48 protein-coding genes and 1 pseudogene (1 of these 49 only partly in view) are annotated in these 57,671 nt (G+C 46.1%); 22 read left to right on the top strand and 27 right to left on the bottom strand.

Annotated features, from left to right (window positions below; translation table 11 throughout):
• Positions 1-80 precede the first annotated feature (80 nt).
• The 15 genes from SOHN41_RS17005 to gmk form a co-directional block, all read right to left on the bottom strand.
• Positions 81-1,070: a sensor domain-containing diguanylate cyclase gene (locus SOHN41_RS17005; protein WP_007651422.1), complete on the bottom strand. Its 990-nt coding sequence runs from the start codon at positions 1,068-1,070 to the stop codon at positions 81-83.
• A gap of 743 nt (positions 1,071-1,813) precedes the next feature.
• Positions 1,814-2,332, bottom strand: coding sequence for a DUF1579 family protein (locus tag SOHN41_RS17000; protein WP_202797554.1), 519 nt, complete (start codon positions 2,330-2,332; stop codon positions 1,814-1,816).
• A gap of 160 nt (positions 2,333-2,492) precedes the next feature.
• Positions 2,493-2,729, bottom strand: a complete 237-nt coding sequence (locus SOHN41_RS16995; RefSeq protein ID WP_007651417.1) for a hypothetical protein — start codon at positions 2,727-2,729, stop codon at positions 2,493-2,495.
• 448 nt (positions 2,730-3,177) lie between these two features.
• Positions 3,178-6,183, bottom strand: coding sequence for a ligand-binding sensor domain-containing diguanylate cyclase (locus SOHN41_RS19645; protein WP_007651415.1), 3,006 nt, complete (start codon positions 6,181-6,183; stop codon positions 3,178-3,180).
• Between the two features lie 738 nt (positions 6,184-6,921).
• Positions 6,922-7,365 carry a hypothetical protein gene (locus SOHN41_RS16985; RefSeq protein WP_139058397.1) on the bottom strand — a complete coding sequence of 148 codons (444 nt, stop codon included), beginning with the start codon at positions 7,363-7,365 and terminating at the stop codon, positions 6,922-6,924.
• Between the two features lie 188 nt (positions 7,366-7,553).
• On the bottom strand, positions 7,554-8,675 hold the full coding sequence (locus tag SOHN41_RS16980; RefSeq protein ID WP_007651411.1) for an ATP-binding protein: 1,122 nt from the start codon (positions 8,673-8,675) through the stop codon (positions 7,554-7,556).
• Between the two features lie 169 nt (positions 8,676-8,844).
• Positions 8,845-9,441 (bottom strand): response regulator transcription factor, encoded by a 597-nt coding sequence (locus tag SOHN41_RS16975; protein WP_007651410.1) that lies wholly within the window; start codon positions 9,439-9,441, stop codon positions 8,845-8,847.
• Complete coding sequence (locus tag SOHN41_RS16970; RefSeq protein WP_007651409.1) at positions 9,441-10,520, bottom strand: sensor histidine kinase; 1,080 nt, start codon at positions 10,518-10,520, stop codon at positions 9,441-9,443. The genes SOHN41_RS16975 and SOHN41_RS16970 overlap by 1 nt, the downstream gene beginning before the upstream one ends.
• A 104-nt stretch (positions 10,521-10,624) precedes the next feature.
• Entirely contained in the window at positions 10,625-11,326 is a 702-nt protein-coding gene (locus SOHN41_RS16965) for a hypothetical protein (protein WP_007651407.1), read from the bottom strand.
• Positions 11,327-11,513: 187 nt separating this feature from the next.
• Positions 11,514-12,464: a calcium/sodium antiporter gene (locus tag SOHN41_RS16960; protein WP_007651404.1), complete on the bottom strand. Its 951-nt coding sequence runs from the start codon at positions 12,462-12,464 to the stop codon at positions 11,514-11,516.
• A 182-nt stretch (positions 12,465-12,646) separates the two neighbouring features.
• Positions 12,647-14,311 (bottom strand): AMP-binding protein, encoded by a 1,665-nt coding sequence (locus SOHN41_RS16955; RefSeq protein ID WP_007651401.1) that lies wholly within the window; start codon positions 14,309-14,311, stop codon positions 12,647-12,649.
• A 228-nt stretch (positions 14,312-14,539) separates the two neighbouring features.
• On the bottom strand, positions 14,540-14,923 hold the full coding sequence (locus tag SOHN41_RS16950; protein ID WP_007651400.1) for a RidA family protein: 384 nt from the start codon (positions 14,921-14,923) through the stop codon (positions 14,540-14,542).
• A 25-nt stretch (positions 14,924-14,948) separates the two neighbouring features.
• Positions 14,949-17,054 carry a bifunctional GTP diphosphokinase/guanosine-3',5'-bis pyrophosphate 3'-pyrophosphohydrolase gene (gene spoT, locus SOHN41_RS16945; RefSeq protein ID WP_007651399.1) on the bottom strand — a complete coding sequence of 702 codons (2,106 nt, stop codon included), beginning with the start codon at positions 17,052-17,054 and terminating at the stop codon, positions 14,949-14,951.
• A gap of 43 nt (positions 17,055-17,097) precedes the next feature.
• A complete protein-coding gene (gene rpoZ, locus SOHN41_RS16940; RefSeq protein ID WP_007651394.1) occupies positions 17,098-17,376 on the bottom strand; it encodes a DNA-directed RNA polymerase subunit omega in 279 nt (92 codons plus the stop codon).
• Between the two features lie 58 nt (positions 17,377-17,434).
• A complete protein-coding gene (gene gmk / locus SOHN41_RS16935) occupies positions 17,435-18,058 on the bottom strand; it encodes a guanylate kinase (RefSeq protein ID WP_007651390.1) in 624 nt (207 codons plus the stop codon).
• 242 nt (positions 18,059-18,300) lie between these two features.
• On the opposite strand from gmk, the gene SOHN41_RS16930 reads away from it, so the two are divergent.
• The 4 genes from SOHN41_RS16930 to SOHN41_RS16915 all read left to right on the top strand — a co-directional run bounded on the left by SOHN41_RS16930 (position 18,301) and on the right by SOHN41_RS16915 (position 23,275).
• On the top strand, positions 18,301-19,740 hold the full coding sequence (locus tag SOHN41_RS16930; protein WP_007651387.1) for a hypothetical protein: 1,440 nt from the start codon (positions 18,301-18,303) through the stop codon (positions 19,738-19,740).
• 137 nt (positions 19,741-19,877) lie between these two features.
• Complete coding sequence (locus SOHN41_RS16925; protein ID WP_007651385.1) at positions 19,878-20,750, top strand: nucleotidyltransferase family protein; 873 nt, start codon at positions 19,878-19,880, stop codon at positions 20,748-20,750.
• The gene (locus SOHN41_RS16920) at positions 20,743-21,807 is read left to right on the top strand and encodes a phosphotransferase enzyme family protein (RefSeq protein ID WP_037459505.1); all 1,065 of its coding nucleotides are present in this window, start codon (positions 20,743-20,745) and stop codon (positions 21,805-21,807) included. Before SOHN41_RS16925 ends, SOHN41_RS16920 begins: the two co-directional genes overlap by 8 nt.
• Before the next feature lie 43 nt (positions 21,808-21,850).
• Positions 21,851-23,275 (top strand): MFS transporter, encoded by a 1,425-nt coding sequence (locus SOHN41_RS16915; protein ID WP_037459501.1) that lies wholly within the window; start codon positions 21,851-21,853, stop codon positions 23,273-23,275.
• A gap of 42 nt (positions 23,276-23,317) precedes the next feature.
• Here the strand turns inward: SOHN41_RS16915 and SOHN41_RS16910 are convergent, their stop codons facing one another.
• A complete protein-coding gene (locus tag SOHN41_RS16910; RefSeq protein ID WP_007651378.1) occupies positions 23,318-24,133 on the bottom strand; it encodes a sulfotransferase family protein in 816 nt (271 codons plus the stop codon).
• Between the two features lie 309 nt (positions 24,134-24,442).
• On the opposite strand from SOHN41_RS16910, the gene SOHN41_RS16905 reads away from it, so the two are divergent.
• The gene (locus tag SOHN41_RS16905) at positions 24,443-25,558 is read left to right on the top strand and encodes a Fic family protein (RefSeq protein ID WP_007651376.1); all 1,116 of its coding nucleotides are present in this window, start codon (positions 24,443-24,445) and stop codon (positions 25,556-25,558) included.
• A 224-nt stretch (positions 25,559-25,782) separates the two neighbouring features.
• Positions 25,783-28,950, top strand: coding sequence for a DUF3427 domain-containing protein (locus SOHN41_RS16900; protein WP_007651374.1), 3,168 nt, complete (start codon positions 25,783-25,785; stop codon positions 28,948-28,950).
• 3 nt (positions 28,951-28,953) lie between these two features.
• Here the strand turns inward: SOHN41_RS16900 and SOHN41_RS16895 are convergent, their stop codons facing one another.
• The gene (locus SOHN41_RS16895; RefSeq protein ID WP_007651372.1) at positions 28,954-29,850 is read right to left on the bottom strand and encodes a LysR family transcriptional regulator; all 897 of its coding nucleotides are present in this window, start codon (positions 29,848-29,850) and stop codon (positions 28,954-28,956) included.
• Between the two features lie 366 nt (positions 29,851-30,216).
• Here SOHN41_RS16895 and yjjG point away from each other — a divergent pair, with 366 nt between their 5' ends.
• Complete coding sequence (gene yjjG, locus SOHN41_RS16890) at positions 30,217-30,933, top strand: pyrimidine 5'-nucleotidase (RefSeq protein ID WP_007651369.1); 717 nt, start codon at positions 30,217-30,219, stop codon at positions 30,931-30,933.
• 289 nt (positions 30,934-31,222) lie between these two features.
• On the opposite strand, the gene SOHN41_RS16885 is transcribed toward yjjG, so the two are convergent.
• Entirely contained in the window at positions 31,223-32,026 is an 804-nt protein-coding gene (locus SOHN41_RS16885; RefSeq protein WP_007651368.1) for a hypothetical protein, read from the bottom strand.
• Between the two features lie 175 nt (positions 32,027-32,201).
• Here SOHN41_RS16885 and SOHN41_RS16880 point away from each other — a divergent pair, with 175 nt between their 5' ends.
• Together SOHN41_RS16880 and SOHN41_RS16875 are read left to right on the top strand one after the other, a co-directional pair.
• Positions 32,202-33,572 carry a hypothetical protein gene (locus SOHN41_RS16880; protein WP_007651367.1) on the top strand — a complete coding sequence of 457 codons (1,371 nt, stop codon included), beginning with the start codon at positions 32,202-32,204 and terminating at the stop codon, positions 33,570-33,572.
• 304 nt (positions 33,573-33,876) lie between these two features.
• Positions 33,877-34,545 carry an inovirus Gp2 family protein gene (locus SOHN41_RS16875; RefSeq protein ID WP_007651361.1) on the top strand — a complete coding sequence of 223 codons (669 nt, stop codon included), beginning with the start codon at positions 33,877-33,879 and terminating at the stop codon, positions 34,543-34,545.
• 146 nt (positions 34,546-34,691) lie between these two features.
• On the opposite strand, the gene SOHN41_RS16870 is transcribed toward SOHN41_RS16875, so the two are convergent.
• From SOHN41_RS16870 to radC, 6 genes are all read right to left on the bottom strand, one after another.
• Positions 34,692-35,414 carry a lecithin retinol acyltransferase family protein gene (locus SOHN41_RS16870; RefSeq protein WP_007651359.1) on the bottom strand — a complete coding sequence of 241 codons (723 nt, stop codon included), beginning with the start codon at positions 35,412-35,414 and terminating at the stop codon, positions 34,692-34,694.
• Positions 35,415-35,559: 145 nt separating this feature from the next.
• On the bottom strand, positions 35,560-36,120 hold the full coding sequence (locus tag SOHN41_RS16865; RefSeq protein ID WP_007651358.1) for a tyrosine-type recombinase/integrase: 561 nt from the start codon (positions 36,118-36,120) through the stop codon (positions 35,560-35,562).
• A 122-nt stretch (positions 36,121-36,242) separates the two neighbouring features.
• The gene (locus tag SOHN41_RS16860; RefSeq protein WP_007651356.1) at positions 36,243-36,656 is read right to left on the bottom strand and encodes a DUF2787 domain-containing protein; all 414 of its coding nucleotides are present in this window, start codon (positions 36,654-36,656) and stop codon (positions 36,243-36,245) included.
• Between the two features lie 144 nt (positions 36,657-36,800).
• A complete protein-coding gene (locus tag SOHN41_RS16855; RefSeq protein ID WP_007651355.1) occupies positions 36,801-37,181 on the bottom strand; it encodes a type IV toxin-antitoxin system YeeU family antitoxin in 381 nt (126 codons plus the stop codon).
• 124 nt (positions 37,182-37,305) lie between these two features.
• Positions 37,306-37,668 (bottom strand): hypothetical protein, encoded by a 363-nt coding sequence (locus SOHN41_RS16850; protein WP_007651353.1) that lies wholly within the window; start codon positions 37,666-37,668, stop codon positions 37,306-37,308.
• A 40-nt stretch (positions 37,669-37,708) separates the two neighbouring features.
• Positions 37,709-38,200: a RadC family protein gene (gene radC / locus SOHN41_RS16845; protein WP_007651352.1), complete on the bottom strand. Its 492-nt coding sequence runs from the start codon at positions 38,198-38,200 to the stop codon at positions 37,709-37,711.
• Between the two features lie 132 nt (positions 38,201-38,332).
• Here radC and SOHN41_RS16840 point away from each other — a divergent pair, with 132 nt between their 5' ends.
• The 8 genes and pseudogenes from SOHN41_RS16840 (at position 38,333) to SOHN41_RS16795 (ending at position 50,222) form a co-directional block, all read left to right on the top strand.
• The gene (locus SOHN41_RS16840) at positions 38,333-38,530 is read left to right on the top strand and encodes a helix-turn-helix transcriptional regulator (RefSeq protein WP_037459496.1); all 198 of its coding nucleotides are present in this window, start codon (positions 38,333-38,335) and stop codon (positions 38,528-38,530) included.
• 743 nt (positions 38,531-39,273) lie between these two features.
• The gene (locus SOHN41_RS16835; protein WP_007651347.1) at positions 39,274-40,209 is read left to right on the top strand and encodes a restriction endonuclease; all 936 of its coding nucleotides are present in this window, start codon (positions 39,274-39,276) and stop codon (positions 40,207-40,209) included.
• Between the two features lie 107 nt (positions 40,210-40,316).
• Positions 40,317-42,726, top strand: a pseudogene (hsdR, locus tag SOHN41_RS20660) (EcoAI/FtnUII family type I restriction enzme subunit R).
• A 25-nt stretch (positions 42,727-42,751) separates the two neighbouring features.
• Entirely contained in the window at positions 42,752-44,665 is a 1,914-nt protein-coding gene (locus SOHN41_RS16815; protein ID WP_007651342.1) for an N-6 DNA methylase, read from the top strand.
• Positions 44,665-46,653, top strand: a complete 1,989-nt coding sequence (locus tag SOHN41_RS16810; RefSeq protein WP_037459490.1) for a restriction endonuclease subunit S — start codon at positions 44,665-44,667, stop codon at positions 46,651-46,653. The genes SOHN41_RS16815 and SOHN41_RS16810 overlap by 1 nt, the downstream gene beginning before the upstream one ends.
• Positions 46,654-46,664: 11 nt before the next feature.
• Entirely contained in the window at positions 46,665-48,302 is a 1,638-nt protein-coding gene (locus SOHN41_RS16805; RefSeq protein WP_007651339.1) for an ATP-binding protein, read from the top strand.
• On the top strand, positions 48,299-49,150 hold the full coding sequence (locus SOHN41_RS16800) for a hypothetical protein (protein ID WP_007651331.1): 852 nt from the start codon (positions 48,299-48,301) through the stop codon (positions 49,148-49,150). The genes SOHN41_RS16805 and SOHN41_RS16800 overlap by 4 nt, the downstream gene beginning before the upstream one ends.
• A 175-nt stretch (positions 49,151-49,325) precedes the next feature.
• A complete protein-coding gene (locus SOHN41_RS16795; RefSeq protein ID WP_007651329.1) occupies positions 49,326-50,222 on the top strand; it encodes a hypothetical protein in 897 nt (298 codons plus the stop codon).
• Positions 50,223-50,279: 57 nt separating this feature from the next.
• Here SOHN41_RS16795 and SOHN41_RS16790 read toward each other — a convergent pair whose 3' ends face one another.
• A complete protein-coding gene (locus tag SOHN41_RS16790) occupies positions 50,280-50,720 on the bottom strand; it encodes a hypothetical protein (RefSeq protein ID WP_007651327.1) in 441 nt (146 codons plus the stop codon).
• A gap of 108 nt (positions 50,721-50,828) precedes the next feature.
• Here SOHN41_RS16790 and SOHN41_RS16785 point away from each other — a divergent pair, with 108 nt between their 5' ends.
• The 3 genes from SOHN41_RS16785 (at position 50,829) to darG (ending at position 52,953) form a co-directional block, all read left to right on the top strand.
• Positions 50,829-51,209 (top strand): helix-turn-helix domain-containing protein, encoded by a 381-nt coding sequence (locus SOHN41_RS16785; protein ID WP_007651325.1) that lies wholly within the window; start codon positions 50,829-50,831, stop codon positions 51,207-51,209.
• Positions 51,210-51,274: 65 nt separating this feature from the next.
• Positions 51,275-51,883 carry a DUF4433 domain-containing protein gene (gene darT / locus SOHN41_RS16780; protein WP_037459489.1) on the top strand — a complete coding sequence of 203 codons (609 nt, stop codon included), beginning with the start codon at positions 51,275-51,277 and terminating at the stop codon, positions 51,881-51,883.
• An 8-nt stretch (positions 51,884-51,891) separates the two neighbouring features.
• Positions 51,892-52,953 carry a type II toxin-antitoxin system antitoxin DNA ADP-ribosyl glycohydrolase DarG gene (darG, locus tag SOHN41_RS16775; protein ID WP_007651321.1) on the top strand — a complete coding sequence of 354 codons (1,062 nt, stop codon included), beginning with the start codon at positions 51,892-51,894 and terminating at the stop codon, positions 52,951-52,953.
• 181 nt (positions 52,954-53,134) lie between these two features.
• Here the strand turns inward: darG and SOHN41_RS16770 are convergent, their stop codons facing one another.
• A complete protein-coding gene (locus tag SOHN41_RS16770; protein ID WP_037459488.1) occupies positions 53,135-53,458 on the bottom strand; it encodes a hypothetical protein in 324 nt (107 codons plus the stop codon).
• Positions 53,459-53,659: 201 nt separating this feature from the next.
• Positions 53,660-53,851 (bottom strand): hypothetical protein, encoded by a 192-nt coding sequence (locus SOHN41_RS16765; RefSeq protein WP_007651320.1) that lies wholly within the window; start codon positions 53,849-53,851, stop codon positions 53,660-53,662.
• Between the two features lie 197 nt (positions 53,852-54,048).
• Between SOHN41_RS16765 and SOHN41_RS16760 the strand changes: the two genes are divergently transcribed.
• Both SOHN41_RS16760 and SOHN41_RS16755 read left to right on the top strand, forming a co-directional pair.
• The gene (locus tag SOHN41_RS16760) at positions 54,049-54,297 is read left to right on the top strand and encodes a helix-turn-helix transcriptional regulator (protein WP_007651316.1); all 249 of its coding nucleotides are present in this window, start codon (positions 54,049-54,051) and stop codon (positions 54,295-54,297) included.
• A gap of 390 nt (positions 54,298-54,687) precedes the next feature.
• Positions 54,688-57,671, top strand: partial view of a SpvB/TcaC N-terminal domain-containing protein gene (locus SOHN41_RS16755; RefSeq protein ID WP_007651314.1) — the beginning only. Its footprint extends 3,820 nt past the window's final position; 2,984 of the gene's 6,804 nt are visible here — the first part of the coding sequence; its start codon is at positions 54,688-54,690; its stop codon lies beyond the right edge, outside the window.

Below are 57,671 nucleotides of genomic sequence, written 5' to 3'. Positions count from 1 at the left end.
TGATGGCTTTGCTATCAGTACGTTATTCTTGCTTCAGCAATAGGTTATCCGTTTCACGCTAGGGTTGGCGCCCTCTACTTTTAGGGCTTATTTTTGTGTAAATGTTTCATCGCATACATGCGTTGATCTGCCAGCTCCAGCAGTTTGTCGGCTTCCATACCATCCAGTGGCAATACGACGGCACCAATGCTGACTTGTAACTGGTAGTTGCTGCCTTCAAATGTCAAAGGTGGCACCATGGCCGCTTCGATACGTAGGAGCGCCGCTGTGACTGCATCTGGGCTTTCCAGTGGTGTTAAAATCATGCCGAATTCATCCCCGCCGAGTCGGGCCGCGAGATCTGTGTCGCGGGTTGTCTGTCGCAGGCGTTTGGCAAGTTCCAACAGCACGGCATCTCCAGCACGGTGACCATGCATATCGTTGATCTGTTTCAGCCCGTCCATATCCATCATTAACAGGCCTGTGGAGAGTTGTTCGCGCTTCGCTCGAGCTATTGCATTGTGTAGTCGGTCCATAAACAATGCGCGGTTGGCGAGGCCAGTCATACTGTCGTGCGTGGCTTTGAAGAACAAATTATCGTTATCGTATTTGACCGAAAAATACATGGCGGCAGCCACGACTTCCGATAGCATATTTAGCAGTGTGATATCCGGTTGTTGAAACTTACCGACATGCCGCGATACGGCTTTAAGCACGCCAACGGTGGCACCTTGGTACTTTAGGGGCATGACCAGCATAGAGCGCAAACCGACTTTATTGCAGGCGGCGTGATCGACCCGAGTATCCGTAGCTGCATCGAAGCAGGCGAGTACCTCTCCCGTTTTAATACATAAACCAGATAAGCTAGCATCAATCTTTAGTCGTAGTCCAAGCTGAGGTGCGGCTATGCCCGAAGCCGCCCGGTACACCATATCACCATCTTCGACTAGTTCAATCGCGGCGCCATCTGCATCAATCAAAGGTAGTGTTTGCTCTACGACATATTGCATGACCCCGCCTAAATCTAGCCCTAGCTTAGCTATTTCAGACTGAATATTAATAACCTGTAGCAGTTGCTCACGTGATGGCATGCTTTAACCCTACATAACTGATTTTTAATTAAATATAGTGAGTCGATAAAACAACCATTATCATACTGAAGTGTAGTGCATTTAGGTTAGTGCTAAAGGAAACCGCTAAATAAAAAACATCATAAATAATGAACTGCTAAATCACGGTCTTAATGCATAGCTTTGTATTGAGTGCGAAGGTGAACAGTGTGTTTAGCGTTAGTGTCTGCGCTGAAAGTGGCTGGTTTAATCTATGGGCAACGGCAGCTGATTATAGTGAGCATTCTGTTTCATCCCTCGCTTAGCCAAACTTCCATGTTTGAGCATAATACTAGTTTGTAATCTAGCGCAGAGTGGGCCAATTACTGGCCAGAGTGACTTGTTTGATGGTGTGGCCTAATTGACCCGCATTATGTATCCCCAATTAAGGTATCCCCAATTAAGGCGCATGTCGTTTAGCTCAAATAATAACATTCACTTACAGGCTTGCCATGGCGCTCACTCGTCGACACTGTGAATCGAAACCTAGGGTTTCTAAGTTTATGAACGAGAGCCATGGAAGGCGAACTGGCAGTTAAACCGGGATGTTGTTCGAGCCCGCCCTTGGATGCAGGGCCGCTCTGTCTGATGATAATGGATTCACCAACGCCGCGATGGCATGGATGCCAAAAAGCGGCCATGGGGTGGACGGTCGTCTCGCAAATCTCTCTGGATTAAGCCTGAATTAGGCCGAGCCGCGAAGCGGTTTCGGCTTGAATGAATTGTTAGCGCTCAGCCGACTTGCGCCGAATGTTGTACTTGGCGAAGTGCTTCCAAGAGCCATCAGGCTGGGCGGCCTCGATGGACAGCGTCCAAGTCTGTTGCGCTGGCTGGAAGATCAAAGTGTCGCGGAACTGCCCACCTGGATAGGGAATGTTGAAGACAACGGAGTTGCCGGAGATAGACCCAGTGCCATGAGGAACCGAGTACTTGCCGCCGAAGCTATCAAGCCAATGGGCAATAACCTGGTGATCCTTGTCCGCGCCGATGAACACCCGCGCCTCGTACTGGGACGGCACTTGCACGTCATTCATATGAATCTCCGTGAAAGTTCCCTGGAGGGTAGGGGACGCCTCCATGTCGTACTGGACCGGCTTGCCCATGACGTCGCCAACCATCACCCATTGACCGTCGAGCGCTTTCAGCAGGGCCGGTCGGGCTCCGGAGGACTCTGCAGCAAAGGCCACAGAAGTGGCCATCGAAGTCGCAAGGAGGATTGTTACTGAAGCTTGAAAAAGACGCATATTTCTCCTGAGCGTTAACGCCCTAAACAGCCGCGCCGCGGTTTGGCGTCGCATGAATTTGCTTGTTAGCCATACAGGCCTCTATTTTGACTTTTACACCCGACATATAGTCTTGGTTGAACCAAAGTAACTTATCTATCGGAAAGTCACGAAAAGTTAATTATATATCTGCCGTCCACACCACTTTTAAATTTTCAGGCTTTCCGCCAAGCCCTAAGGGGCCATTAAACTCTTTTCCGCTTTCAACATCTATGGTGTTTATACCTGTTTGCCAATTTGTCGTTGCACCACAATCCGAGTAACCTAATGTGGCAACCTTCTTGCCATTGGGGGAAGCAAATTCGGCCACATCCGTATATGCACATAAGGAAGGTCCCTCGAGCCAAAACAGGTCCATTCCAAAACCTATAACTTTGAACCCAAACCCAAAAACGGATTGCTCCAAAATTCCAAATCAATTTTTTGATGCTAGTTACGACACTCATGCAATTCCTTTGCATGGCTAACGCAGCCAGCAGCGGCCGAGCGAAACGAGATCCAGAGCGGTGCTGGCTGGTCTTGTATGGTTAATTCCGTTTGTTTTTGGATCAATTGAGGGTCTTCATGCTGCAGCTCGATGTTTGGCAGGCGCCCCCAATTGAATTGCTGGAGATGTCCACCATGGAGAAAAACGCCTGCAAATCCTGCCCAAGCCCCTTCATGCGTCCATCAAGACCATACTTAAACCCCTTTAATAGCAGATAGACACGCTCACCAAACAGTTGGATACCCTGGTCATGCACTTCAAAGGTTGGCGCGAAAAATCACCAGAATGAGCGTAATAATGATTGACGGAATTCCCCCTGTCACGGGGTAGAGACTAAATCTTTGGCGTTGGTAAACAAGACCTTGGCCAGGCCATCTTGTCGCCAGGCTTCTACCTGTTCCATGCCGATGTGTTCGGGCCATGCTGATTTAGGAATCGCGGACAGACACAGTTCTGCACAGCGATTTCGGCCTGCGCGCTTCGCACAGTACAAGGCATGATCGGCCATTTCCACAGCATTGTCCCAAGCGTGATCGGCCGGGGCTCCGGTAAGTGGCCAACTGGCAAACCCGACAGAAATAGTGATGCGGGGATCGCATTCGGTGGACTCGATTGCGCTTCTTACCCGCTCGGCGATGATGGGCAAGGTATCGTGATGCGTGTGTGGCGCGACAATTAAAAATTCCTCTCCTCCCCAGCGCAGCACATATTCCTCGTCACGCATACAAGAAGATATTGTTTTACTTGCTGTTTTCAATACTTCATCGCCGATAGCGTGGCCATAGTGGTCGTTCACTCGCTTAAAGTGGTCAATATCGATGAGCAAAAAGCCGAGACACGCTTGAGGATCGTGTTTGGTGCGCTGGCGGCTGATAGTGGCAGCTAAATTATCTATCTGATCCAACATAAAACGGCGATTGCGAAGTCCCGTTAAGGGATCGGTATTGCTGGCGAGCTTAAGCGCATCGTTGGCTTTGGCCAGTGATTCGGTTCGTTCGGCAACAATTTTTTCCAATTCAGCGGCTTGCCGAGACAGGGCTGTGAGTCGCCAGCGAATAAACACTATGATAGTGCCTATAGTAAGCAGCAGAACAAGCACTTCAAAAGTCAGGGTTTCGGTGAAACGTGGTGGAACCGTAAAGCGGGCTGTTGCAGTGGGCCCCCATGCTTCAAAAGGTCTTCGCGCTTGTACCTCAAATTCGATTTGACCGACGGGCAAATTTTCAATGTCGATACTGCGTTTTTCTCCTATGTCTCGCCAATGTTCGTTAAGGCCTACAATACGATAGCGGTAATTTAATAACGGGCCGTCTCGGAAATCGTTTGCACTGTAACTGATGTACATTCTCCGCTCTCCCACGGGTAAGGTGTTATTTGCGTTGACAGGCAGTTTTTTATCGTCCCAGTGATAAACGTCGAAGTTGGCATGGGGCAGGGCTGCGCCGGCGTTTGCCAAATCGATTTTAACCAATCCTTGTGATGAAGGGAAAAAGGCATCATTTTCCAACAAAGCACTTTTTCCGTTGCCCATACCGTTGCAGCAGCGGATAGTTGAACGGCCGGGCCTGCGTCCTGGGTCGTAGAGTAAAAACCGGAGCGGTAGTTGATAGTCGGCATTTGGGTGTTCTTTCAGATCATTTTGCCAAATTGAATAGACCCCGTCCGGTGTGCTGACAACAAGTTGATCTGCATATACTTCCAGTGAAAAGGCCGTGGTTATTGGGAGATTATTTTGTTGGGTGTAGCGGGTCCATCCGTCACGGCCATAGATATACAAACCGTGATCATAGGTGCCGACAGCCAGATTTCCGTTGTTCAGCAGTGCTAGGGAGGAGATCAGGACTTGTTTGAGTTCCGGTTCATTGACCCGGGTGAACGTACCTTTAGAATAGCGAAACAGGCCATTTTCCGAGCCTATCCACATTTCATCGTCACTGATTTCGAGGATCGCTCTAAATGCAGTCTCTGTTAAACCGTCGGAATCACCGAATTTATGTACCTTATCCTCGTTAATCCGATACAGTCCGTCGGCAGTAGCGATCCAAATTCGGTGCCGGTTGTCTTCCAACATGCCGTTTACTTTAACCTGTGACAGGCTGGAGTAAGTGTGTTGCAGCTGCCCTGTTTCAGAATAGCGAGCTAAACCATGAAACGTACCAACCCAGACCCGCTTTTGACTGTCCGTCAGTAAGGAATAGGCGATCGGATCGGGCAAATCATCCGGTTCAATAAAGGTTGAGATAGTGCCCTGTTGCCAAATACCTACGCCTTTTGCCGTGCCGAACAGAACATTGTTGCCAGCAGGTGTCATCGACCAGACCAAATTGTCGGGGGCATTATCTTTGGTACTGTAAACAACCGCATTATCGGCCCAATAATGACGCAATCCCTCGGTCAGACTGGCAATCCATACACCATTACGTTCGGGTAGAATACGCATTGCCCTGGGAAGAAAACTGGCATCGCCAGATTCCAGATGCTCGATTACTTTTTTATTTCTCAGACGATAAAAACTGCTGTACGTGCTGAGCAAAACATCATCGTCATCGGCTACGATATTACGGATATAAAGGTCCGCAACTTTATCCTGGGGAAGTGGGATAGTACCGAATTGACCGTTTATAAACGTCAATAGGCCATTACTAGTTCCAAGCCAAAGCGTGTTCTGAGCATAGGCCAGCCCTGTGATACGTGTTTGATGCCACTTTTCTGGAAGATCAAAGTGCTGCCAAGTACCGTTTTCGAGGAGGCTGAGTCGACTTTGGCTTGCAACCCAGACCCTGTTCTCTATGGATAACAGCGCTGTGGGACTTCCTTGCCAACCCTGTACCGGTGCAAGGTGGTCTTGTTCGAGCTTTAGCAAGGTGTCTGCGGCAAACCACAGGTCACCATCTTTAGTTTGGGTGATGTCATTGATTCGCCCGCTATGATGGTTTGTTGCTGTAGTAACCGCCTTGAACTGCCCATTCTCCAATACTGCCAAGTTTTTAATTGTGCCGATCCAAAGTCGTTTGTTATTGTCGCTAAAAAGCCGGGTTATCCAGTTGGCTTTGAATGCCGGGTGACTGAGAATATCGACGGGCGTGAAGGTGTTTCCGTCGAAACGAGCCAGCCCTCGCTCGGTACCAACCCATAAACGCCCCTGTGGTCCGAATACCATGTCATTGACTGAAATTTGCGGTAGGCCGTTGCTCTGATCCCAGGTCTGGTAGGACATATGATTGAGGGATGAATTGGGTAAAGCGGCAAAGGTGAGGTTTGCCCATAAAAAGAAAAAGAGCGCATTGGTGAGCCGAGCAGGGCGTAGCTGGGGGAAAATACGCATAATTATCCTACTTACGTAACGAATCATCAGTGTTTAGAAAGTATATGTTGTGATACATCCGTGTCTGGCTAAGTTATTTACACCTACGTGCAGGGACAACATTATGTTGGTACTGTCAGCCCATTGGACCGTCTGGGTTGAGCGTGATTTTGTTTGACGATTGGCTGGCAACGGACATAGTTACCGCAGGACTCCTTTGATTATAAATGGCATCTAAGCCATGAAAAAACAATGTGTTAAGGCTTTCCTTTAGTGGGCTTTATTACCCTTAGGGTGGCGGGGATAATGCGAGGCAAAAAGTGCCTTTCCTGAGTGTTTATCCTTGACCTGGGTCTTCCTGATTCCGGCTGCTTGTAAAAGATTACCTAAATAACAGTTGCTTAACAAGTTTTACCAGACTGAAATATCTATTGCCGTACAGATAAAAAAACACCCGCGATTGCGGGTGTTGTCAAAGTGCTTGCAAGCATCTTAGAAGGTTATCTCGGGCACTATCAGCTTGCCGAAAGATAAGTAATCCACGGATATCAGCATGACAACCGACGAAGTTACTTGCTTCATCTACTGCATTAACTCAATCCTTTTGAGTCACGTAAAAATAAGGCTTAAATAATTAGGCCGATATTCGTGCGCTCTGCTTGACGTGGGGAGTCATACCAACGCCGCCAGCAGCGGCCGAGCGAAACGAGGTCCTGCGACCGCAGAGAGCGGTGCTGACAGGCTTTGTTATGGTCTTCACTAGTTTGCATGGTAACTTGCCAATACTTGACCTAGCCCCACCGACAACTCGTTGCCTTCTGATTTTGGGTATTGCGCAGAAATAAAGCTAATACTTTTCTGGCTTGAAACTCTAAATATTGGGTTTAGATAGTTAGTTTTTAATAGAAAAAATGACTTAACCATAAACTCCAACGTCAAACCAGAAACTCCATCAACAGAAATATTTGTGATGACTGGATCGCCAATGATTTTAGATAGGAACGGAAGCTCTTTTTTAAAACAGGAAAAGTGTTTATTTGCATAATCCAATAGTTCTGGCCCTTTCCCAGCATGGTAGATGTCAATCATATATATCCCATTTTCATCCTCGAATGTTAATGTGGAAATATCATCATCCCAAAGCTCTTCAGTTAACTGCCAGCTTTCTGAGTGCTCAAAATAGATTCCGTTTTTATCAAACACACCGATCACCATTTATTGCCATAACGCTCAAAGCAGCTTCGCTGTAAGCGTCGGCTGCCTTTGCTTGTTATATCACTTACCCCTAGAGCCAAATAGCTTAATCCAAAGAGCAAAGCCTCTTTGCTGAAGCCTGTACTCACCTCTAACGGAATCATTTTTAAGAATTATTTTTCTTTGTGTTAACGCAGCTAAAGCATCAGTAAGAGTCTGATCAAGTCCAGTAAACTTTTCTCTAATGTCACTTTTTTAATCCATTCGTTCATGCTTTCAGCCATAATTCCAAGCACTTGACGATATTCATCTGATTTTATTTTTGAATGGAAATCTGAGGCATAATATCTTGACCCAATTGCGTCTATAGCCCCGCCATCCTTAAACGCACCTTCTAGTACGTCTTCAGCTGAGATCTCGCCATCAGAGTTATATTCAAAAGCTGTATGCGCAAATTGCTGGATGAAGTGAGGATATCCCTCTGACAGAGTAGATATATGCCGCTTCGCATCTTCACTTATTGATGTTTTTTCATCATTAATTCGATTGCCTTCTTCCATGCCTTTATCAATTACGTAAAATCTATCTGTTGGATTAAGTTCTTTGACTCTAATATGATTAAAAATACGCAAAGAGGATTCATGCGATTTCGCAAGCTTTGAAGATATTTCCGGTAGGCCAACAACGATGAACATAATGTTATTGCAGCCATTTTGCTGAAGTAATTCAGTGACAACTTTGAAGAAATAACCTATATGTAAGTCATCACAGGCATTGTCAGCCTCGTCAATGATAAAGACAATTCCATCTTTTTTATCCTCGCCTTTTTCTGGATTAATAATTCTTTTACATGTTTCTGAAAGCGAGTATGAAAAATCATTGATCACTAGATCAGAGTCTTCTGTAACGTTTAATTGATCGATTCCTGAATCCATAATCTTTATTCGTTGCACAAAGTCCCACGTGCTATTCATGAAGCTTCTAATTGCTTCTACTTTTCCAAGTTCCCGTTTAATATTTCTCTCGATTAACTTAATAAACGTCAACAAGCTCATTCTTTCTGAAATAACTATATTGATGGTTAGAAAATTAAATTTACCATGATCTAATGTTTCAAATGTTCCTGAAGAAAAATCCTTTAAAATCATCATGAGTGACGACTTCCCAATACCTCTTTCTCCAGTAATAAGAAAATTGCTAGGTTGATCGTGCTTAGTCTGATATAGCGCTTGTTCAAGCAGCTTTATCTCATTTATACGACCTGCAAACATTCCTGTTGAGACAGGGCTATTAGGTTTAAACGGGTTGATTTTTTTCATGGGATCTTTTTTACCTCGTGCGATGCTTATTAGAGATATAACATTTTATTAGTGCGTATGCGCGTTTTTCAAACCTATTAGCTAAGATTAATATTTGTAATCAATTGATTTTATATGTTTTTATTTGTTATCGGTTGAGTTAATGCGTACTAATGTGTCTGAAAGAGTATCATAACCAGCCTTTTTGTCTGGCGATACGTGCCGCATCGATCCGATTGCTGGCATTGAGTTTAGCGATGGCTTCCGATAGATAATTGCGCACTGTACCCTCGGCAATAAACAGCGTTTCGGCAATTTCTACGGTGGATTTTCCTTCGCTGGCAAGGCGTAGGGCACGACGTTCTTTATCGTTAAGGGGATCGACATCACCTATGGCCATCATGGCAAGCTCAGGATCTATCACCCGTTTACCCGCAATAACTTGTTGGATCGCATTGACTAAGGTTTCCGAGGGCGCATCCTTTAAGAGAAAGCCACCGACGCCTGCTTCAATGGCGCGTTTGATATAACCTGCACGGCCAAAGGTGGTGATCACTACAACTTTAGTGTGACTTTGCTGATCTTTAAGCCAAGCCGCAAGCTCTAGGCCTGTGCGTCCCGGCATCTCTATATCAGTGAGTAAGAGATCAAAGCTCTGTTGTTTGAGTAAGCTTAGGGCTTCATCGCCGTCGCTGGCCTGAGTGATAGTAAATCCACCCGCGAGGGTTAACAGGGCTGCGAGGGCGCCACGCACCATGGCTTGGTCTTCAGCCAGTAAAATCTTCATTAAGTTGCTTTTCCCTGCAGAGGTAAACTGACGCTAAAGGCGTATCCTTGATCGAGATTGTAGTTCAAGCTGCCGCCTAGGCTGTCTAAGCGTTCACGGATCCCTGTGAGTCCATTGCCTTCGACTAAGGGTTTAGCCGTCGCATTGTCTTTGACCTCAACCCGCAGGTGATCGGCTTGCTTGCCAAAGGTAATATAACATTCACTGGCACCGCTATGGCGGAGAATATTATTAACCAGTTCGGTGAGGATCAAGCCAAGTTGACTCTCTATTCTGGCGGGCAGTTTAGGGATCTCACCATGGAGTTCGACACATAATCCTTTATCTCTTAAGGATTTACAAAGCTGGGTGACGCAACTCTCTAATCCTTTGTGCTTGTAGTCTGAGACAGTATGGCGAATTTGGCTTAGGCTTTCCCTTGCGATCTGACCCAGTTCAATCAGTTGAGTCGATGCGAGTTCATATTCTTGTTTTGCGATGAGTTTTTCGGCTAACTCGGCCTTAAGGGCAATGGAAGATAAGCTGTGACCCATAATGTCGTGTAGGTCCCGCGCGATACGCTCCCGTTCGACCATAGTGGCGAGGGTGCTAATTTCTTGGGAGCTCTGTTGAGCTTTTAACTTATGTTGATAGCGCTTGCGTTCGGCCAGCCCCAACATGCCGACGCCGAGCACCAGTGCCGAGCCGTAAAGGGGGAAATAGAAATTTCCAAAGTTACACACCTCATTTAAGCCAAATAATAAAGCGACTAGGCCGAGCAGGAAGAATATGCTGGATTTGAGTGGGTAAAAGAAACCGATAAAAAAGCCTGCGAAGGTGAACAGTGAGATAGAGCCAGGGTTGATGGGGGTTATGGCGCTTCCGATGAGTACCATCACCAGAATGGGTTTATAGGCGCTGCGATAGTTACATTTATAGGCCCAGAAGTAGCTGGCGATAAAGGGAATAAGCACGGTTAAACTTAAGGCTATTTTCCATAAAGGGTAGGTGCTTAGAAACAAAGGAATAAGATAAAATACTAAATTTATCAGATAGATCCACGCGAGTTTTCGCTCGATTTGAAGGGGTGTGCTCGTCATAGCGCCTCTGTGAAGCTGTAGTGGTTGTTGGATTATCTGCTTCGATTTATTTCACCTAGGGATTGGCGCCGTATTCAGCGCCTAGATCCCCGCTTGTTAATTGGCTATTTTGCACTTAATTGCTGATTTTGTTGAAGCAAAAACTGAGCCCAAGCGTAATCCGCCTGCACTTTTAATGCCCGTTGCCAATCTTCAATCGCCCCTTGATTATCGCCAAGCTCCTGTTTCGCTAGTCCTCGCCATGTATAGGCTTCGGCCTCGCCCCAGCAGATGTTATCGCAGGGCCCGGCGAATCTTTCTATCGCTGTGCTGGCCAAGGCCTGCGCATTTTGCATACTGCCCCCGAAGAGGGGGGGAGTGTTATAGGCGGCAATTGCCTTGACGAGGGCGACTCTAGGGTTTTGTGGCTCTAGCTGTTCTGCGCTAGCGATGGCCTTGGCGGATTTAAAGCCGAGTATGGCGCCTTTGCTCGTATCTAAGGCGATTTGCATTCCATAGACGGAGGATAATAGTGCAAGGGATTCGGCATTCGCTTGGCTGGCCTGTAACGCTTCCAGGGTGGCTTGAGCCACAGCCAGTGCGCTGCCTGCAAGGGATTTTTGCCCCATCACATTGGCACTGATGGCGAGGCGATAATTGGCGTAGGCTTGATCATAGTCTTGGGTACTGGTACTCAACTGCTGCAATTTAGCGATATTCATCGAATTAGCGGCGGCATCTATATTGGTGATATTCGAATTGGATGCAGTGGCCAGTGCTGGTGCAGCGACTAAGGTCAGACTAGAGATGAGGAGTATTGTTTTCATGGTATTTCCTTATTGAGGCAGTTTCCCATTGCTTGGGTACGGACTCATTATCAGAAATGCCATAGGTGAAATGTAGACACAAAGGTCATCACTTAGGCATGACAAATGTCATCAGTTGAGCAGAGCTTAACGCCTATATAGCCAAACACCGGAGTGATTCCGGTGTTTAGCGTATTAGGCCTAGTCTTTATACCAAAGTTTGCGCGCTCGCTTGGCTGACTAAGTAACTCATATAGCCTAAATAGCTGAGCAACAATACCGCGCCCCTGCGACGACCGATCTGATAACCAGACCAAGCGAAGGGTAAAACCACTATGGTCAGTGCAAGCATAACGATAAAATCTAGGGGTTGGAAACCGAGCCCTGACACTGGATGCACTATCGCAGTCACGCCCAGAATACCTAAGATATTGAACACATTGGAGCCAACAATATTACCTATAGCAATATCGCTCTGACCTTTGAATGCCGCAATTACTGAGGTGACTAATTCCGGCATACTGGTGCCAATCGCAACAATAGTGAGGCCAATAATTACTTCGCTCACACCGAAGGCTTTAGCTAAATCGACGGCGCCATTGACAAATAAAATACCGCCACCGACAAGCATACTGATACCGACAGCGATGAATAGCATAGAGAGCAAGGGATTCTTAGGACCTTCTTCGATAACTTCGCCATCCTCATCCGTGGTGTTTTTGGAGCTGATATAGCTAAACACTAAGTAGCCAACCAGTAGCGATAACAACACAGTGCCATCGATTAGGCTGAGTTCTCCATCGAGCAATAACCCCCAAAACAGCATAGAGGCCAAGATCATCAAGGGAATATCACGTTTTACCATTTGAGATTGCACTTCGATGGGGCGAATAAGTGCAGTAATTGCCAGGATCAAACCTATGTTGGCGATATTCGAACCAATCACGTTACCTAGGGCGATACCACTGTTTCCAGCGAGGGCGGATTTGACACTGACCGCCAATTCGGGGGCGCTAGTACCAAAGGCCACAATAGTTAAACCGATAACGAGCGGAGTGATACCTAGGCGAAGGGCGATAGAGCTTGCCCCGCGAACCAATGCTTCTGCGCCTAAGGTTAAAATGATAAAACCGCCAATAATTGAAAGTGCAATTAGCATTTTAGGACTCTGTTAAACCTTGATTAAGTGAATAGGGATCGGGATGGGTTATCCTAACCGACAGGTGCACATAATACGTGTTTTTGTTGCACTTTGACAGAATATGTCATAAAAAAGCACGCTGTTGGGCGTGCTGCTTTTTAATCGGTAATGACACTCGCCATCCTACTGTTTCAGATGAGTTATTTCTTTGCTATCTCATCTTCCCAACAGACTTGGGCACCGCGAATGCCATCAACGCGCTCACTAAAGGCCTTTTCAAGTACATGGCGTTTGATTTTTAAGGTTGGGGTCAGTACGTCATTCTCAATCGTCCAAGGATCGTTAACGACGACAATGGCATCCACATGTTCGTGGGACTCTAAGTGCGGATTAACGCTATCTAATGTCGCCTTCAGCGAGGCACGCACTTCTTCGCGGGCCTGTAGACTCGCGCCTTCGGATAGTTGCACTAAAGCGACTGGATGGGGCAAGCCAGAGCCAATCACACAAATCAATTCCACATTGGGGTCCTGCGCCAATTTACGCTCGATAGGCACGGGGGCGACATATTTGCCCTTGGCGGTTTTGAAATTGTCCTTCACTCGGCCGGTAATAGTTACACAACCATCGGCATCGATAGAGCACAGATCGCCAGTGTGGAAGAAACCATCGGCATCGAAGGCCGCCGCTGTGGTTTCGGGCTGCAGATAATAGGCCGTCATCAAGCCTGGGCTCTTAATCAATAGCTCGCCATCCTCGCCCTGACGGATGTGGCAGTCCAGTATAGGTTTGCCAACCGTGCCAATTTTACGGGCATCGAAGGGGTGGTTGATGATGGAATAAGCACAGTTTTCCGTCATGCCCCAAGCTTCACAAATATCCAGTCCAATGCTGTGATACCAGTGGATTAAAGAGGGGGGAATTGGCGCCGATCCCGAACCCAATAAGCGGCAATGATTCAGGCCGAGCCCTTTGTGAATTTTGTATTTAACTAGGCTGCTTAATAATGGGATCTTCAACAATAAATTGAGCTTACTGACGCCAATTTTATCGATAATATTCTTCTGGAATAGGCTCCATAAACGTGGCACCGAGAAAAAGACCGTTGGCTTAGCCCGCTGCACGTCTAAGACGAAGGAGTCTAGATTCTCGACAAAGGCGACAGTACTGCCCGAATAAAAAGATGAGCCTTCAATCGCTACCCGTTCGGTGATGTGGGCCAAGGGCAAATAGGAGAGGAGGCGGTCATCACCATCGGTACGCAGATCCCGCACTACCGCTAGACAGGTCCAGCCATAGCTGGCGAAGGTCTGGATCACGCCTTTGGGCTGGCCCGTAGAACCCGAGGTATAGATAAGCGTCATCACTTGATATGGCGTAGGTAATGGCGCCTCAACCAAGGGATTACCCATATTGAGCAGTTGTTCCCATTGATATTGGGCTGGCATTGTTTCATAGGGCATGGCAAGGCGCAGTAATTCGCCACCAACCCCCGCTTCTTGATCGGCCCAATGATCGAGTTTGCCAAGGAAAATCGCTTTAGCGCCACTATGTTGCAATACATAGCGAATGGTGTCTGTGTTGGCCGTTGGGTAAATTGGCACGCTAATATAGCCGCCGTGCATGAGGGCAAGATCGGTGATAAACCACTCGGCACAGTTTTTAGAAAGCACGGCAACTTTATCACCAGGTTCTAGGCCTAAGTGGCGCAGTGCTCCGGCGAGTTGTTGTACTTTTTCTTGCACTTCACCCCAAGTAAAATCGAGGTATTGCCCCTTGATAGGTTGGCGTAAATAAATTTGATCCCCACGCGTCTTAGCCCAGTGCGCCAGCATTTCGATTGGCGTCTTAATCGCTGTATCCATTGGCAATTCCCTGTTCTTTATTGTTATTTTAACCCCATCACTAAGTGTCAGTATGGCGAGTTTTATGGGGCCACGCAAATAGTTTGCGAGATTGTAAAGCCCTGAAATGGAGTGCTAAGCCTATATGCTGAGGATGAAAATAAGATGAAGAGAAGGGCAAGTGGGGAAGAGGATGGTAGCGGTAATAAAAAAGGCGCCTAAGCGCCTCTTACTGATACTGTATGCCGCTTACAGTTCCATGATTCCGTCCATTTCAACCTGTGAATCCTTAGGCAATTGTTTCACACCGATAGCGGCACGGGCAGGATAGGGCTGGCTGAAGTAACGGCTCATGATTTCATTCACTTTAGCGAAGTGGCTTAAATCGGTGAGGAAGATATTGAGCTTAACGATATCGTTGATCGAACCGCCGGCAGCATTACAAACGGCTGTTAAGTTTTCAAAGACTTGTACAACCTGCGCCTCAAAATCATCACTCACAATTTGCATTGTGCTTGGCACCAGCGGAATTTGGCCAGATAAATACACTGTATTGCCAACTTTAACTGCCTGTGAATAGGTGCCGATGGCCGCTGGGGCATTTTCGGTTGCTATGATGATTTTTTCTGCCATGACGCTCTCTCTAATATTGAATTAATTAACGATTACGGGATGTGCGCAGCACTTCGGGAAGCACCCTAATTCGGCGCATCACGTTGGCTAAGTGGATTCTGTCTTTCACCGAAATACGCAGGTTAATCAGATACACGCGGCCATCGCGTTCCTCTGTGCTCAGGTTATGAATGTTCGAGCCTTCGGCGGCAATGATCGAGGTGATCTTCGCCAGTGCGCCTTGGTGATTGACGATTTCCACCCGCAGATTAGCTTGGTACTCGACCCCATCAACATTATCCCACTGTACGGGAATATACTTGTCTGGCTCACCCTGATAACCGCGAATGTTGGCACAGTTTTCCATGTGCACGACTAAGCCTTTACCTGGGCTGACGTGGGCGATGACCGCATCGCCAGGAATAGGGCGACAACAGTTGGCAAAAGTGACTAGCATGCCTTCGGCGCCACGGATTGGCATCAAGTGGGCATCGCGGCTCTCTTGATTTTCAAGGTTATCGCCAATCAAACGTTGGGCGATAACGATACTCATGGCATTGCCAAGACCAATATCGGCCAATAGCGAATTCAAATTGGCATGCTTAGTATCGCGCACGACTTTGTCAATTTGTTCGGCAGGAATGCTATCGAGCTTGGTTTTACCCAGCGCATGGTTAAGCAGGCGACGGCCGAGGGCAATTGCATCATCACCCTTAAGGCTCTTAAGCACTTGGCGAATTTTAGCGCGGGCCTTACCCGTGACCACAAAGTTGAGCCAGGCTGCATTGGGGCGGGCGCCTTTTGCGGTAATGATTTCAACGGTTTGACCCGAAATCAACGGCTGGCTTAGCGGATAGGCTTGGCGGTTAACGCGGGCGCCAACACAGGTGTTACCTACATCGGTATGGACTTCATAGGCAAAATCGACCGCGGTCGCATTCACGGGTAATTCCAGAATGCGGCCTTCGGGGGTGAACACATAAATCTCTTCGGGGAAGAGTTCTGTCTTCACGTTTTCAACGAATTCGAAGGAGGTGCTGGCGCTTTGTTGTAATTCCAACAAGCTCTGCATCCACTTACGGGCACGCACTTGCGTGGTGGTGCCTTGGCCTGTTTGCGCACCGCCTTTGTAGGCCCAGTGCGCGGCAACCCCTTTGTCGGCCATCTGATCCATATCCTCAGTACGAATTTGGATCTCAACGGGTACGCCGTGTGGACCAAAGAGAGAGGTGTGGAGTGACTGATAGCCGTTAGCCTTAGGGATAGCGATATAATCTTTGAAGCGACCCGGGCGCGGTTTATAAAGGCCATGCATGGCGCCGAGTACGCGATAACAAGTGTCGATGGAATCGACTATCACCCTAAAGGCGTAGATATCCATCACTTCTTGGAATTGCAACTCTTTACTCTGCATCTTGTTATAGATGGAGTAGAGGTTTTTCTCGCGGCCTTTGACTTTACCCGCAATACCCGCATCGTTTAAGCGCGTATATACAGCGGCTTCAATGCCTTGGATCAATTCTTTACGATTGCCGCGGGCGGCTTTAACGACTTCTTTAAGTACCCGATAGCGCATCGGATAATAGGCTTGGAAACCTAAGTCTTCTAACTCGGTTTTGATATTATGAATACCAAGACGGTTAGCGATGGGCGCATAGATTTCTAAGGTTTCGCGGGCGATACGGCGACGTTTGTCGGGACGTAGTGCGCCTAAGGTGCGCATATTGTGGGTTCTATCGGCAAGCTTGATGAGGATAACGCGGATATCCTGCGTCATCGCCATCATCATTTTGCGAAAGTTTTCCGCCTGCGCTTCTTTCTTATCGCGAAATTTAAGCTTGTCGAGTTTTGACACGCCTTCGACCAATTCTGCCACTGACTCACCAAATAGCTCGGCTAAGTCATCCTTAGTGACATGGGTGTCTTCGATCGTATCGTGTAGCAGTGCTGCCATCAGCGTCTCATGGTCGAGGCGCATCTCGGCAAGGATGCGGGCAACCGCAACCGGATGAGTAATATAAGGTTCGCCGCTAGTGCGCATTTGCCCTTCATGGGCATCACGCGCAACTTGGTACGCCTGCTTGAGCAATTCTACCTGTTCAGGTTCTAAGTAACCGGAAGCAGACTCCTTTAGACCTTCAAACAGATACAAGTGGCAGCTCTCCTTTTACCTAAACAGGTTTACTCAATAACGCTTATAGTGAACGACCTTCAGCAATAGCTGCAACCGCTGCAATTTCAGCGGCTTCACGTTCACGCACGGTTTGACGCTCATCGGCATCTAAGGTGTGAGCGTTAACTAAACCTAGTTCGATTTCACGCAGGGCGATAACCGTTGGTTTGTCGTTCATCTCTTCAACCATAGGGTCTTTACCCTGCACGGCGATTTGGCGAGCACGACGCGCCGCAACCAGGATCATATCAAAACGGTTGCCGATTTGTTCTACGGCGTCTTCTACAGTTACGCGAGCCATGTGTTGAAACTCCAGTTTATCTAGGGAAAAAATGACGCAAAATTGTACACTAAGGCAGTTAGCCTGCCAACAGATCGTTAAGCATATCATTTTGCGCGTGGATCTGACTAGCTCCCGTTAAGCGTTGACTGCGAATGATGGCACGCAGATCGGCGAGGGCGGTGTCAAAATCGTCGTTGACGATAATAAAATCATATTCTTTAAAATGCGACATTTCCGATACGGCCTGCGCCATACGGCTGGCGATCACATCGCTGCTATCTTGACCACGGCCTGTGAGGCGGCGTTCTAGTTCGGCTTGCGAGGGGGGGAGAATAAATACACCAACGGCCTCTGGCATCACCGCTTTTACTTGCTGGGCACCTTGCCAATCGATATCGAGGAAAACATCAATACCTTGGGTGAGCGTATGCTCAATCACATGGCGTGAAGTGCCATAGTAATTACCGAACACTTCGGCCCATTCAAAAAAGGCATTTTCAGCAATCAGTGCTTTAAATTGTTCAACATTAACAAAGTGATAGTGTTGTCCATCGACTTCACCTGGGCGCGGTGCTCGGGTGGTATGGGATACCGAAACCTGCATATCGGCGGGCTTATCTTTAAGCAGTGCCGAGATCAGCGAGGATTTACCAGCACCACTGGGTGCCGACACAATAAATAAATTTCCGCGTGCGGTCATGAGCTAAATATCCAGTTTGTTAACGCAAGAAGGCCCCAGAGGGCCGAGCATTATACAGATTTTGACCTTAAAAACGCTAGGGCTGTTGTCCGGCAATTGAAGTCTATTTACTATTTCATGGGCATTTTTACCTGACGAGGGTCGTAGACACTGACAATTGCGGCTAAATTCGTTACGCTCGTGTCCATACGACATTGAGAGTCGTGTTTGCGCTTGGATTATTCAACTATAAAGGAAGGGTCGTGCTGTTAAAATCTCTTTTCTGCCTTCATGGGCGTGATTCCCGTCCCCGTTTTGCCGCTATTAGTGTAGGCGTTTATGTCTGCATTTCCCTTGCTGTTGCAGGGTTTGGGGCGAATTTCTTAATGTATTTATTGGCGTTATTAGGCTTGCCCTTACTGGCATTAACTAGCCTGCGCCGTCTAATGGATGCCAATAAGCCTAAGTTTTTAGTGGCTTTATTAGTATTACCTCTTCCAGTGTATCTTGCGCTGTTAATTGTTGGGGCGCCGCCTTTCATTGCGGTATTGGCTTTAGTGTTAGCCGCTGGGGCAACCTTTTTTGGCGCTCGTTTACCTTCACCAACCATAGTGGATTATCGTTTTGGCTATTATGGCCCAGCGTTAGATTCACCCACCTCGCAGGCGATACCCCGTCGCCGAGTGGAGCCTGTGCTGACACCTAAAACGGCTGCTGCCACGCCAACCTCTTCCCATACTGGGCCTACGGGGACACCAACATTGGCCGAGGTGGATTTGGAGGTGCTTCGTCAAGATGAATTGCGTTTCGATGAATTAACTCGAATGACCCAGAATCCTGCGGATTTTGTGGTGCATGATGCCATTATCGATGCCCAGGCAGATTTTCGTCCTGCACATCAAAGCCGCGTGGAACAAACGCATATTGAGGTGATTGATGTGGATCTCGCGCAGGTGGATTTGCAGCACGCCAATGCACGACACGCTCCCTTAGATCCCGCCGAACTGAATGATGAGCCTGTGTGGCGTTTCGACCACGATGATGAGTCCAATAGTGTTCACCAGGCAGAGGACGCAGAAGAAATGCGCCGTCGCCGCGCCGAGGCTAAAGATTCAGGCTCTATGACGGAGTTATTCCGCGGCCTAATCGAGTTTTTTTCACCCTATCGCCGTTACTTAGTGTTGCCTAAATTCCCTATGCCGAGCCGCCGCTATTGGCGCCCTGCGGCGATAGGCTTAGGTGGACTGATATTGGTAGCTTTGGTGTGGGGACTATGGCCAAACGGAGATGAACAGGCGCTGGAAGTGGTGAGTGCGGTTCCTGCGGCCCCTATCGCAAGCGATAGGGTGACGCTGGAGATGCCCGATGGATTCTCCGTCGCCTTCGAGGGGAATGTGCTGATCATGCGTTGGTTGGGTGAGCAGGGCAAAGCACAAAATATTTGGTCATTAGCCACGGCGCAGGGGGATAAGACGTGCAGCGCTTTAGTGTTTAATAATGGCACTGAGTATCGCCCAATGACGGTGGATTTGAAGGCGGATTCAGCCACCGAAGCGCGTTTTTCACCTCTGGATAGCGCAGGTATCATAGTTGACCTTGCCCGCCGTGGCAGCATTGGTCTATGCGGTTACAAGTTTAGTTTGAAGGGAAGCCAAGCGATTTTGGAACAAAATCGTACATTTGGTGATTATTTAGCCCAATAATGACGCCGATACTCTAGTCACAATCGGAGGGGTAGATTACACTTTTGCTCCTCTTTTTCTTTAAGGGCGATTTGGCATTAATGCTGTGTGGCCAAGCTTGAGAAGTACCTTAAAACGAATTGAAAACTCAACCCAACATGCATACTGAATTGACCTTAGTCATTATGGCGGCAGGGCTAGGCAGCCGTTTCGGTGGCGACAAGCAATTAGCCTCCCTCGGCCCCGCGGGTGAACCCATGTTGGTACTCTCTATCATGTCCGCGATCCGCAGTGGATTTAAACGTGCGGTGTTAGTGATCCGTCCAGAGTTAGCACTTGAATTAACTGAGATATTGGCACGGTTTTTACCTGCGAGTTTTGAGTACCATTTTTGCTACCAAAACATAACGGATTTACCCGAAGGTGCGCAGTTGTCTGATTACAGCCACAGGCTTAAACCTTGGGGCACGGCCCATGCACTCTGGTGCGCCCGTCGTCTAGTGCAAGGCCCTATGGCGGTGATCAATGCCGATGATTTTTATGGTGACAGTGCTTTTGTTTCCTTAGCGAAAGGCTTAACCGCCAGACCCAAGGATTGGATGATGGTAGCCTATCCCATCGAACTCACCTTGTCCGACCATGGTGGTGTTAACCGTGGATTGTGCCAAGTTGAGCAGGGTCAACTACGCTCGGTGGCTGAATGGTTGAATATCCAAGCGCAAGATAATGGCTTTGTCGGCGAGGGCCCAGGGGGATTTGCGCTACTTCCACCACAGTCTTTGGTTTCAATGACGTGCTGGGGCTTCTCCCCAAGTATTTTTGATGTTATTAAACAGGAATTAACGGCATTTATAGGCCAGCAGGGCAAACAACCTAAGTCTGAATGCTACTTACCCGCCATAGTACAGGCGGGCATTGAGCAAGGTTTGCCTGTATATGTCGATGTTGCCTCTGAGCCTTGGCTCGGCGTGACTTATCCGCAGGACACTGTCTGGGTAAAACAAAAATTAATGGAGTTATTGAGTGATTAAACTCATCAGGCAGTCAGTGTTGCCTCATTTTGGAATTGAAGCCACAGAGGCAAAAATCTCAGCTTTAGGTAATGGCCATATTAACGATACCTTGTTAGTGCGTTGGCCCTCGGGCGAGTTAGTGCTGCAGCGTATTAATACCCAAGTGTTTAAGACGCCAAGGGCCCTAGTCAGCAATGCCGATAAGATCAGCCATCATTTATGCGCTAAGGCATTACAACAGCAATACGGGCTTAAAGTTGTCAGTCCTTGCCTAACCCAAGAGGGTGAGTTGGCTATCGATTTGGGTGAACAGGGCTTTTGGCGTGCTATTAGTTATTTACCCCATAGCTTAAGCATTGAGGTGGTCAAATCGGAGGCGCAGGCGGAAATGGCGGCCAAGGCCTTTGGTCATTTTGCCTCGGCCCTAAGTGATTTTGATGCGACTGAACTTGAGGATGTGATCCCTCAGTTCCATCATTTGCCTGGGCGCATGGCCCTATTGCAACAGGCCGTGCAGCAAGATAGTGCACAGCGGTTACAGTATTGTCGTACCTGGGTCGATTATGCGCTGTCTCAGCAGGTTTTACTGGATGAACTCGCGGAAACTTCCCCCAAACTACCGCTGCGAATTTGTCATAATGACACTAAAATCAATAATATGCTTTTCGATAAGCGCGATATGTCCAGTATGGCGATTATCGATTTAGACACCTGCATGAAGGGTCATCTGATGTATGACTTTGGCGATATGGTGCGCACTTTCTGCTCGCCAGAGTCCGAAGATTCTACCGCCCTTGAAAATGTAACTGTGCGCCAGTCTATCTTCGCTGCGATTTGCCGAGGCTATTTAAGTGAGCTTGGTGATGTGCTGACCGACGAGGAAAGACGTAGCCTATGGCTGGGTGCTAGGGTGATTTGCCTAATGATAGGTGTGCGTTTTTTAACGGATTATCTGAATGGTGATGTGTACTTCCATATCCACCGTGAAGGCCATAATCTGGACCGCGCGGCCAACCAGTTTACTCTGTACCAGAGCTTGCTCGATCAAGAGGTTGAACTTAAAGCCAATTTTTAACCAGCGCTGGGTGATGTCAGCGCGTGCATATAGGTGCTTTGGTATGGGCTCCACTGCGACACCGGCAGAATCAACTTATTCGCGGCGTAGTGAACGCAATTCGTGGTTAAGATGTACCCTGCGTCGCTCGCAGCAGGAGGCTGTTGCCTCGTCTATGATGACGGCAACCAGCGATAACTTCTTCAATGCCTATGCCATTTTTCTCGGCGCCAGCCTAGCGCAAATGGGGTTTGTTACGGGGTTACCACAGCTTTTTGGCGCACTCTCCCAACTCTTATCCGTTTGGCTCGCGAGCCATTTTTCCCGCCGTACTTTTATTGTGTTTTGTGCGACCTTTCAAGCCGGTATTGTGTTGGCAATGGGCGCTCTAGCGGCAGTAGGGCCAGAACATGGCGTGTGGATCTTTATTGGTTTAGCGGTTTGCTATCATGGGTTTATCAATTTAATTCAACCCCACTGGCGGGCGTGGATGGGGTCCATAGTGCCTGAACGTCGCCGCGGTGCGTTTTTTGCGGCGCGCACTCGACTCACCATGGGGGCATCCTTAAGTGTGTTTTTTGTGGGTGGCGGTATTCTGACCTTTACCGATTCGATGCAGATGGCGTGGCTGGGTTTTACCTTGTTGTTTTCAATTGCCGCCATGGGGCGTTTTGTCTCCGCTTGGTTACTGCTGCAGATGCATGATCCCGATCCCCGTGAGCCGAAACAGCGTGGCGTATTTGTCCAAACCTTAGGTAATTTTCGTGCTGCCTGGAAGGATAAAACCTTTCGTCAGTACAGTCTATTTGTCGCCAGCATGCAGGCAATGGTTGCCATCTCGGCACCGTTTTTCGCTGTGTATATGTTGGAAGATTTAAAGTTTACTTACTTTGAGTTTGTACTCGCCAGTGTGGCGTCGATTGCGACTCAGTTTGTGACCTTAAAATTTTGGGGCCGATTTAGTGACTTGTACGGCAATCGACTCGTCATGATCATCACCAGCAGTTTGATCCCAAGTTTGCCTCTGTTATGGCTGTTTTCCGATAACTATTTGTATATCTTGGCAATCCAAGCATTCTCTGGCCTTGCTTGGAGCGGTTTTACCTTAAGCACTGCCAACTATCTTTACGACATTCGCCCCTTTCGTAGTGACTTTGCTACTTACGCTGCCCTGCAAGCGTCACTCAGCGCGGGCCTAGTGTTTGTGGGTGCTATGGCCGGAGGCACCATTGCCTCCCATGCGGCGGATTTTTTGATTTGGTCTGGCTGGAACAGTTGGCTAACAAGCCCGATTTTTGTGGTATTTCTGGTATCGACCCTAATGCGAACCTTAGTGACCCTATGGTTTGTTCCGCGCTCGGTCGAACCTAAGGTCAGGCCAAGGCCACAGTTGCTTAAATTGGTCTTCCGTATCCGCGGTTTTAATGCGATCTCCGGCGTGAGCCTCGACTGGTTGACTGTGGTTAAACGCAGAAAAAATAGCGATTAGGATCTAGGCTCTAGGTTAGGACTGCACCTATTTTCTGCCATCTTAAATCTTATAATCAAAGAACTTACGCTTGTCTGGCCCCGAGGCATTGGCGCTGATCTTATTGGGATGTTTATACTCATCCCAACTGGCCACATTGCGGCCAATATTGAGCCTTGGAAAACTTAAATCCATCAGCGGATGGCGGGCCTCAACCGAGGTAGCATGCGTTGATTGCGCCATAAATTGCAGCAGCTGACTTAATGCGCCTTGCTGACTAACATCGATACTCAAGAAGTTATTTCGCCTAGCAAAGTAAGTAAACACTTCCCTTTGATGACGCTGATAACAGCCAATAAGATGGCGTTCATCCTGTGGATCTTGGACTTCGCCCACGGCGAAGCAATGGCGAAAACTGCGCTTCATAATCGGATGAAAGCGGCCTGTCTTATCATCTAAATGTGGCAACATCCGGCTCAGCAACATCTGCATCGAGGGTACCCAAGTACTTAGGTCTCTATCTAAATAGATAAATTTGGCATCGGGAAATAATCCGTCTAACTGTTTAAAATCGCTAAAACAAGGTGCATCGGAAATGGCATCTGCCTGCATAAAGGCTTCTTTGGTAAAGGCCATATGCGCCACTTTAAGCCCTTGTTCTAGCAGCGCCACACTCACGCTCGTCGTCCCAGTTCTAGGCAAGCCGATAAAAATAACCTTCTGTTTTTGCTCGGCAGCTACCGATTCATACTTGATTGCACTCGGCCTGATTACACTCGACTTAGTCGAATCGCACTGTGGCAGATTGGGCTGCACATCACTGACATCGTTATGCGCCTGAGAATGGGGAGAGATGGCAATAGTTGCGTTATCAGGCATGGATTGGGCTCAGTATTCTTGTCAGCGTGGTCGCGATTGGTGTGTAAATTGGGTTTTAACATTAGCGTTTTATCAACGCTGGCAGTATATCGCAGCGCACAGGTTTTGGTAGCGCAAAGCTGTTGTTGGTGTGTCTGTACCGTCCTGTGAGAGCATATTAACAGCGCAAATTTCCTTTACTCTATAAGCATTTGGGCTAGGTGAGGCGATTACTTGTATTATTTGCCTCATTACACGAGTCAAATAGGTTTGTTAATCGACTTATTATGTGAGTAGAATAGGCTTGTTATTTGACTCATGGGGTAAGATATGTGGATTTGGCAGCAAGCCGATTGGCCTAAATTTCATTGGAATACCAGCAGCATTGATGCCTTGCTGCGTCAGGTCTATTTCAATCAGGGCCAGCTGCTTGGCAAGCAAATGCTAAGTCACGACGACAGCCTGTTAACGTCAGACGCTGCACTCGACACCTTACTCGCTAACATTATCCATTCCAGTGCCATCGAAGGTGAAAAGCTCAATGCGGCTTCGGTGCGTTCATCCTTGGCTAAAAAACTCGGCGTGTCCGAAGACAAACCGTATCCGACCACAGCGCAAACCGATGGTTTAGCTGACATTATGCTCGATGCTTTAAAAAATTTAGATACAGAGTTAACTCTTGAGCGGATATTAGGTTGGCATAAACAGTTATTTCCCCAGGGTTATACGCTGTTTAACCCTGTTATTGGCGGAGCGCTACGTGGCGATATGCCTATGCAGGTTGTCTCTGGCCGCATTGATAAACCAACGGTGCATTTTGAGGCCCCCTCTCGAGCGACTTTGGACGCTGAACTCTCGCAGTTTATTGAATGGTTTAATGCTTCACGGCAAGATCTGGGTTTAGATCCGCTTATCCGTGCGGCGATAACTCACCTTTGGTTTGTGACTCTACACCCGCTTGATGATGGTAATGGGCGCATCACTCGTCTATTGACCGATTTAGTCTTGGCGCAAGCGGAAAAACGCTCGATTCGTTTTTACGCTATGTCGGTCAGTATTCTTGCCCGTCGCCAAGCCTACTATGACATTTTAGAGTCCACTCAAAGGGGCGATGTTGATATTACTCCTTGGTTAGTATGGTTTTTTGAAACCCTCAATGATTGTTTACTCAATGCTATGGCAGATGTGAACAAGACCCTGCGGAAAACTCAGTATTGGCAAAGTGTCGATCAATCCTTATTGAGTCAGGAGCAAGCTAAAGTGCTCAATCGGATGTTAGACGGCGATTTTGAACTAGGGATTAATAGTAGCCAGTACCAAAAGGTCGCTAAGGTGAGCCGCGCCACCGCCACCCGTCATCTTGCGCAAATGGTCGAGCAAGGCTTTTTAGTGAAAGCCGACGCCGGCGGCCGAAGTACAAGGTACTTATTGACGAGTGGGAAATAGAGGCAAGTTTACCTTGGTATTGGATGGTTCATTCTCATTTGCCGAACATCTTTTCCGCGTGGAATTACGGCCTATGTCGTAAGTAATCAATTAGTTTAAAACCTAAGCAATATTAACTCCCTATCGCAAAAGACAAAACCATTCTACAAATCGCAATTTGAATCAAATTGTTATGTGATATATTCGCTACAACTTTGATTGTTAGTCTTGGGGCATATCTGGCTATGGAACAGGTCGGGATTTACGAAAAGCTGATTACTCAACTAGTTGAGCAGCGCTTAGATAAGGACATATTTTTTGTTGGAGAAAGGAAGCTAGAAGTTGCTGAGGCAAGTGTTTGGCTCTCACGTTTTCTGACTAAAGTAATTGAATATGTTATTAATTCTGTTCCCCAAGATGAAAACCAAGTTATCAATCAAATCAGTTTGGCTAATCGGTTAGTGATGTGGCTCAAAGAGCACATTAACGATGATGATTTTATTGATGAAAATCTCATCGATAGCCAAGGCCGAATACTGACAGCTCTTTTTAACAAACAAAACCCTATAGCGACCGATTTACCTAAATATACGGCCGCTATATTTCCATTAACGGGGCTCACTCAGAGTGAGCTTTTTTGCGGTAGTAATGCGGGATTATCGCTTGAAAGTGAGCTTAAACGTGAGATCCGATCATCAGATAAAGTCTATTGGCTGGTGTCATTTATCAAGTGGGCGGGGATTCGCATCTTCAAACATGAACTTGAGGAATTTACTCGCAGTGGCAAAGAGTTACGCATCATCACTACATCTTATATGGGCGCGACTGATGCTAAAGCCGTCGAGTTTTTAGCCAGTTTACCCAATGCCCAAGTCAAATTAAGTTACAACACTAAGCGTGAAAGGCTGCATGCAAAGTCCTATTTATTTCTACGAAATACGGGTTTTCATACCGGTTATATCGGTTCTTCAAATTTATCGCATTCTGCATTGACCAGCGGGCTTGAGTGGAACCTTAAGATCACCACCCAAGAAATTCCCCACATCATTGAGAAATCACTCAGTACCTTTGAAACTTACTGGGAATCGAACGAATTTGAGCTTTTTAGTGGTGATGCGAACAGTAAAGAAAAGTTAAACAATGCGCTCAAAGAAGCGAAAGGTAGTGGCACTGAATCGAGCTCATTTCATTTTGACATTAAGCCGTTTGCGCATCAGCGAGAAATCCTCGAACAGCTTGCAGTAGAACGTAGCGTTCATGGCCGTTTTAAAAATCTTATTGTTGCGGCAACAGGCACGGGCAAGACGATTGTTTCCGCGTTCGATTTTGCGCGGTTTTATAAACTGCATCCAGAAGCCAATTTTCTATTTGTTGCTCATAGGCAAGAAATTTTACAGCAAGCCCTCGGGGCTTATCGTGGTGTGTTAAAGAATAATCAATTTGGCGAGCTATGGGTGGCAGAGCATAAACCAAATAGTTACAAACACTTATTTGCATCTATCCAAAGCTTGAATCTGCAACTTGATAACTTGCCATTAGCGGCTGATTTTTATGATTATATTGTTATTGATGAAGTCCACCACGTTGCTGCGAATAGTTACCGTGGACTCTTAGCTCATTTTGAGCCGACTATTTTACTTGGGCTCACGGCAACCCCTGAACGGCATGATGGTGTCGATATTTTGGCTGACTTCTGCGGTGTCATTGCCGCTGAAATACGTTTACCAGAAGCCATTAATCAACGGCATTTATGTCCATTTCAATATTTTGCGATCGACGATAACACCGACCTTAGCAAGTTAAATTGGAGCCGTGGTCGTTATGACGTCGCTGAGCTGAGCAATTTATACACTCACAATGAACAACGCGTGACGCGCATTATTCGCAGCCTAGCTGAAACTGTAACTGATATTGGCAATATTAAGGCGTTAGCCTTTTGTGTAACCAAGGAACACGCCGAGTTTATGGCGAAGAAGTTCAATTTGGCGGGGATCAGCGCCGATGTGCTGACCAGTGATAATAGTGAAGAGCGCCACCAAAAGCGGCAGAGCTTGGTCAGTGGCAAATTATCCATTTTGTGTGTGGTGGATATTTTTAACGAAGGTGTCGACATTCCAGAGGTCGATACTTTGTTGTTTTTACGGCCAACGGAAAGCTTGACCATATTCCTGCAGCAACTTGGCCGTGGCTTGCGTCTCACCGATGATAAGCAGTGCTGCACAATATTAGATTTTGTCGGGAATTCACGTGATGAATATGATTTCTCGCAAAAATTTAGAGCATTAGTCGGTAAAACCAATCAGTCGATAAAAGATGAAATTCTCAATGACTTTCCGCATCTACCGCTAGGGTGTCGAATTGAGCTTGAGGAAAAAGCACAGTCGATGATTTTGCACAATATTAGCCGCGCAACGCTTAATGCCAATCGATTAACCAGTCTAATAGCAAGCTTTAAACATCAGACTGACTTGCCGCTCACGCTAGGCAATTTTTTGCGCATAAACCCGCAAGTGACCTTGGAAGACATTTATCGAATAAGGATTGATGGTCAATGTGGCTGGACCTTATTAGTCGAGGCTGTTCAGGGTAATCAGATTGCTGAACCTACTGCGCAGTCCGATTTAGCTAAAGCATATTATCGCGCGATTAACTTTCACTTACTCAGTTGTACTTCATTATCCTATTTAATCTTTATCAAACAGTTATGCGAAAATGATTTTGTATTTGACGGGCTAGATCCTATTCAAAATCAGTTTGCTTTGATGTGTCATTACAACTTTTGGGATAAATCAGGTACGGCTTTAAACATTAACAGTTTAGCGGCTAGCTTGTTGATACTACGCAATAAACCGTTACAGGAAGAATTGTTGTCTGTATTGGTTATATTGATTAACCGAATACATCATCAAGAAATAGATTTGGAATTAACGCAGCCCTGCGCATTGAAAGTGCATTCTCGTTATACTCGTGAGCAAATTTTAGCTGCAATTGGTGCAAGCACATTTGAAGCTAAATCGCCTTCAAGAGAAGGTGTGCTTGCGATTAATGAGCAAAACCTTGAGTGTTTATTTGTCACGTTAAATAAATCAGAGAAGCAGTTTTCACCGACAACCATGTATCACGACTATGCCATTAGCGAACATCTATTCCACTGGCAATCGCAAAATAGCGCACGGCCAGAACGAGGTCGAGGTCTTAGTTATATTGAGCAACAAAAGCTGGGGAAAACCGTGCTGTTGTTTGTTCGAGAGCAGTCAAAAGATGAAAATGGCCGCACAATGGGATTCGTGAATTTTGGCAAAGTGCATTATGTCAGCCATAACGGTTCACAACCCATGAATATTACATGGCGATTAGAGCAGCCAATACCTGATGTAATGTGGCATGACGCGGTTAAACTGGCAGTGGGCTAAGTACTACTTTCCCAGTCTTTCCGCCAACTTCTCCATCAAAAACTCAATCAATACTGTCACTTTGGTAGGGAGGTATTTGCGCTGCGGATAAACGGCATAGATACCGTGTTCGGGCAGTGGAAAGTCAGTGAGTATGGCTTGCAAACGCCCTGATTGTAGATCTGGCTCTATAATAAAGCGCGGCAGGTTAGCGATACCTAAGCCATCGAGGCAGGCTTGATGGATGGCATCACTATTATTTACTTGGTAGTTGCCCTTAGGTTGGATACGCTGCGTCCCTTCGGCGTTATGGAAGGTCCATTCCACACCATCTTGAAAATAAGAGTAAAACAAGCAGTTGTGCTGGGTTAATGCCGCAGGTGTGGCTGGTAAGCCGTGCTGGGCAAGATACGCAGGAGATGCGCAGATCACACTCAAACAAGGGGCAATTTTACGGGCAATAAGGCTTGAATCTGGCAGTTCGCCGATACGAATCGCCAAATCAAAGCCGCCAGCAATTAAATCGGTTGTCTTATCATCCATCTGCATTTGCAGTTGTATTTTGGGGTAACGGCGTAGAAATTCAGGGATCAAAGGGGCGATATACAAGCGACCAAACACCATAGGCACAGAAATCCGTAGATTACCTTTGGGCGTTTGTTGTAACTCGGAGATGGCATCCAATCCTTCTTGGGTGAGCTGCACCGCCGGGCGAACATACTCGAAATAGCGTACACCAGCGTCTGTTAGACTCAAGCTACGTGTAGTGCGTTGTAATAGTTGAATCCCTAGATGTTGTTCTAGCAGAGTGATGCGTTTGCTGATGGCCGATTTGCTAAGCCCGAGCTTTTGCCCCGCGGCGGAAAAGCTACCGCATTCCACCACAGTGACAAAAATAGGCAGGGCTGAAAAATGTTCCATATGCGCTCCATCCCTTTTAAGCTAGATTGCTGAATTACTGTTGGATTTTAATCCGTCTTTGACTCTCTGAGTGATAGGTAGAGTGTGTTTACTGTTGAGTTATGCTCAACGATAGGTTGTATTAGTACGGTATTATCAATCATAGGCAAAAACTGTAGACTATTTTGCAACAAAAAACGCGTCCCCACTAATAGAACCTTGATCAGATTCTGCAAGTTCGTTACCCCATGTTGAATGATGGCCAGCTTTATCTCGGGTCGAGTTAATCTGGTACTGTGTAGCGGTTTTTCTATATTGTGAGTGTGCGGGATTCTTAGAATTTTACTGATTGATCAGTGCATTTTATCTTTCGTTAGGAGTGTTATCTTGTCCTCAAGCCAAACTCATTTCACGGCCACACCCTATACTTGGGTGCTTTTTGATGCCGATGAAACCCTATTTTATTTCGATGCCTTTGCAGGGCTTAAACTGATGTTTGCAGGTTTTGGGGTCGATTTTACTCAAGCCGATTTTGATGAGTATCAGTTAGTTAACAAACCGCTTTGGGTCGATTATCAAGATGGCAAGATCACCGCCTCTGAGTTGCAGACCACACGTTTCGAACCTTGGGCCATCAAACTCGATGTCGATCCTCAAGTGCTCAATAGCGCTTTTTTAGCTGCTATGGCTGAAATTTGTTCTCCTCTACCCGGCGCCCGCGAGTTATTAGCCGCGCTGCAGGGTAAGGCCAAATTGGGCATAATCACCAACGGTTTTACTGAGCTACAAACCGTGCGTTTAGCGCGTACAGGCTTACAGCATCATTTTGATATTTTAGTGATTTCAGAAAAAGTCGGCATGGCTAAACCCGATGTAGGCATCTTCGAGCATGCCTTTGAATTAATGGGCCATCCTGAGCGTGAAACTGTGCTTATGGTCGGCGATAATCCCCATTCCGATATTCAAGGTGGCATCAATGCGGGGATTCATACTTGCTGGTATAACGTCCACGGCCACGATGTGCCAACCGGTATTGTCCCGCACTATCAAGTGCGCTCGCACGATGAGCTACACAATATCCTCTTCCCGCACGGGATATCATGATTGTCGCGAGGGATATCATGCGCACGGATTAATCAGTGGTGGTCTATCGCTAATCCGTTAGTGTTGCTACTTGATGCCATTAAACAAAAAAGCCCCTAATTTAGGGGCTTTTGAGTATCTAAAATGCGTTAACTATCATTACTCAACGTTTTGGATCTGAATATTTTTATTTACAATAAAGCCATTATTTAACAATGGGTAGCATGTTTTATCCTGTGGTAATTCGCATTGATACCCACCGATATACCCACCATATACTTATGCCTTAACGAGATGATTCTTTGTTTTACTATTTGCTAGCCGTTTTAGCTGGTCTTGCTCGTTTTCTAGGGCGGGGACCTGAAGTCTGGTTTTGCTCACTGCTTTCTTCCGATTCTGTAGCCTCTACGGGCTCCTCTAAGGGAAGTTGCACAATGTCGATTAAAGTATGGGCTCTAGTTGCTTGAATCAGATGGTCAGCAGTGAGCTTTGAGCGGTTTTTTACAGCTTTTTCAATGAGAGCGAATAGAATTGATGAATTGTCTTTTACGGCTTGAAGTTCACTCATTAGCGCAGTCATCTGCTTTTTTAATCGGTTGTTATAATGTTTCTGTAGATGAAGCTCATCGTTAAGCTTCGTATCTGTAAACGACTGATTGTACTTTATTTCAGCTTTTTTCGCCTTTTCCGCCTCTTTACCTTTGCGCTCCTCATCCTTTAAGCCGATGAGAAGCTTATAGTTATCATCGATGAGAGACTGAAAAAGTTGAATATTCGTGATTTTTGCCTCTTTTGCCATCTCCTTGAATTTGTTCTTATGCTCGATTGAAACACTGATGTTGAGCATCTTTGCTTTGCATGCAAGCCTCCTATTGTGTGCTTCCCATGCTTTTTCCATTTTTCGATAAAATTCGAAAGTGGCTCTTTCATTACTGTCTTTAAACCAATTGAAAAGCGTCGATTTAACTTCAATTATTGTTGGATTCTGGCTAAAAAAAATCCCTTTTTTGTAAAGGTATTTAGTCACCCAAGCCAGTAGCAATTTGTGCGTTTTGTTTCGGTAAAAGAAGTCAAACTTTGCTTCAAATTCGGCCTGGCGCTTAATGTCCATCATGCAAACAACCTTTATCACTTAATTGTAATAATGTAAATACTTTTTAAAATTTTATTTACTGTGATTTTAACACTTTTTTGTTTTCAATTACTAGTAATTTACTAGTAATTTTAAATTGCAATTACCTACCTGTTATGGAAGTATTTATTAATAGTTCTCTATCATTGAAATTCAAATGAAGCGCTTACTTAGTTCGCTCAAAGGTGCCAAACCAGAATCCAGATTTTTTATTTCCCTATGGTTTAGATTTTTTGCACCTGAAGCTGGGGTCCCATTACCCGTAGCAGAGATAGCAAAAATGCTAGGCGTTTCTAAGAATGTTGTCATGTCGTCTCTTGCCTACATGACTACTGAAGGTTTTTTTGAAAGGAGTCACATTCATCTAGGAGTTAGGGCTGGCAGACCCACATCACAGTATTTTGCGACCAATAAACTGCTTGCTATTTTATGTGATGATGAACATCCAAGATTTCACGCTGGTCTGATCGAAGAATTACATTACAACAATCACCAACATTTGACGTTGAGCAATCGTTTACTGCTTTGCGTCTTCTTGCTTCACGCAAATGAGTACGGTTTGGTGGAAAACTTGGGATTCTCAGTCATTGCTCAGATGACCGGAATGAGTAATGACCAATTCAATTCACAGCTAGATAAGCTTTCTAGGCTTAGATATCTCAGGAAGTTGAGTTCTGGGGTCACTTCAAAGGTGATTTTTGGATCCAGGCCTTCAATTTATCTGCTAGATATTACAAATGAGCGGTTTTCTAGTGCAATATTCCGCTCCGTTACTTGTGAGCAAGCTATTGGGTATGACTACGAGGAGATGCTAAACAGCCTTATAGCTCGCTCGTTGGGGGGCTTAACAGGGTATCGCAATGCACAGCGAGAAAAAGATGCCGATAGAAAGGAGCGGCAACTAAAAATCTATGAAAATGCAAAGGAAAAATTTGATGGCCTTGCATGTACAGGGAACTCAGAACGTAGTTGGATGCTGTTTGCTGAGCTGAAGCGTCGACCAGTGTTGAAATATTTTCTGTATGAAAAAATACTGCTCTTAGCCGCTCAGAAGGTGTTTTCCGGAGAAAACCGTGATGAGACTTGGTTTCTTCAACTGGCAGCAGAATTTCGCATGGAGCTTGAGCCCAGATTTGAAAAAGGGGCTGTCCTTGCCAAGGACCGAGGTAGTGAAGCTGTTGCTGAAGTGGGAGATGCTGAATGTCGGGAGCTCGCATCACAAAGTCGTGAGGATGGTGACTCGCTTGATTTTTGGGATCTGGAGGTGTTTTCTCAAATCTTAGCAAATCGTATTATTTTGCCAGTGATTGAAGCCTTGGAAAGCAAGATAGCCATTCTCGAACAGCATTTTGACATGCCGTTTTCATCTGCTTTTGTCCTGGAAGATAAACAGACAGAAGGAGTCAGCATTAAGCCCACCCGTTCTATTCTTGGCCTGTATCCTGTTTCGCAAGCTCAAGTTGTGAAACGAGTGTACGTCAACACGGGCAAAGTCCATGACCTAGATGTTTGCAACTCGGAACAATGAGGTGATGTTGACTTCAGTGGTTTAACTATCGAGTGACGCAATGCCATGATTTCCCGGCTGGCCTGATCATTTGTGCCTTGGGCGCTGGCGATTTAGTGCAGCGATTTGTCTGTTTGTTATTACTACAGGTGTGTCGTTACTTACATTTTAACCTTTAGTATCAGTGCATTGATTGCTGAGTAGAGTTAGTCGCTCTTATAGGCGAGCTAACTCTTGCAAGTGATATCAAGCCCTTTGGGGCTTTTGAGTTATAAATTACACAAACCCCATACGTTATGTAACTTAACCAATATGGGATATCAATATGTACTCACGTCACACCTCAAACACTAACCTTACCGTCATCAGCAATGGCCAATACCAAGGTCTCAATGTTTATCCTAGGCCACTCAGCGCTGAATACTTAAGCGCCATTCTACAGACCTTACAGGCAGCTCTGAATGAGCATCCTCGTACCTTCATGGTGCGGTTTGATTTACATCTACCACAGCTTAACTTTCGCGACTCACCAACGGTTTATGATTCAACGGTGATCAGCAAATTCTTTAAATCTCTGAATGCTAAAATCCAGCATGACAGGCTTACCAAGGGCCGTGAGGGTAAGCGGGTGCATCCTTGTACTCTGCGTTATGTTTGGGCAAGGGAGCGAGCTGATGCCGATACAGACCATTACCATATCGCTATCTTCCTCAATAACGATGCCTATAGCCATCTCGGTAACTACAATCGGTTTGGACAAAACCTGAGTACTAAGATTGTTGAAGCCTGGGCCAGTGCTTTAGGGCTCGATGATTTCAGTACGCGGCATTTAGTGCATTTTCCTGAAGATACGCCTGTGTACTATATCAACCGTAATGCCAACAATTATCCTCAAACCTTTGCGAGCGCTTTCTTCCGCTTGAGCTATTTTGCAAAGCTAGAGACGAAGCATTATGGTGATAGAACACGTTCATTCGGTTGCAGTCGTATTTAAGCGTGGTGACAGAGTGATTAGCGTCTTAAGGTTTGAGCTAAAAAATAAAGGTGCTTACCTGTGAGACTCGATCTTTATAGGTCCTTAAGTATGTCAACGATAGCGGCTTGAGGGCCGCTTCGTTGTTAAAGAGATGACTCCAATACTTATGACCTTAGCCAGTGCCATGCATCGGCTATCAGTTCAGCACCGGCTTTTACGCCATTGATGCCCACTTCTGCTGTCGTTAGCACGGTGTTTAAACCGGTTTCTACACTGCCGGTGATGAGCTTGATCCCAGCATCGGCTATCTCTCCTTGGCTTAAGCAAGCATAACTTTCACCTAGAGTTTGTGTGGTGCCTTTTAGTAGGCATTCTGCTGGTTTAGCAACAAGATCCCCAGGTGTCCCTAGCAGCGTGTTGACGTTATCGGGTAGCCCTAGGTATTCACCGGTCATCTTAGCGGCGGTAGAGGCTAACACGACGTTTGCGACAGTCCCCGTGGCCAACTTCGACGCAGTGCTTCCCAGTAAGCCTACTCTGGCAGAGCCTTGCAGCGCAATGTGGGTGAGATTACTCACCTGATTGGAGGTGCTACTCCCTTCTAAGCATTCGTTGACGAACTGCTCACAATTGTTCGTAGCAACGCCGTATGGGCTGTGACCCAGTTGACTGCGCGCTAGCTCAATAGCTTGATGGGGAAACAAGCTGGACTTTTTCACTCTGATCTTATGGCCATCCGCAAATTGCTGCAGATCGATTTCTTCGATGATGCCCTGTTTAGATAAGTGAATCACATTGCCACGGCCGATATAGAGGCCATGGTGTTCGGTTAAGCCAAGAGGATCGATATTGGTGACGAGGTGATCACCAGGTTGTAGTACTTGCATGAATATTTTCCTTAGCCAAGGTTCTATCATTGCGACGCGCTATTTCGCCATGCAGACTAGGTTAGTTGCAGGTGTTCACGTTGATAGTCCGTTGGCTGTGTGAGGATTAAAGATGAGGCACTATCGAGTAAGCGATAAGCGCGGGTTAGATTTCCAGTTCGACAAAGTCCTTATCAATATCGTCTTGCTCAATACCGATATACCGCAGGGTGGTTTCTTCGGCGCTGTGTCTGAGCATTTTCATCACTCGGCCAATATCTTTGGTTTGTTGATACAGCAGATAGCCTCGCGTCTTACGCATTGAGTGGGTGCCTAAGGCGATTTTGAGCTCTTCACCTATCATCGCCAGTGCGCGGCAAATATAGCGGCGTGACAAAGGCGCGGGTTTAATGTTTTTCGCCCGTTGATTACGGTAGGACTGAAACAGGTAGATATGGTTAGGATGCTCGCGCGCAATACGCTGTATCCGTTCCAGAGTTTTTGAGTTGAGCTTGATATTGGCAATTTTGCCAGTTTTAGATTCCTTGATGATGAGTCTATCGCCGTGGATATCGCTGAATTTAATCGAAAGTAAGTCGGAGATCCTCAGGGCGAGATTAAGGCCGATATTCCACACATCGGCCAGTTGCTGACTAAACTGTCTTTCGAGCAGATAGCTGATAAGCTTAACGGTGTCTTGATCTTTAACGGCGTGAACCTCAGGCATGGTCATGTTCCTCTTTTTTACCATAGCGTGTTTTTGGGCACTTGCGTTGCGCGAAGCCTTATGGGGCAAGGGGTTGAGTGTTCCCGTTTTAGGATTCTGGGAACTTGATTTGGCTAAGAGGGTTAATCCAAGCTGACCTTCACCTTGTAAACGCCCATATCGAAATAAGCGGCAAAGTTTTGGGTAAATAAATCGATTAATGCTCTGCATTCCTGCTCACCGATCCAGCCACTAAACAAGCTATAGACCTGCTTGCTGTTAAAGCAGATATCGATGTCTTTAACGAGTTCAGGGAAGGGATAGCCACGATAGGCAAAATCAGTGACGTACACTAAACGCCAATGTTCCTGCTGTTTCTCTAGTCGTACTTCGACAGGATGAAAGCCACCATCTTCGGCGCTGTAATCTGGATCTCTAAAATTGAGCGTGATCGCATTGGCATCTTTTGGATCGACGTCAGCCAGTTCCTTTTCAATGACTTGGTAAAAACGATTAGGCATTAATGGCAGTTGGTTACGGTTAATGATTAACTTCATGGGATATTCCTTCTTTGATTTACGCGCACACGCAAGAGCCTAGGAGCTAAAACTCCTGGGCTCTTGCTGTGTTTGCTGGTGGGGTAAAATTGCGTGAAACGAGTCTGATGGAGCGTGATGAGGTATTTAGGATGCGCTATGGTTTTACAAGGTTATCGAAGGGCTGTGTGTTAATGCGAGTAGTGGTTTGTCAGCGGTTTGATAGACAGCAATATACAAATAACCATGGCTGCCTAATGTATCGGCCTCACAGGTAAAGTCATCGTACTCAATGGTGACGCAGTGCTGCTCTCTTGCATCGATTTCACAGCTGACGACTAAACGCTCAAGTTGTTTAACCAATTTCGGAAAAGTGTGATTGAAGCGTTCGCGTACTTCAGGGGAAAACTCACCGACAAAACTTGCTCTGTCATTGAGATAATCCAAATGCAGACCACGCAAAATCAGTCTCGCACCAAAGCGGGGAGATACTTTACGGGGCAGACCCCAGGCGTGCTCAATATCGAAAAGTTTTAGGGTTGTCATAGGAACCTCTATGGTTGAAAGGGTGAAACTTTGGGAGTGGGTTGCTTGTTAGCTGGCGAGCTAAAGCAGTGATAAATACAAGTGGCTAATGGAGTTGATGACGTTTAGGTAACGGTTTGCAAAATTAGGTATGGACGCTCCAATTGGGTTGTTCATTGCTGCCATGGTTAAAGTACACGCCGTTGATCACCCTTTGCCATTCACCCATAGGCACTCCATAAGTGTCACAGGGGCAAACATAGCGGCAAAAGCTGATCTCCTTGGGCAAGTGCTCAACTACATCACGGTGAAAAACAAATAATACGGTTTTATGTAGCTCGCGGTGTGGTGCAACAACTGGCTTGCCAATCACTTGGCCCATGGCATTAAGCGGGCGCACAAACATCGGCAAAATCAGTTCAATCGCCAAACGGTTACGCAGTTCAGGAAACGCGGCGCAGGCTTCGGCGACACAGGCCTGCGAAAAGCTGTCGGTAAATTCAATCATGATGGACTCCTTGATTTGGCGTGGCAGGCTTTAATGCTGGCTAGAGTAAGCCTCGTTCAGCAAAGGACACTGGCGTGCGGCCAACCACGATATGGTCGAGCACGCGCACATCGATAAGCGCTAATGCATCGGTTAACCGTTTGGTGATGTGCTTATCTGCCGTTGAAGGTTCAGACTCGCCGGAGGGATGGTTATGGGTAAAAATCACTGCCGCCGCATTGACGGCCAACACAGCTTTAACCACTTCTCTAGGATAGACACTGGCTGCATCTAAGGTGCCAAAGAACAGCTCTTTAAACTCCAGTAATTGATGCTGGTTATCGAGCAGCATTACCGCAAACACCTTCCGCTCATAACCGCCGAGTTTGTAAGTTAAAAAATCCTTAGTGGCTTGAGGGTTGGTATAGGCGTCCTTCTTTATATAGCGTTCGGCAATGATATTGGCGGCAGAGGCAAGAACCTCTTCGGTCGTTTGTGGCCAGTGACTCACGGAGTTGGTAACTGGTTCTATGTGCGTCGTTTTTGTTGACATATCTGACTCCTTGAAAGCGTTAATGGGCTTATGCAAAGGAGTGATATATATCTGAAAAGATTTGGAAATAGAGAAAAAGTTAAAAATTACTAGAAGGACATATGTGATGAGACAATAACCGAGAAACTCATCATGAAACTAATTCGCCTTACAAAAGTTATGGATTACACAGGACTAGCGCGTTCCACTATCTACAAGTACATCGCAGAAGGAACATTTCCCAGACCTGTGTCACTCGGTAGCCGAGCTGCCGCTTGGGTAGAAAGTGAAGTGCAAGAATGGATTTTAACAAGAATAGAGGAGCGAGATGCCCAAAGTGCAACCGTTTAAGCCCATATCAACATCCGTTTTACTGCACATTAATTAACTTCAGAATATCCCTTACAACCTCCCGCCTTCAAAGGCTAAGAGTGTCCTCCATTACTAGATTGAAATGCTTTTTCTTGGCTGAATCCCTCTGTAAGTAAGCCTATGAGCAATAAATAAAAACAACCTCACTAAACCAAGGGAACCACCGAAAAGAAGCTAGGGTAAGGACAAAATCCAGAGCTTACAGAACTTGCTTAGTTACTATTCCTAGAACACTACCAGCCTAGCAATCACGATGCATTAAGCACTGGAATGGTAAAGATAATTCAAACAGGGCACTCACTGACGTATAGACAAGCGCATCGCCCTCACCGGCATGCGCCTGTCTTGTCGCCCTGATGCTTAACTCAAGGGATGGATGCATCTATCCCTTAGTCCTTCGTCCTCAAAGCGTTTAACTCCAATTTTCAAACGACGAAGAGCACGTATTTACATGGCCAAATTACCTGCCAAGAAAACCTACGGAGGCTTTGAAGATACTCTAAGGGATAATGCCGCTCAACAGCGTGACAGCTAAGTACAAAGACTGTGTGCTATCTCACTGGATTAGATGGATCTTTTCTGACACAATCCTATAAATTATCTGCGCCAATACAATCGACTTAACTGTTTAATAAATCTGCTTTTAACATGATATTCGAAAGCTTCTAGGCGATTACCGCTGCAGTTTTTGCCACAAGAATAATAAGAGGTGAGGCACAGGGATGGTCGATACAATTCCAAGCTATGAAGAGATGATGCCTGCAGTGCTTAAGGTGTTAGCTGGCGGCCAGCAAAAACCATTGAAGCAGGTTTATGATGACGTTGCTGTCCTCTATGGCTTTTCTGAAGAGCAGCTTGCGCTCACCTTGCCCAGCGGTAAACAAACCTACATTCGTAGCCGTGTTGGTTGGGCTAAAACCTATCTGGTTAAAGCGGGACTTATCCATCAACCTAAGCGTGGTATCTGCGAAATAACCAACAGGGGAAGGGAAGCTCTGGCGAGTGGTCAGCTTATTAATAACGACTATTTATCTCTGTTTGATACCTTTAATGACTTTAGAAGTGCTCACCATGAGCAATCAACAGAACAAGGCAAAATAGAGCGTTATGCCAGTATCAGTCATAACGATAATACTCAAACCCCAACAGAGTTAATGGCGCAAGCCTTCACCGCCCTTAATTCGGCCCTTGCCGATGAATTGATTGAACAAATCCACACATTATCGCCCAAGTTTTTCGAACAGCTGGTGGTCGATTTGATGCTGGCCATGGGCTACGGCGGCAGTCAAAAGGATGCTGGTCAAGCAACCCAATACAGCAGTGATGGCGGTGTTGATGGTATCATCAAAGAGGATAAGCTCGGGCTAGACTCCATCTACTTGCAAGCCAAACGCTATCGCGATTCCACAGTCGGCAGACCGGATATTCAAGCCTTCGCCGGTGCACTCGACATGCACCGCGCCCGCAAAGGCGTATTTATTACCACCTCCAGTTTCAGTAAAGACGCCCGTGATTTTGTTACCCGCATTGAAAAACGCATCGTGCTCATTGACGGCCGCGAACTGGCCGCGCTGATGATAGAGCACAATGTCGGTGTTTCGACACGCGAGCTATACGCCGTTAAGGCAATTGATTCAGATTATTTTTGGGAAGAGTGATTTTTGAACTCGCTCACTCTGCAAATATCTTCAGTAGCATCAGATTATTAAGCAGCGATTGGATCTGCCTTGTGTGAATGTGTTGAATGGATTTAGGGATAGTTAAGATGGACAAGAATAAGCTCAGCGAACGAGACATCTGTACCAAATTCATTACTCCAGCGATTGAGAGAGCAGGTTGGAAGCGCGATCAATTCTTCGAGGAGGTTAACCTAACTGCCGGTCGTGTCATGGTTAAAGGTAAGCTGGCGGCACGGATAAAAAATCCAGAAGCCAAAGGCGGCCCTAAACGTGCAGACTATGTGTTGTATGCGAAGCCGAACTTACCAATTGCAGTCATCGAGGCGAAGCAAGCAAAATACTCGGTGGGTCACGGCATGCAACAGGCACTTAGCTATGCCGAAATGCTTGACGTACCTTTCGCCCTAAGTAGCAATGGCAGCGGCTTTCTACTCCATGACAGAACTGGTTTAACCCATTCAGTAGAATCAGAATTAAGTCTCGATGAATTCCCAAGCCTAGACACCTTGTGGCCTCTTTACCAACGTTGGAAAGGCATAGCAACCGAAACCGATACGCTCCTCGAGCAACCCTACCATAGTGATGGCAGCGGAAAAGGTCCTCGTTATTACCAAAGAGTTGCAATCAATAGAACTATCGAAGCCATTGCTAAAGGACAAAACCGGATACTGCTGGTTATGGCCACTGGTACCGGGAAAACCTATACGGCTTTTCAAATCATCTGGCGGCTTTGGAAATCCAAGGCTAAAAAACGCATCTTGTTTCTAGCCGATCGCAATATCTTGGTTGACCAAACCATGCAGCAAGACTTTGCGCCTTTCGGCAAATACATGCATAAAGTCACCAATCGAGAGGCTAAAAAGAATTACGAAATTTACTTAGCGCTTTATCAAGCTGTTACAGGTAAAGAAGACTGGAAGCAAATATATCTTCAGTTTCCATCAGATTTTTTCGATTTAATCGTAATTGATGAATGCCATCGTGGCAGTGCGAAGGAAGACTCTGCGTGGCACGAAATTCTCAGATACTTTGAAAGCGCAACTCACATTGGCCTAACAGCAACTCCAAAAGAAAAAGGGCGATTGATGGTGAAATTATCAACCCTGAGTTTAACTACAAGTATTTTGGTGACCCCATCTACACCTATTCTCTTAAGCAAGGTATTGAAGACGGATTTCTCGCTCCTTACAAAGTTATCCGCATTGCATCCAACGTTGATGCATTAGGTTATACACCCGAAAAAGGCAAAATAGATAAATATGGTCAAGAAGTAGAACAACGTCATTACAATACCAAGGATTACGACCGAAACATTATCCTAGAGAGGCGTACACGCTTCGTTGCCAAAAAAGTATGGGAATACCTGTCAAACACTGACCCCATGGCAAAGACAATTATATTTTGTGATGAGCAAGATCACGCTGAGCGTATGCGTCAGGAATTGGTCAAGCTTATCCCTGCTGCTGCAAGTAACCGGCGATATGTCATGAGAATTACCGGTGATGACAAGGAAGGCAAAGCGCAACTGTCTTACTTTATCGACAACGATGAGCCTTATCCCGTTATTGCAACAACATCTAAGCTGCTCACTACAGGCGTGGATGCCAAGACTTGCAAACTCATTGTTCTTGATCAAAACATCAACTCAATGACCGAGTTTAAACAGATAATTGGTCGCGGCACTCGCCTAAGGGAAGATTACAACAAGCTCTATTTCACCATCATGGATTTCAAGGGGGCGACACGTTTATTCTCTGATCCCGACTTTGATGGTGAACCGGTTGTTGTCTATGAGCCCGGTGAGGATGATCCAGTAGTTCCCAATGATGATGGGGAACTCCCCCCCGATCCTGACTCCAGCAGAGATAACGGCAACAATGATGGAAAAGAAATCCGTGAGCCTCGGAAAAAATTCTACCTGGATGATGTCGCAGTGGGTTTGGCTGCAGAACGTTCGCAATACTTGGATATTGATGGAAAACTCATCACTGAGGACTATCAAGGACATCTAAAAGAGCAGATTGAACAATCCCTCAAGGAAAGTTTTGGTACACTATCTGGCTTCCTAAAACGCTGGAATGAGAGCGAGAGAAAGCAGGCCATTATCGACGAACTGGCCGAACATGGCATCGATTTGGCCTTGTTGCAGCATGCAATACCCAATGGCGATGAAATGGATGCATTCGATTTGATTGCACATCTTGCTTTTGACCAAAAGCCCCTGACTCGCAAGGAACGAGCAAACCAAGTAAAAAACGGGATGCGTTTGGTAAATACGGCCAGCAGGCCAAAGCCGTGCTGGAGGCCTTAGTTGAAAAGTTTGCTGAAAACGGTGTCCTAGACATTGAAAACCCAACAATTTTAGAGCTGCCCCCTTTTGATAAGCTTGGTAGCAAAACCCAGATTAGACGCGGTATTTTTGGCGGTATCGAACAATACCTACAGGCCATAAAAGAGTTAGAAATTGAATTATACCGAGATGATCTGAGTGCCTGATCATTTCAATAGAGTGGACAATTAGATGAATTTAACTAGCACAATCAAAAGCATCCAAGACATCATGCGCAAAGACGACGGCGTTGATGGCGATGCTCAGCGCCTAGGTCAGCTCACCTGGATGCTATTTTTAAAGGTCTTTGACCAGCGCGAAGAAGAGTGGGAGGACGATAACAGTACCTACGTATCACCCTTGCCAAAAGGGCTACGCTGGCGAGACTGGGCAGCTTACGTTCCGGGTGCCGATGGCAAAAAAGCGCCACAGATTGCTGCCAGTGAAATCATTAGCTTTGTTAACAATGATTTGTTTCCTGAGCTAAAAGAAATAGATGCAAATGCCAGCCCGCTTCATAAAGTCATTCGCAGCGTGTTTGAAGACGCTAACAACTACATGAAATCCGGCACCCAACTGCTGGCGGTGATCGAAAAGCTCGAAGAAGCAATCAACTTTCACGACTTTAAAACCCGCGCTAATATTGGTGATGTGTACGAGCAACTCCTTAATGACCTACGTGGTGCAGGAAACGCGGGTGAGTTTTATACCCCCCGCGCCATTACTGCCTTTATGGCCGACCGCGTTAACCCGCGCTTGGATAAACGCGAAAGCGTCATGGACCCAGCCTGCGGCACCGGCGGTTTCTTAACCGCCGCTATTGAGCATCTGCGTAATCAGCTCACCACGAAATCGGGCGCAGAAGACAAGCGCGCCATTGAAGACCTCATTCACGGCATCGAGAAAAAACAACTGCCGCATCTGTTGTGTACCACCAATATGCTATTGCACGGTATTGATGTGCCAAGCCAAATAGAACATATGAACACATTGGGTAGAGGTTGGAACGATTGGAGTGCAAACCATAAGGTTGATTGTATCATCACCAACCCGCCTTTCGGTGGTTATGAGGACGACGGCGTCGGCAGCGATTACCCGGCCGACTTAAAAACCCGTGAAACCGCCGATATGTTTATGGCGCTGATCATCAAAAAGCTTCTTAAAGAAAACGGTCGCGCCGCAGTGGTATTGCCCGATGGCTTTTTATTTGGTGATGGCATAAAAGGCACGCTTAAAAAACTGCTGCTGCAAGAATGCAAACTGCACACCATCATCCGCCTGCCCAAAGGTGTATTTGCACCTTACACTACCATTAAAACCAACCTGCTGTTTTTCACCAAAGGCGCACGAGTAGACGATGGCAGCGAACACTTTCACACCGATACCATTTGGTTTTACGAACACCCCTACCCAGCGGGCTACAAAAGCTACAGCAAAACCAAACCCATTCGTCTGGAAGAATTCAAACCAGAGCAAGATTGGTGGGGCGATGAAAGCGACGACTTTGCCAGCCGTGAAGAAAACGAGTTCGCCTGGAAGGTCGATTTCAAAACCAAACGCGAACAGGCCGAAGCGGCCGCTTTACCTCACTGGAAGAATGCTGAAAGTTTACGCAATCAAGCGTTAGATACTCGCAGGCAGGCAAAGTATCTCAGTGACTCTTTAACTGGTCGAAGAAAGGATGACGGCATTTCAGAATTGCTTAATGAGCAGTTGACTGACTTACACGCAGATTTAACTGGTGCAAGTGATAGCCAGCGCCTCTACAAGGCTGCGCTCATCAGCGCCTTACAATCGGCTATTCAAGAAGCGACACCAGAAAGAGTTATTATCAACCTAACCAATGCTATCGAGTCCCTTAAAAATAAGACTGATTCTCTAGAGTTAAAGGCCCGCGATGCCCAAGCCGCTGGTGATCGCCTCTATTGGCCCATTTTTAACTTGGATTTAAAAAACCCCAACGCGCCGGAAGAAGTAAGCTACGACCCAGACGAACTGTTAATTAAGTACAAAAAGTTGCTCGGCGAAATTGAAGAAACCGAAAACCAGCTAAAAAGCGAACTGGCCGCAGCGCTCTCCCACCACTTTAATGGTGAGGACGCCTAATGGACGCGAATCATTTTTTGGCCGAATTTGGCCATATTGCTAATGCACCAAATGGGATAATCAAACTTCGAGAGTTAGTCTTGCAGTTAGCAATTTCAGGGCGACTAGTGGAACGGGGTGAGTCCGTTCTGTCTGTAGAAGAGACTATCAAAGAAGCTAATGATCTCCGTAATGCTTACGAAGAAGCGCTTAAGCTGCGCTCGACCAGAATGCAGCCCCCATTGTCGAAGATTCCGTACATTATTCCTGATCACTGGAAATGGGAACGTTTGGAAAGACTTTGCAAATATATCCAGCGGGGTAAAGGACCAAAATACGTAGATAAAAGTTCTACTTACGTCGTTTCGCAAAAATGTATTCAGTGGAGTGGCTTTGATTTAACACCAGCGCGTTATGTAGCAGATGAGTCGCTACAGACATATGGTAAAGAGCGCTACCTATGCGAAGGCGATTTACTTTGGAACTCAACTGGCACGGGAACCGCTGGCCGAGTTGCAATCTATTCGGCTGCAGAAGAACAACTTGCAGTAGCAGACTCACATGTGACAGTTATCCGGCTTGCGAATTGCTTGCCACGTTATTTTTGGTGTGTGATTGCTTCTCCATGGGTGCAGTTGCGCATTAAACCGTCGCATTCCGATTCACTTGTATCAGGTACAACCCAGCAGGTGGAATTAAATACCACTACTGTTAGAGCACTTCCCATACCTCTTCCACCACTCGAAGAACAAAGCCGCATTGTTGCCAAAGTCGATGAGCTGATGGCTTTATGCGATCAGCTGGAAGCGCAGCAGAAAAAACGCCGAACCCTGCAAAACCACCTGCGCCAATCCACCCTGCAAGCCGTCGCCGCCAGCCAAAGCCCCCGCGAACTGCAAGAAAGCTGGCAACGCCTGCAAGCCAACATCGGCCAATTGTTTTCCGCGCCGGAGGATGTAGGAGCACTTCGCACTCTCATATTGAACTTGGGAATGCGCGGTCTTTTGGTTGAAAATAATGAATTCAATACACCAGTAGACGAACTATTAAGTGCGATTGCATCGGAACGACAGGCATTAATTTCATCTAAAGTATTAAAGCCAAACGCAGCTATACCCATGCCTCACCAAGATGATTTGCCTTACGTGCTTCCAAAAGGATGGAAGTGGGCGAGAATCATGGACTTGGTAGATGTTGGCACCGGCGCCACCCCAGCAAAAACAGAAAATAGCTATTACGGCGGCAGTACACCTTGGTACACAAGTTCAGCAACAAATGAAAAAATTGCTCGACTGCCTGAAACTTTCATTACTGACAAAGCACTCAAGGAAACCAACTGCAAAATATTCCCAGCCGGAAGCCTTATTGTGGCAATGTATGGGCAGGGAAAAACCCGTGGTCAAATAAGTGAAATTGTTGTCGCAGGTGCAACAAATCAAGCTGTTGCCGCACTTGTATTCTTTGATGCTTCTTTGGGAACGAAGCGATTTATAAAATATTTCTTTGAAAAAATATACGACGAGATACGCGAACAAGCTGAAGGAGGTCCGCAACCTAATCTCAATGTAAGAAAAATTAAAGAAACGTTAATTCCTGTTCCACCAATTGAAGAGCAGGAAAAAATTGTTATTCGCTTAGATGAGCTAATGAATATCTGCGATCAACTAGAGGGGTTGCGCAATGAAAAAAGCAAAAGCTCTGAGCGCCTAGCAACAGCAGCTGTCTCCGCCCTCACCGGCATCGCCATCGAACAAGAAGAGGAACCTATGAAAACCCCACAAACCGAACTTGTCGCACCGGTTCGTTTAGGCACGCCACCCGATGTGAAAGCCCAGGCCCCGCTGGCCACTATTTTGGCCCGCCATAACGGCGAGATGAGCGCCAAAGATTTATGGCAGCGTTTTGGTGGTGAGATAGATGCTTTTTACGCCCAGTTAAAAACCGAAGTCGCCCACGGTTGGTTGCTGGAACCCGAACCCGCCGAAATGCGCGAGAAGGCCGCGAGCTAAAAGGATAACGTATGCAGCTTCGATATTTAGCCATTCCGCAGTTTCGTAACCTGCGCAATCTAGAAGTGAGTTTTGCCAGCGAGCTGGAACCAGTTTCAGGCACACCAGCCGACGCAACAGACAGTACACCTGCAAAACGCATTCGTAGTCATGCGCTGATTGGCCAGAATGGAACTGGCAAATCCAATTTAATCGAAGCGCTGATTACCCTGTTCCGTGATGTAGACCTCGACCGAGAAGCGGCGTTTGATTACACCTTGGAATATGAAATTCGCGGCCATATCGTGCGTATTCAGGCCGATACCGCGAAACAAAAACGCCCCTATGTCTGGGTGGATGGTAAAAGCGAATCCCAAGGATTTCTTGTAAAACATGCGAGGGAATATTTACCGTCACATGTTTTTGCTTATTACTCGGGCAAGAATGAACGTATAGAGGCGCTATTTCGAACCCACCAAGAGCGCTATAAGCAATTACTGCGGCAAGATGATGATGACTTAATGCGCAGGCTCTTTTACTGTCGTGGCGGTCATAGCCAATTGGTGTTGTTAGCTTGTTTGTTATCCGATGATCCGGTATTCAAGAAGTTACTAAGCAATTTGAATATCGAAGCCATAGAGTCCGCGCTGTTCGTTCTGAAGAAGCCATATTCAGCGCGCGATCTGGATGAGAAAGACATTGAGCTAGGTGATCCACGTTTTTGGTTTAGACGTGGAACAGTCGTGAATGGATTTCTCGACAAGCTGTGGCAGATCGCCTGGGCGCCCGTTCAGGAAACGCGACTGGCTGCCATTGATTTTCGCCGTCGCCCTGAAAAGCAAGAGCTGCTTTATTTGTTTGTTCCTGACAATAAAAGGCTCAAAAAATTAGGTGAGGAAGTCGGGACGCCTGAGCGCTTTTTCCGCTATGTAGAAGCAGCCTATATCGGTGACTTGCTGGAGGAGGTGCGCATTACGGTTAAAAAATCGAAGGGACACGGAGGCGATGTTGAGTTCAAACAGCTCTCCGAAGGCGAGCTGCAAATGCTCACTGTATTGGGCTTAATGCGCATCACCCGCGAAGATCATTGTTTGTTTTTGTTAGATGAGCCCGACACACATTTAAACCCCATCTGGAAACTGCGCTACTTCGACGATATTGAAGGCGTGTTGAGTTCCGAAAAAGATTCACTGGTACAAGGCGAATCGCAAATTCTGATTACCACCCACGACCCGATGATGGTGGGTAGTCTTAAGCGTGAGCAGGTACATATTTTGCGCAAGCACGGTGATCGTTCAGTCATTGAATCACCCGATGAACACCCGCAAGGTATGGGGGTTACGGGGTTGCTCAAAAGTGAATTATTTGGCCTGTCATCGACACTCGATATTGAAACCGAACGTCGATTATTCCGCCGCAATGAGTTGTTTGTAAAGTCACCGCGTACGCCGGAAGAAGATGCTGAACTTTCGAGGCTCTCTGCCGAGCTAGCCGATCTTGGCTTTTCGACCGCCGATTTTCGCGACCCAGATTACGCTTTGTTTGTTCGCAAGATGGCCCAACACCGCAAATTCAGAAAACCGACACTTACACCTGAAGAGCAAGCCGAACAAGATCGTATCGCCGATGACATAATAAGCGAAATTCTGCGCGAGGAAGCTGGCGAATGATTTTTATCGACTTGGAAAACAAACTGCCGACCGATACTGACTTGCCTGCCAATGTTCGTTGGACTCAAGCCGATTGGGATGCGTGGTTAGCTGAGTCAGCACGTTTGGTTAATGAGCTTGCCAAACTAGATGCTGCAGGAAGTGTCAAAGAGCGTAATAGCTTGATTGATAAACACGACAATCATTGGGGAAAACTAAAACCTTGGTTATTAACTCTATCGGGCGGAAAATGCTGGTTCACTGAGGCGCGCGACCTTGCTTCACACTTAACTGTAGAGCATTTTCGACCCAAAAAGGCTGCTCGTAATGTTAAAGGCCAAGAGCGCGACGGTTATTGGTGGCTAGCTTTTGATTACATGAATTTTCGAATAGCCGGCACCGTGCCTAATTGTAAAAAAGGTGTTTGGTTTCCTCTTCGTTATGGTTCACCAGTTTCTACTTTCACGCGCCGCTGCGAAGGCGACGAAAATCAACATTTTCTCGACCCGACCAACGCGTATGATGTCACACTTCTAGCGTTTGACGAGGAAGGCAAGGCTGTGCCAGCTCCTGGTATTCCCCGTTGGGAATACGTGAGAGTTAAACGCACGGTAGAAAGATTGAAACTTACTGAACATCAGGTTTTGTCAGAGGAACGCCGTAAAGTCTGGCAAAAAACCTCAAAGTTGATTAACAAATATCACAATGCTCTTGCGGAAGCACGTAACTCTCCTGCTGCGCGTGAGCGAGTCAGATCCACTGCGCGTGAAATTGCTTGCCTAACAAAACCTGAGTCTGAACTTTCAGCTGTAGCGAAATGGTGTATTTGGTTACGGAACGACCCGCAACTTTCAAGACTGGTTGGTTAGGGCGTCATGCTGTAGGAAGTTACCTTACTGACATGTATTGCTCTTTATTGGTTCAGTCTATTTGCTAATGACTGCATGAGTGGAACAACACTATGAGTAAGCTCTGACAACTATTGTAGTTTGAAGTGGACGTAAAATTAGACTAAGTGATGGACTGGTTAGTTTGGGAGTGATGATGGCTATAGGGATTAGTGAGTTATTTACAGGTTTCCAATTTGCAGAAAAGGTCGCCCATTACGTCAAAAAGTTTTTAAAGCAACCTGAACCAGAGACTCCTGCCAGCCGATTTCTTGCCTTATTCAATGCCCATGGCGTAAAGGCAAGTCAAATTCCCGATTTCTTTGGCCACGGTCTAAGCATTGCCGATTGTCACTCTGCAGAATCACTCACTAAGGTGTTAACTTCTGATCTGATGGAAAAAGCGGCGCAGCTTTTTGGTATCAATAGAGATTGGTTGGATTGCGCTAGTGATGTGGTTTACGAACCGCATTCCTTTTATAAAAATCCTCAAGGATTTGATGCCTATCTAAAAAGCATTGCACTTGAATCGCATCTACCTTTACGGGCAACCTTGTACATGTCCACCAGCAGTAACTTATTTTATCCTGATGACTCTGGGGTGTTGGTGATATCTGTTCCCGCGGGAGAGGTTAATCAACGAACCATATATCGTTTTGAATTAGTCCATTATGATCGTATTTGTTACTGGCACTGTAGAGGTTATTTGGCCGCAAATTTGGCTTCCATGCTGAGAAGGTATGCGATCGTTTATGGTTCATACGTAGCAGCCAAAGTGCTTGAGCCTGTTGCGCAAGGGCAAAGATTGCCTGTTTACGATTATGGGTCACAAGACGCTTTCCGGTTGAAGGTAAAAGGTCGTGTTTCAATTGAAGAGTTGATTTCACACCCTGATAAATATTTGGAGGGGGTCGATCCTGAAACTAACAAATTTGGGCACCGTGCCGCTATCGATCTATGGCTGAATATGGCAGACCAAATGCGTACCCGAAGTCACGCGGAGCATTCTCGTATAGTGTTGAAATTCGAAGAGGCACTGAAGTCTTTAACATAGAGGGTTACAGGCAAGAAGTATTGCCTCTCGAATCACAAACATCTCACATTCTTTGCTTTAGGTCGTTGAATAGCTTCTAAGGCTGTTGCACAGAACCAAGCCTACAGAGCCTGCAGCTAAAAAACCTAGCCACTTGTTTTTACTTGTAAGGCCTAAAGCACCTATTGCAACAACTGCCAGCAGTTGCCCAGAACCTTTGTTATCACCTAGAAGCCTATTAGCGAAGTGCTCACAGTTAAAGCTGAACGGACAATAACGTTTATTTTCATTTTTGATTTTCTCAAGTTGACTCAGCAAAGCGGCAGGGTCCACTTTCGTTGAACGCTGATATTTCAGTTCTTTTCCTTGAGCGAATTGTTCAATAGATACCACTTCCACATTGTTATCTGGCGAGTTATGTGCCACTAAATTTTCACTAACTATAACGCCTACGTGCATTACAGCCCCCTTGCTGCGATAGACTCGATCACCTATCATCATTTTCGTATCTTTATGCATTAACCCCTCCTATAGTGGTTAAAATGAATTCAATTCCAACAAAAGTATTTGTATGCGTTTAACGCATGTGAATGCTAAATGTATTCTCCATAGGAAATCAAGAGCCTTATGACAAATATCGAACAAACGACTTACTCTGCTGTTATGGGAGCTGTGGTTAGTAGCATTCGGCGAGAGAAGGGGATCGAGCAAATTGATGTGGCAAATCGAATGGGCTTGTCTCAGGCAAGTTATAGTCGCTTAGAAGGAGGTAAGGCGACCTTCTCTATTGATCAGGTCTTTCTTGTTGCTGACGCTTTAAAAATTAGTCCTTCAGAGCTATTTCAACGAGTTTGCACGACGATAGGAAAGTTAGAAGCTGAACAGTTTGGGGTTGTTGCCCAGCAAAGAAGTAATGCAATAGGAAGCCAGGATTCTCAAGTGGGGACTTTAGTGGCGGGTGCTGCATTAGGGGCCTTGTTGATTGGGCTACTGAGTAAATCCAAGTAAGTAGACTTATGAGTAAGAAGGCAAGAGCGCTTTGTTTACGCCAATAAATTGATTTGCAGGTAAAAATGACTGTCAAAGTATCTCATATCACTCACATTGATAATCTGTTCAGCATTCTTACCCAAGGATGCTTGTGGTCCGATCATAAGCGCATTGAACTTGGTTTAGTTAACCAGAATATTGGCTATAGCCATATAAAGCAGCGCCGTTTAGTTCGTCTTGTGAATGTGGCTGCTGGTGGGAGTATTGGGCAATATGTACCGTTTAATTTTTGCCCTCGCTCCGTGATGTTATTTGTGATCCATAAAGGCCATGATGACTATCAAGGTGGGCAAGAGCGCGTATTACATTTGATCAGTGATATCGAGACCATTCGACTGAGTAACGATAATTGCTTTTTTACCGATATACATGCAGATTTGGATTATGCCGAACAAATAGATGATTTCACTCGTATTAATGAATTGGACTTAGAGCGGATCATTAATGAACGCTATTGGTCAGACTTTAAAGAGGAGAAGCAGGCCGAATTTTTGGCATTCGAATCTGTGGCATGGCACACTATCCGACAAATCGGGGTAAAGACCCAAGCGGTAGCAGAAGAAGTGAGCGTATTACTACAAGCTGTACAGCATAAGCCTGAGGTTATTGTACGGCCACAGTGGTATTACTAGAGGTTAAAATGATTACTTATCACAAAGGCAATATATTGCACGATCAAGCTGATGCAATCATCAATACTGTTAACACAGTAGGCGTGATGGGTAAGGGCTTGGCGTTGCAATTTAAAAAAGCCTTTCCTGACAACTTCAAAGTATATAAAAAAGCCTGTGACGATAAGTCTTTGGTGACAGGTGCTGTGCTGCCCGTTTCTCTGGATTCAATCAATTCTCCTTTTTATATCATTAATTTTCCCACTAAAGCGCACTGGAAGGGCCAATCTAAGCTCGAATACATAGAGTCAGGTTTGGAGAGCCTTAAAGCTGAAGTTTGCCGTCTTGGCCTAAAATCAGTCGCTATTCCTGCCCTAGGCAGTGGATTGGGTGGTTTGCCCTGGCATGAGGTTGAGCAAGTAATACAGACTTCGCTCGCTGAGTTGCCTGATGTTGATTGGCGCGTTTATCCACCACAAACAGCGCCTAGTGCAGAGCTTATGCCTAATCAAACTCGTCGCCCACGAATGACAATTGGCAGAGCAGCAGTTTTAGGTTTGATCGATCGCTATGTATCTACAGGTTTTGGCTACAGATTGTCATTACTTGAAGTGCAAAAGTTAGTTTACTTTTTGACAGTGGTAGGCGAGCCATTGAATAAGGTTGTTTTTAAAAAACATCATTATGGGCCTTACGCTGATGTACTCCGTCACGTACTCGATAAGATGGAAGGCCACTTTATTTCGGGTTATGCCGATGGTTTGAATAAACCAGAGACACCTATAGATCTCAAAGATGATGCCGCCAAGGAGGCTTTAGGTTTCCTAGAGCAACACTCAGAGACTAAGCAACGTTTTGATAAAGTTGCTAAGCTAATTGAAGGGTATGAGTCTCAGAACGGCATGGAACTACTGTCAACTGTTCATTGGGTTGTGACACAAGAGTCTGATACTGCACTGTCTGCTGAAGAGTTGGTTAAGCGGGTTCATAGCTGGAATGCGAGAAAGGCTGCAATGAAACCTGCTCATATTCTTGCAGCATGGGAACGCTTAAGTGAACAAGGTTGGCTGCAGTTAAGAGCACAAGTTTGATTTGTTGTTCGTTGAAGCGACCCAATAACATTAAGCCTCTTTAGTGAGGATTTTTTATGCATTTTTCAGGATAGGGTTCTTCTAACTCTTCAAGATGGCTTGTACTTAGGTACTAAAGTTAACGCCTAATTAGTTAGGCGACATAAGGGGTTAACACCTCCTGTGCCTGATTAAGGTCAACTCAGTAGGTAACTGTCCAGCTCCCATTATTGGTTACTACGTCAACTTGCGTTAGATCACACGAGCCTCCATAAGAGACAGAAGTAGATTGACCAAATTTAAGCTGTTTGGGAAAACCTTTTTTCTCGAAAAGGCTTTCACAGTTGCCTCTGTTTACAATGATGTCGTTTACGATGACATCATCTTCAATCGCCTTGACCTTCACTTCGATTGATTTAATATACAAGCCCGCCCTGTCGTAAACTTCAATTTCAACATTCGGTTTAGAATCACTGCAAGCACTAATCATTCCGAGCAGTGCAAAAGTAAAAAGCAATTTCTTCATTTTAAATACACCTTAAACTAGTGATAAACCGCTAACGATGATGGCCATTAAATGGAATATTTATTGTGTTTAGCCTGCTGTAAATTGGCATTCGCATTTTTAGCTCTAATCGTCACCATGGACGGTATTGCACTGTGCTACTAGCTGATTGGTAATCAATAGATTGAGGCCCCTATCCACACTAGGGGCCCAATTGAATGTTTAAATTGTGCTATTAGCTGCATTTTTAGTTTTAACAAAAACAGTGATGGAATAACCAATCCCATACATGGCGGCAAAGATCCCCCATCCAGCTGAAGCTTCTAGATCGATTTCTGCAAATGCAGAAGCAAGGATTAAGCATAATGGGAAAAACACCATTCCTATGATTGACATGGTTTTTACGACTGACATGTGTAACTCCTTTTAATTAGCGTGTTTGAAGACACTGTTTGTTCCGAAAGAAAACATTTACTTTCTATCGGTGGGTGTTCTTAATGTAAAAACGGTCAAATGACCACTATACAGGTCTAAATGTAATGTTTATAGCGTGGTTTGTCTATCCTGTGTCCGTGAGAATTATCCAGTATTCAATATCCTGGGGTTCTCTAGTGAATGAAGATGAAGTGTTAAAGATGGGCATGGCTTTTGGTCGGGCGGTTAAATTACGCCGCGTCGAGCTAGGCTATAACCAAGAGGGGCTTGCTGATAAGGCTGAACTTGCCAGATCATTTGTATCGAGTATTGAACGTGGTGTAGCGAAGGCATCTATAGCTTCAGTGTGGAAACTGGCCCAAGCGCTGAATTGCAATCCATCGGATTTATGGGTAACGGCCGAGAGGCTTTATGACTCACGCTGATAGATGAAGCTAAGAGTTAAACTGTTCTAACTTGATTTGAGTCTACGCTCACGAATGCAGACTCAATCAAAACCGGCTCACAAAGTCCATGCGTTTTAATGCCATATTTACTGTTTGGCTATTGCCACGTTCTAGTGGATCGCGATCTGAAGGAAAACATAAACTCTATATTTACTAATGTGTTTCATTGTCTCAAGGATTCCCGGCATTTGTTCGGTTAGCGGTAATGCGTCTTAAAAAATAATCTACTCATTCTCGATGAGAGAACATGATTACCTCCCTCCCCCGATTTAAAAAAGTAAAATAAAGTGTTTACTCTATGTTGCCAAAATGTATTTATTTTCGTATTGTCATTTGACAAAAATAGGAACTTGAACTAAAGGGAATGCCATGTTGCCGCTATGGACACAGCACCGTAAATCATCTTTTGCCGTTTTTATATTACTATTGGGATTGGTTGGGGCGGCACCGAGTGAGGCGGCGCTGCTGCCTGATGTGCCTTCCCTTAGTGGTGGTAAATCAAATTCAACTATTGATTTGCATTGGTATATAGGATGTGAAGTCACTGCCGTTAATGTCCAAGAATCTACCAACGGTAGCACATGGGGCAGCGTTTATAGTGGGCTTGGTAATGCAGATGGTGGTTCGTCATTGATGTTAATGGCATTAGCCCCTGCATTCGATGATGGTACTGGTACGGCATGCTCTGGCTGGACAAGTGCTCGCTATATCAATTTATCGGGTAAAACGCTCTCAGGGTATTACTACCGCATTAATGCCTGCAAAGGCTCATTGTGCAGCGCCTACAGTGCCAGTACGCTTGTTGGCACTGCACCTACAGGTGGAACGCCCTCTCAGTCATCAACCCTAGCCAGTATTGCGACCATCCCGGATGCCAGCAACTCGTTAGCGTCACCTGCGTTTGATGAATTAGTCGGCGAAATTCAAGGACAAGCGACGGTTGATGGTGGCGCGTTTTCTTACACTGTGCCACTAACTATTGCGCCCGGGCGAAATGGCGTGCAGCCCTCGTTGTCACTCAATTACAGCAGCCAAGCAGGAGAAGGGTTGGCCGGAATGGGCTGGTCACTGTCAGCGTATTCCAGTATTTCGCGCTGTAGCCAAATCTATGACTTAGATGCAACCGCAAGCAATGCAACTTACAGCAGTAATGACAAGTTGTGCTACAACGGTAGTCGACTTGTGGTGACAACGGCCCCCAACTCCAGTGTACGGGGCGTTTACGGGGCATTAGGTACTTTTTATAAAACCGAACGCAATTCCACTGTCATCATTGAACAGTTGGGTGGCGCACTCAATACCAGCACTACCTACTTCAAAGTCTACGAGGCTAATGGTACGTATCACCTTTTAGGAAGCAACGCCAATAGCAAGATTACTCCTGTCGGCGTTAGTGTTACATCATCGTGGTTGCAACAACTCACACAAGACTCGCATGGAAATGAAGTCACGTATTTTTACGATACTTCTTCAGCAGGGAATCGATACCTTCAAGACATTTATTACACAGGCTATAAAGGCACTCAGGGTTCGCGCAGCGTGCACGTTAACTATACGGCTGTACCCGCAGAAACCAGCTACCATTGGGGCGGCTATAGCATTAACAATAAGCGCATGAGTAGTATAGATGTGCTGATTGATGGTGGAGTGAAAGCGCAGTGGCTATTCAATTATGCGCCCCTCTCTCTAGCAGCGCGTAACGATGCGGCGAGACTTGCAAGCTTATCTTACTGTGATGGTACTGACCCCAGCCAATGTCTGAATACCGATTTTGGTTGGTTTGAGCGTATTTATCAGCATAACTTGATAACAAACCATGCGCTTGCAGCCATCAATGACAATTACACCGTCGGTTTGGCTGTGCGCAAAGACAACGACTATGACGGTGATGGCGTGGCGGATTTATCGATTCCATTAGATGGTATCTATCTTTCTCGGGGCGGTAACAAGGTTAGTTATCGAACTTTGCCATATAAAAGTGCGCAAAATTGGGCTGGAGATATCAATGGTGATGGCGTTCCCTCTGCCAATGAATACAGTGGCAATGTGGTCAACGGCGCTATTGATTATGACCTTGATGGAGCAGATGATTTTATCTATACCGATGATAACTCACAGTTAATCATCACTAGTTTACTTCCCAGCGGTGCTATCAAGCACACCTATCCCACCGGCATTAATGCCACGTGTTATGCGTCGGTTTATCGCGATATTGGTGATAAGTTTTGCGCCAGCCACGTCATGGACTTTGATGGGGATGGTCGCAAGGACATTCTATTAGCCACCAATAAGCAAGCCGGTGTCGGAAATTTCACCCTCACCTATAAAGCTTATCAACGCAAAGCCATTGGTGACGGCTTTGATTATCGCGGTAGTTTCAGTGTCAGCGCTGCTGAGCCGTTAATCCCCATGGATGTTGACGGTGACGGTGAGCTTGATTTGGCACCAAGCCAATTTAATTCAGCGCTTAAATGGTACAAGGTTATCTTTGACCGTGCGAATAAAAACGTTTCATTTGTTGAAAAAAACCAAACCTTTGCCATTAGTGTCGATAAGGTGTACCGCACTACACCAAGTCGGTGGGTCGATTTCAATGGTGATGGATTAAGCGATATTTTAACCCTGCACAAAGTCAAAAGTACCGACAACTTTTTTACTCGTTACATCATTATTAACAAAGGGGCCGGATTATTTGAAGCGCCTTATAACACGGGAATGAAAGAGCTCGCCTGGACGGTCGATGGCGGTAATATTGCCAAAGACCCACTCTATGGCGGACCTGCAGGCTATGTGCATGAGCGCTTTATTCAGTTTGTCGATTATAACGGCGATGGTCGCCAAGACATTCTGTATCCCGATAGACTCCGTAAAAAATACACCTACGAGTGTTGGACTTGGAGTTCCAATGAAGCATGCGATGCTGTCGATGGTGCATCAGCCCCTTATTTTTACGACTACGATGTGTGGCATTGGAATGTGCTACTGACTAACCCTGATGGCAAAACCTTTACCGATGTGCAATTGCCAGTTTATGGTGCGTTAGCAACATTATCACCGATTGATTTAACGGGCGATGGCCGAGTCGATTTTGTCTCTGGAGTGGGCTTTGAGTCTGATGCGGTCAAGCGCACCTGGTTCTATGGCAGCAAACAAGGTGGCAAGCCGAGTAGTTACCCGGTGGGTTTTCTAGTGTTTGCCCATGCAACGACACAAGATACGGTCATGAGCAGTGTTAATACCGGCATGGGGCAGAAACTCCAACTGGATTATGCCCAGTTGAAGCAACGTTATAGTGTTGCTGAATCGACATTAAATTATCCTTATGTTTACTTCACCAACACCATGCGAGTGGT

It is taken from the genome of Shewanella sp. HN-41 (assembly GCF_000217915.1).
In the GTDB taxonomy this organism is placed as follows: domain Bacteria; phylum Pseudomonadota; class Gammaproteobacteria; order Enterobacterales; family Shewanellaceae; genus Shewanella.
Note: the sequence above shows the minus strand (reverse complement) of the source record. Positions and strands in the feature narration are given on the sequence as shown.

Coding starts and splice junctions, on each gene's coding strand:
- SOHN41_RS17005 (WP_007651422.1), bottom strand. CDS start 1,070: ATGCCATCACGTGAGCAACTGCTACAGGTTATTAATATTCAGTCTGAA.
- SOHN41_RS17000 (WP_202797554.1), bottom strand. CDS start 2,332: ATGCGTCTTTTTCAAGCTTCAGTAACAATCCTCCTTGCGACTTCGATG.
- SOHN41_RS16995 (WP_007651417.1), bottom strand. CDS start 2,729: ATGGACCTGTTTTGGCTCGAGGGACCTTCCTTATGTGCATATACGGAT.
- SOHN41_RS19645 (WP_007651415.1), bottom strand. CDS start 6,183: ATGCGTATTTTCCCCCAGCTACGCCCTGCTCGGCTCACCAATGCGCTC.
- SOHN41_RS16980 (WP_007651411.1), bottom strand. CDS start 8,675: ATGAAAAAAATCAACCCGTTTAAACCTAATAGCCCTGTCTCAACAGGA.
- SOHN41_RS16975 (WP_007651410.1), bottom strand. CDS start 9,441: ATGAAGATTTTACTGGCTGAAGACCAAGCCATGGTGCGTGGCGCCCTC.
- SOHN41_RS16970 (WP_007651409.1), bottom strand. CDS start 10,520: ATGACGAGCACACCCCTTCAAATCGAGCGAAAACTCGCGTGGATCTAT.
- SOHN41_RS16965 (WP_007651407.1), bottom strand. CDS start 11,326: ATGAAAACAATACTCCTCATCTCTAGTCTGACCTTAGTCGCTGCACCA.
- SOHN41_RS16960 (WP_007651404.1), bottom strand. CDS start 12,464: ATGCTAATTGCACTTTCAATTATTGGCGGTTTTATCATTTTAACCTTA.
- SOHN41_RS16955 (WP_007651401.1), bottom strand. CDS start 14,311: ATGGATACAGCGATTAAGACGCCAATCGAAATGCTGGCGCACTGGGCT.
- SOHN41_RS16950 (WP_007651400.1), bottom strand. CDS start 14,923: ATGGCAGAAAAAATCATCATAGCAACCGAAAATGCCCCAGCGGCCATC.
- rpoZ (WP_007651394.1), bottom strand. CDS start 17,376: ATGGCTCGCGTAACTGTAGAAGACGCCGTAGAACAAATCGGCAACCGT.
- gmk (WP_007651390.1), bottom strand. CDS start 18,058: ATGACCGCACGCGGAAATTTATTTATTGTGTCGGCACCCAGTGGTGCT.
- SOHN41_RS16925 (WP_007651385.1), top strand. CDS start 19,878: ATGCATACTGAATTGACCTTAGTCATTATGGCGGCAGGGCTAGGCAGC.
- SOHN41_RS16915 (WP_037459501.1), top strand. CDS start 21,851: ATGGGCTCCACTGCGACACCGGCAGAATCAACTTATTCGCGGCGTAGT.
- SOHN41_RS16910 (WP_007651378.1), bottom strand. CDS start 24,133: ATGCCTGATAACGCAACTATTGCCATCTCTCCCCATTCTCAGGCGCAT.
- SOHN41_RS16905 (WP_007651376.1), top strand. CDS start 24,443: ATGTGGATTTGGCAGCAAGCCGATTGGCCTAAATTTCATTGGAATACC.
- SOHN41_RS16900 (WP_007651374.1), top strand. CDS start 25,783: ATGGAACAGGTCGGGATTTACGAAAAGCTGATTACTCAACTAGTTGAG.
- SOHN41_RS16895 (WP_007651372.1), bottom strand. CDS start 29,850: ATGGAACATTTTTCAGCCCTGCCTATTTTTGTCACTGTGGTGGAATGC.
- SOHN41_RS16885 (WP_007651368.1), bottom strand. CDS start 32,026: ATGATGGACATTAAGCGCCAGGCCGAATTTGAAGCAAAGTTTGACTTC.
- SOHN41_RS16880 (WP_007651367.1), top strand. CDS start 32,202: ATGAAGCGCTTACTTAGTTCGCTCAAAGGTGCCAAACCAGAATCCAGA.
- SOHN41_RS16875 (WP_007651361.1), top strand. CDS start 33,877: ATGTACTCACGTCACACCTCAAACACTAACCTTACCGTCATCAGCAAT.
- SOHN41_RS16870 (WP_007651359.1), bottom strand. CDS start 35,414: ATGCAAGTACTACAACCTGGTGATCACCTCGTCACCAATATCGATCCT.
- SOHN41_RS16865 (WP_007651358.1), bottom strand. CDS start 36,120: ATGCCTGAGGTTCACGCCGTTAAAGATCAAGACACCGTTAAGCTTATC.
- SOHN41_RS16860 (WP_007651356.1), bottom strand. CDS start 36,656: ATGAAGTTAATCATTAACCGTAACCAACTGCCATTAATGCCTAATCGT.
- SOHN41_RS16855 (WP_007651355.1), bottom strand. CDS start 37,181: ATGACAACCCTAAAACTTTTCGATATTGAGCACGCCTGGGGTCTGCCC.
- SOHN41_RS16850 (WP_007651353.1), bottom strand. CDS start 37,668: ATGATTGAATTTACCGACAGCTTTTCGCAGGCCTGTGTCGCCGAAGCC.
- radC (WP_007651352.1), bottom strand. CDS start 38,200: ATGTCAACAAAAACGACGCACATAGAACCAGTTACCAACTCCGTGAGT.
- SOHN41_RS16840 (WP_037459496.1), top strand. CDS start 38,333: ATGAAACTAATTCGCCTTACAAAAGTTATGGATTACACAGGACTAGCG.
- SOHN41_RS16835 (WP_007651347.1), top strand. CDS start 39,274: ATGGTCGATACAATTCCAAGCTATGAAGAGATGATGCCTGCAGTGCTT.
- SOHN41_RS16815 (WP_007651342.1), top strand. CDS start 42,752: ATGAATTTAACTAGCACAATCAAAAGCATCCAAGACATCATGCGCAAA.
- SOHN41_RS16810 (WP_037459490.1), top strand. CDS start 44,665: ATGGACGCGAATCATTTTTTGGCCGAATTTGGCCATATTGCTAATGCA.
- SOHN41_RS16805 (WP_007651339.1), top strand. CDS start 46,665: ATGCAGCTTCGATATTTAGCCATTCCGCAGTTTCGTAACCTGCGCAAT.
- SOHN41_RS16800 (WP_007651331.1), top strand. CDS start 48,299: ATGATTTTTATCGACTTGGAAAACAAACTGCCGACCGATACTGACTTG.
- SOHN41_RS16795 (WP_007651329.1), top strand. CDS start 49,326: ATGGCTATAGGGATTAGTGAGTTATTTACAGGTTTCCAATTTGCAGAA.
- SOHN41_RS16790 (WP_007651327.1), bottom strand. CDS start 50,720: ATGCATAAAGATACGAAAATGATGATAGGTGATCGAGTCTATCGCAGC.
- SOHN41_RS16785 (WP_007651325.1), top strand. CDS start 50,829: ATGACAAATATCGAACAAACGACTTACTCTGCTGTTATGGGAGCTGTG.
- darT (WP_037459489.1), top strand. CDS start 51,275: ATGACTGTCAAAGTATCTCATATCACTCACATTGATAATCTGTTCAGC.
- darG (WP_007651321.1), top strand. CDS start 51,892: ATGATTACTTATCACAAAGGCAATATATTGCACGATCAAGCTGATGCA.
- SOHN41_RS16770 (WP_037459488.1), bottom strand. CDS start 53,458: ATGAAGAAATTGCTTTTTACTTTTGCACTGCTCGGAATGATTAGTGCT.
- SOHN41_RS16765 (WP_007651320.1), bottom strand. CDS start 53,851: ATGTCAGTCGTAAAAACCATGTCAATCATAGGAATGGTGTTTTTCCCA.